The organism is Burkholderia sp. ABCPW 14 (assembly GCF_001523835.1).
Taxonomy (GTDB): domain Bacteria; phylum Pseudomonadota; class Gammaproteobacteria; order Burkholderiales; family Burkholderiaceae; genus Burkholderia; species Burkholderia mayonis.
Window position 1 is genome coordinate 57,466 of sequence record NZ_LOVS01000099.1, and the last position, 57,114, is coordinate 114,579.

50 protein-coding genes and 2 pseudogenes (1 of these 52 only partly in view) are annotated in these 57,114 nt (G+C 68.7%); 27 read left to right on the forward strand and 25 right to left on the reverse strand.

Translation table 11 applies throughout. From position 1 onward, the window contains the following. Window positions 1-60 precede the first annotated feature (60 nt). The 3 genes from WS62_RS36480 (at window position 61) to WS62_RS15210 (ending at window position 2,372) form a co-directional block, all read left to right on the forward strand. Window positions 61-225, forward strand: a complete 165-nt coding sequence (locus WS62_RS36480; protein ID WP_010102389.1) for a DUF6726 family protein — start codon at window positions 61-63, stop codon at window positions 223-225. 65 nt (window positions 226-290) lie between these two features. Further along, window positions 291-677 (forward strand): MliC family protein, encoded by a 387-nt coding sequence (locus WS62_RS15205; protein ID WP_066572086.1) that lies wholly within the window; start codon window positions 291-293, stop codon window positions 675-677. Between the two features lie 249 nt (window positions 678-926). After that, window positions 927-2,372: a DEAD/DEAH box helicase gene (locus tag WS62_RS15210; RefSeq protein WP_066572088.1), complete on the forward strand. Its 1,446-nt coding sequence runs from the start codon at window positions 927-929 to the stop codon at window positions 2,370-2,372. Between the two features lie 303 nt (window positions 2,373-2,675). Here the strand turns inward: WS62_RS15210 and gluQRS are convergent, their stop codons facing one another. Together gluQRS and WS62_RS15220 are read right to left on the reverse strand one after the other, a co-directional pair. Next, window positions 2,676-3,569: a tRNA glutamyl-Q(34) synthetase GluQRS gene (gene gluQRS / locus WS62_RS15215; protein WP_066572091.1), complete on the reverse strand. Its 894-nt coding sequence runs from the start codon at window positions 3,567-3,569 to the stop codon at window positions 2,676-2,678. A gap of 42 nt (window positions 3,570-3,611) precedes the next feature. Beyond that, window positions 3,612-4,493, reverse strand: coding sequence for a sulfurtransferase (locus WS62_RS15220; protein WP_066572093.1), 882 nt, complete (start codon window positions 4,491-4,493; stop codon window positions 3,612-3,614). A 500-nt stretch (window positions 4,494-4,993) separates the two neighbouring features. Here WS62_RS15220 and dnaE point away from each other — a divergent pair, with 500 nt between their 5' ends. The 7 genes from dnaE (at window position 4,994) to rfaQ (ending at window position 16,752) form a co-directional block, all read left to right on the forward strand. Continuing rightward, window positions 4,994-8,518: a DNA polymerase III subunit alpha gene (dnaE, locus tag WS62_RS15225; protein WP_066572095.1), complete on the forward strand. Its 3,525-nt coding sequence runs from the start codon at window positions 4,994-4,996 to the stop codon at window positions 8,516-8,518. A 36-nt stretch (window positions 8,519-8,554) separates the two neighbouring features. Then, entirely contained in the window at window positions 8,555-10,345 is a 1,791-nt protein-coding gene (gene msbA / locus WS62_RS15230; RefSeq protein ID WP_066572097.1) for a lipid A export permease/ATP-binding protein MsbA, read from the forward strand. 50 nt (window positions 10,346-10,395) lie between these two features. Further along, complete coding sequence (locus WS62_RS15235; RefSeq protein ID WP_066572196.1) at window positions 10,396-11,487, forward strand: glycosyltransferase family 4 protein; 1,092 nt, start codon at window positions 10,396-10,398, stop codon at window positions 11,485-11,487. 318 nt (window positions 11,488-11,805) lie between these two features. Beyond that, complete coding sequence (locus WS62_RS15240) at window positions 11,806-12,951, forward strand: glycosyltransferase family 9 protein (RefSeq protein ID WP_066572099.1); 1,146 nt, start codon at window positions 11,806-11,808, stop codon at window positions 12,949-12,951. Then, on the forward strand, window positions 12,948-14,246 hold the full coding sequence (locus WS62_RS15245) for an O-antigen ligase family protein (protein WP_066572105.1): 1,299 nt from the start codon (window positions 12,948-12,950) through the stop codon (window positions 14,244-14,246). The genes WS62_RS15240 and WS62_RS15245 overlap by 4 nt, the downstream gene beginning before the upstream one ends. Then, on the forward strand, window positions 14,243-15,493 hold the full coding sequence (locus tag WS62_RS15250) for a glycosyltransferase (protein ID WP_066572107.1): 1,251 nt from the start codon (window positions 14,243-14,245) through the stop codon (window positions 15,491-15,493). The genes WS62_RS15245 and WS62_RS15250 overlap by 4 nt, the downstream gene beginning before the upstream one ends. A gap of 86 nt (window positions 15,494-15,579) precedes the next feature. After that, the gene (gene rfaQ / locus WS62_RS15255; RefSeq protein ID WP_066572109.1) at window positions 15,580-16,752 is read left to right on the forward strand and encodes a putative lipopolysaccharide heptosyltransferase III; all 1,173 of its coding nucleotides are present in this window, start codon (window positions 15,580-15,582) and stop codon (window positions 16,750-16,752) included. 271 nt (window positions 16,753-17,023) lie between these two features. On the opposite strand, the gene WS62_RS15260 is transcribed toward rfaQ, so the two are convergent. Next, window positions 17,024-17,788 carry a glycosyltransferase family 2 protein gene (locus tag WS62_RS15260; RefSeq protein WP_066572110.1) on the reverse strand — a complete coding sequence of 255 codons (765 nt, stop codon included), beginning with the start codon at window positions 17,786-17,788 and terminating at the stop codon, window positions 17,024-17,026. 427 nt (window positions 17,789-18,215) lie between these two features. On the opposite strand from WS62_RS15260, the gene WS62_RS15265 reads away from it, so the two are divergent. Next, window positions 18,216-18,602: an RcnB family protein gene (locus WS62_RS15265; RefSeq protein WP_066572112.1), complete on the forward strand. Its 387-nt coding sequence runs from the start codon at window positions 18,216-18,218 to the stop codon at window positions 18,600-18,602. Window positions 18,603-18,834: 232 nt separating this feature from the next. Here the strand turns inward: WS62_RS15265 and WS62_RS15270 are convergent, their stop codons facing one another. From WS62_RS15270 to WS62_RS15295, 6 genes and pseudogenes are all read right to left on the reverse strand, one after another. Beyond that, a complete protein-coding gene (locus WS62_RS15270; protein ID WP_066572114.1) occupies window positions 18,835-19,392 on the reverse strand; it encodes an FUSC family protein in 558 nt (185 codons plus the stop codon). 197 nt (window positions 19,393-19,589) lie between these two features. Then, complete coding sequence (locus tag WS62_RS15275) at window positions 19,590-20,852, reverse strand: MFS transporter (protein ID WP_066572116.1); 1,263 nt, start codon at window positions 20,850-20,852, stop codon at window positions 19,590-19,592. Beyond that, complete coding sequence (locus WS62_RS15280; protein ID WP_066572197.1) at window positions 20,849-21,817, reverse strand: photosystem reaction center subunit H; 969 nt, start codon at window positions 21,815-21,817, stop codon at window positions 20,849-20,851. The genes WS62_RS15275 and WS62_RS15280 overlap by 4 nt, the downstream gene beginning before the upstream one ends. A gap of 266 nt (window positions 21,818-22,083) precedes the next feature. Further along, window positions 22,084-22,260: pseudogene (locus tag WS62_RS33810) on the reverse strand (IS6 family transposase); the annotation flags it as partial. Window positions 22,261-22,325: 65 nt separating this feature from the next. Beyond that, on the reverse strand, window positions 22,326-22,655 hold the full coding sequence (locus tag WS62_RS15285; RefSeq protein ID WP_066572119.1) for a TfoX/Sxy family protein: 330 nt from the start codon (window positions 22,653-22,655) through the stop codon (window positions 22,326-22,328). A gap of 453 nt (window positions 22,656-23,108) precedes the next feature. Further along, window positions 23,109-23,402, reverse strand: coding sequence for a hypothetical protein (locus WS62_RS15295; protein ID WP_066572200.1), 294 nt, complete (start codon window positions 23,400-23,402; stop codon window positions 23,109-23,111). A gap of 328 nt (window positions 23,403-23,730) precedes the next feature. Here WS62_RS15295 and WS62_RS36485 point away from each other — a divergent pair, with 328 nt between their 5' ends. Together WS62_RS36485 and WS62_RS37445 are read left to right on the forward strand one after the other, a co-directional pair. Continuing rightward, entirely contained in the window at window positions 23,731-23,871 is a 141-nt protein-coding gene (locus WS62_RS36485; protein ID WP_156440996.1) for a hypothetical protein, read from the forward strand. Beyond that, window positions 23,849-24,232, forward strand: a complete 384-nt coding sequence (locus tag WS62_RS37445; RefSeq protein WP_197422844.1) for a hypothetical protein — start codon at window positions 23,849-23,851, stop codon at window positions 24,230-24,232. The genes WS62_RS36485 and WS62_RS37445 overlap by 23 nt, the downstream gene beginning before the upstream one ends. 514 nt (window positions 24,233-24,746) lie before the next feature. Here the strand turns inward: WS62_RS37445 and WS62_RS15305 are convergent. From WS62_RS15305 to upp, 16 genes and pseudogenes are all read right to left on the reverse strand, one after another. After that, on the reverse strand, window positions 24,747-25,367 hold the full coding sequence (locus WS62_RS15305) for an SCO family protein (protein ID WP_066572203.1): 621 nt from the start codon (window positions 25,365-25,367) through the stop codon (window positions 24,747-24,749). A 108-nt stretch (window positions 25,368-25,475) separates the two neighbouring features. Further along, entirely contained in the window at window positions 25,476-27,185 is a 1,710-nt protein-coding gene (locus WS62_RS15310) for a cytochrome C (RefSeq protein ID WP_231748305.1), read from the reverse strand. Window positions 27,186-27,240: 55 nt separating this feature from the next. Beyond that, a pseudogene (locus WS62_RS15315) lies at window positions 27,241-27,618 on the reverse strand (peptidase S8/S53 subtilisin kexin sedolisin); the annotation flags it as partial. A 121-nt stretch (window positions 27,619-27,739) separates the two neighbouring features. Beyond that, window positions 27,740-29,890 (reverse strand): polysaccharide deacetylase family protein, encoded by a 2,151-nt coding sequence (locus tag WS62_RS15320; protein WP_066572125.1) that lies wholly within the window; start codon window positions 29,888-29,890, stop codon window positions 27,740-27,742. A gap of 615 nt (window positions 29,891-30,505) precedes the next feature. Then, on the reverse strand, window positions 30,506-30,886 hold the full coding sequence (locus WS62_RS15325; protein ID WP_066572132.1) for a copper resistance protein CopC: 381 nt from the start codon (window positions 30,884-30,886) through the stop codon (window positions 30,506-30,508). After that, window positions 30,883-31,815 carry a hypothetical protein gene (locus WS62_RS15330; RefSeq protein ID WP_197422845.1) on the reverse strand — a complete coding sequence of 311 codons (933 nt, stop codon included), beginning with the start codon at window positions 31,813-31,815 and terminating at the stop codon, window positions 30,883-30,885. The genes WS62_RS15325 and WS62_RS15330 overlap by 4 nt, the downstream gene beginning before the upstream one ends. Window positions 31,816-31,922: 107 nt before the next feature. After that, window positions 31,923-32,303, reverse strand: coding sequence for a DUF2946 domain-containing protein (locus WS62_RS15335; protein WP_066572137.1), 381 nt, complete (start codon window positions 32,301-32,303; stop codon window positions 31,923-31,925). A 319-nt stretch (window positions 32,304-32,622) separates the two neighbouring features. Continuing rightward, complete coding sequence (gene rng / locus WS62_RS15340) at window positions 32,623-34,086, reverse strand: ribonuclease G (RefSeq protein ID WP_066572138.1); 1,464 nt, start codon at window positions 34,084-34,086, stop codon at window positions 32,623-32,625. Window positions 34,087-34,094: 8 nt separating this feature from the next. Further along, a complete protein-coding gene (locus WS62_RS15345; RefSeq protein WP_066572139.1) occupies window positions 34,095-34,727 on the reverse strand; it encodes a Maf family protein in 633 nt (210 codons plus the stop codon). A gap of 46 nt (window positions 34,728-34,773) precedes the next feature. Beyond that, window positions 34,774-35,244, reverse strand: coding sequence for a 23S rRNA (pseudouridine(1915)-N(3))-methyltransferase RlmH (gene rlmH, locus WS62_RS15350; protein ID WP_066572141.1), 471 nt, complete (start codon window positions 35,242-35,244; stop codon window positions 34,774-34,776). Window positions 35,245-35,274: 30 nt separating this feature from the next. Further along, a complete protein-coding gene (gene rsfS, locus WS62_RS15355; protein WP_066572144.1) occupies window positions 35,275-35,742 on the reverse strand; it encodes a ribosome silencing factor in 468 nt (155 codons plus the stop codon). A 4-nt stretch (window positions 35,743-35,746) separates the two neighbouring features. Beyond that, entirely contained in the window at window positions 35,747-36,499 is a 753-nt protein-coding gene (locus tag WS62_RS15360; protein ID WP_066572147.1) for a nicotinate-nucleotide adenylyltransferase, read from the reverse strand. Continuing rightward, a complete protein-coding gene (gene hemF / locus WS62_RS15365) occupies window positions 36,496-37,419 on the reverse strand; it encodes an oxygen-dependent coproporphyrinogen oxidase (RefSeq protein WP_066572150.1) in 924 nt (307 codons plus the stop codon). The genes WS62_RS15360 and hemF overlap by 4 nt, the downstream gene beginning before the upstream one ends. Window positions 37,420-37,546: 127 nt before the next feature. After that, the gene (gene purD, locus WS62_RS15370) at window positions 37,547-38,824 is read right to left on the reverse strand and encodes a phosphoribosylamine--glycine ligase (protein WP_066572151.1); all 1,278 of its coding nucleotides are present in this window, start codon (window positions 38,822-38,824) and stop codon (window positions 37,547-37,549) included. Window positions 38,825-38,931: 107 nt separating this feature from the next. Then, window positions 38,932-39,660 (reverse strand): YebC/PmpR family DNA-binding transcriptional regulator, encoded by a 729-nt coding sequence (locus WS62_RS15375; RefSeq protein ID WP_059596647.1) that lies wholly within the window; start codon window positions 39,658-39,660, stop codon window positions 38,932-38,934. Window positions 39,661-39,933: 273 nt separating this feature from the next. After that, the gene (upp, locus tag WS62_RS15380; RefSeq protein WP_066572152.1) at window positions 39,934-40,584 is read right to left on the reverse strand and encodes a uracil phosphoribosyltransferase; all 651 of its coding nucleotides are present in this window, start codon (window positions 40,582-40,584) and stop codon (window positions 39,934-39,936) included. A gap of 234 nt (window positions 40,585-40,818) precedes the next feature. On the opposite strand from upp, the gene WS62_RS15385 reads away from it, so the two are divergent. From WS62_RS15385 to WS62_RS15465, 14 genes are all read left to right on the forward strand, one after another. Further along, complete coding sequence (locus WS62_RS15385; protein ID WP_066572155.1) at window positions 40,819-41,598, forward strand: SDR family oxidoreductase; 780 nt, start codon at window positions 40,819-40,821, stop codon at window positions 41,596-41,598. A 120-nt stretch (window positions 41,599-41,718) separates the two neighbouring features. Continuing rightward, on the forward strand, window positions 41,719-42,111 hold the full coding sequence (locus WS62_RS15390) for a methylglyoxal synthase (RefSeq protein ID WP_059469502.1): 393 nt from the start codon (window positions 41,719-41,721) through the stop codon (window positions 42,109-42,111). 445 nt (window positions 42,112-42,556) lie between these two features. Next, window positions 42,557-43,531, forward strand: coding sequence for a quinone oxidoreductase family protein (locus WS62_RS15405; protein WP_066572162.1), 975 nt, complete (start codon window positions 42,557-42,559; stop codon window positions 43,529-43,531). A gap of 33 nt (window positions 43,532-43,564) precedes the next feature. Then, window positions 43,565-43,957 carry a helix-turn-helix domain-containing protein gene (locus WS62_RS38810; protein WP_082720991.1) on the forward strand — a complete coding sequence of 131 codons (393 nt, stop codon included), beginning with the start codon at window positions 43,565-43,567 and terminating at the stop codon, window positions 43,955-43,957. A gap of 168 nt (window positions 43,958-44,125) precedes the next feature. Next, window positions 44,126-44,218 carry a K(+)-transporting ATPase subunit F gene (kdpF, locus tag WS62_RS15420; RefSeq protein WP_004550719.1) on the forward strand — a complete coding sequence of 31 codons (93 nt, stop codon included), beginning with the start codon at window positions 44,126-44,128 and terminating at the stop codon, window positions 44,216-44,218. Then, window positions 44,215-46,023, forward strand: coding sequence for a potassium-transporting ATPase subunit KdpA (kdpA, locus tag WS62_RS15425; protein WP_066572167.1), 1,809 nt, complete (start codon window positions 44,215-44,217; stop codon window positions 46,021-46,023). The genes kdpF and kdpA overlap by 4 nt, the downstream gene beginning before the upstream one ends. A 67-nt stretch (window positions 46,024-46,090) precedes the next feature. Continuing rightward, a complete protein-coding gene (kdpB, locus tag WS62_RS15430) occupies window positions 46,091-48,217 on the forward strand; it encodes a potassium-transporting ATPase subunit KdpB (protein WP_066572168.1) in 2,127 nt (708 codons plus the stop codon). Between the two features lie 12 nt (window positions 48,218-48,229). After that, window positions 48,230-48,811, forward strand: coding sequence for a potassium-transporting ATPase subunit KdpC (kdpC, locus tag WS62_RS15435; protein ID WP_066572169.1), 582 nt, complete (start codon window positions 48,230-48,232; stop codon window positions 48,809-48,811). A gap of 203 nt (window positions 48,812-49,014) precedes the next feature. Further along, window positions 49,015-52,062 carry a DUF4118 domain-containing protein gene (locus WS62_RS15440; protein ID WP_066572172.1) on the forward strand — a complete coding sequence of 1,016 codons (3,048 nt, stop codon included), beginning with the start codon at window positions 49,015-49,017 and terminating at the stop codon, window positions 52,060-52,062. Then, window positions 52,055-52,753: a two-component system response regulator KdpE gene (gene kdpE / locus WS62_RS15445; protein WP_066484700.1), complete on the forward strand. Its 699-nt coding sequence runs from the start codon at window positions 52,055-52,057 to the stop codon at window positions 52,751-52,753. Before WS62_RS15440 ends, kdpE begins: the two co-directional genes overlap by 8 nt. A 242-nt stretch (window positions 52,754-52,995) precedes the next feature. Continuing rightward, window positions 52,996-53,292: a putative hemolysin gene (locus tag WS62_RS15450; RefSeq protein WP_066572173.1), complete on the forward strand. Its 297-nt coding sequence runs from the start codon at window positions 52,996-52,998 to the stop codon at window positions 53,290-53,292. 194 nt (window positions 53,293-53,486) lie between these two features. Further along, complete coding sequence (gene sugE, locus WS62_RS15455) at window positions 53,487-53,807, forward strand: quaternary ammonium compound efflux SMR transporter SugE (protein WP_066484698.1); 321 nt, start codon at window positions 53,487-53,489, stop codon at window positions 53,805-53,807. A gap of 190 nt (window positions 53,808-53,997) precedes the next feature. Then, on the forward strand, window positions 53,998-54,615 hold the full coding sequence (locus WS62_RS15460; RefSeq protein WP_066484471.1) for a DUF4126 domain-containing protein: 618 nt from the start codon (window positions 53,998-54,000) through the stop codon (window positions 54,613-54,615). Further along, window positions 54,612-57,114, forward strand: the 5' portion of a protein-coding gene (locus WS62_RS15465; RefSeq protein ID WP_066572176.1) for an ABC transporter permease. It continues 89 nt past the right edge of the window; only the first 2,503 of its 2,592 coding nucleotides appear in the window; the start codon lies at window positions 54,612-54,614; the stop codon falls past the right edge of the window. The genes WS62_RS15460 and WS62_RS15465 overlap by 4 nt, the downstream gene beginning before the upstream one ends.

Consider the following 57,114-nt stretch of genomic DNA (forward strand, 5'->3'; position numbering starts at 1 on the left):
GGCCGCCGTGCGCGTACATCGACGCGAAGGGTGCGCAGCGGGCCGGAAGAGGAGGTGGCAATGAAGTGGATGTTGATCGTTGCATTGTGTCTGTCGACGGCGGGCTGCGGGCTTGCCGCCGCGCCGTGCCGGATCGCGTCGGCGGGGCTCAAGATCGTGCCTGTCGTCGGCCATGTCGCGGCGGCGCCGACCGACGCGTGCGCGGGCGTCATCGATCCGGATTGACGAAACAGCGGCCTGGATGCGCGGCGCCCGGTGCGGCGCGCGTCCATTGCTCGACGAGGAAAGCAATGAACAGGAAAACGCTGGCTGTGCTCGGCGTCGCCGGTCTGTGCGCGGCTGTCGGCGCGGCGCATGCGGCGCGGCTGACCATCGAGGAGATCGATGCCGATGCGCGCGAAACGGTCGTCTATCGATGCGCGACCGAGCCGAAGCCGGTGCGGGTCTCGTACTGGCGCGCGGACAACGGGCAGAGCTTCGCGCTCGTGCCCGTCAACGGATCGCGACTGCTGTTCGTCGATACCGTGTCGGCGTCGGGCGTCCGCTATCAGGCGGGCCGCTACGTCTGGTGGACGAAGGGGCGCGACGCGAACTTGTACGACGAAATCGCGGGCGAGAAAGCGCCGCCCGTGCTCGGCGATTGCAGCGAGATCCAGAAGAAGCGCAAGAAGGGCTGAGCGGGGCGTGTGCGCCGCGCGGGCCGCGGCGACGAAGCCGTTTCTCAAGGGATGCTACAATACTGCCCTTTCTGCCGGCACTCTGCCGGACGAAGCTTCGCGCACGGCCTGGACGGCCTCAGGCGCCGGCGGTGCCCTGCGGCGCGCCGCGGCTTCGTCTTCATTCCGAAGTGGTTTGCGCAGCCTGTCTCGCGAGCGAGCATGCCGCGCGCTAGATGTCCCGCCGCGCCTTTTGAGCGAAACGCCACCATGTCCGATTCTGTTGCCACGCCTGTCGACGCGACGTTCGATCAATTCGGCCTTGCCGCCGAGATCCTGAAAGCGATTGCCGACCAGGGCTATACGACGCCGACGCCAATCCAGGCGAAGGCGATTCCGGTCGTGCTGTCCGGCCGCGACGTGATGGGCGCCGCGCAGACCGGCACCGGCAAGACCGCGAGCTTCTCGCTACCGATCATCCAGCGCCTGCTGCCGCAGGCGAACACGAGCGCGTCGCCCGCCCGCCACCCGGTGCGCGCGCTGATTCTCACGCCGACCCGCGAGCTCGCCGACCAGGTCGCCGCGAACGTGCACGCGTACGCGAGGCACACGCCGCTGCGGAGCGCGGTCGTGTTCGGCGGTGTCGACATGAATCCGCAGATGGCCGAGCTGCGCCGCGGTGTCGAGGTCCTGATCGCGACGCCGGGCCGCCTGCTCGACCACGTCCAGCAAAAGACCGCGAATCTCGGCCAGGTGCAGATCCTCGTGCTCGACGAAGCGGACCGGATGCTCGACATGGGCTTCCTGCCCGATCTGCAGCGGATCCTGAACCTGCTGCCGAAAGAGCGTCAGACGCTGCTGTTCTCGGCGACGTTTTCGCCGGAAATCAAGAAGCTCGCGTCGACCTATCTGCGCAACCCGCAGACGATCGAGGTCGCGCGCAGCAACGCGACCGCGACGAACGTCACACAAATCGTCTACGACGTCGCCGAGGGCGACAAGCAGGCGGCCGTCGTCAAGCTGATCCGCGACCGCGCGCTCAAGCAGGTGATCGTGTTCTGCAACAGCAAGATCGGCGCGAGCCGCCTTGCGCGCCAGATCGAGCGCGACGGGATCGTCGCGTCGGCGATCCACGGCGACCGTTCGCAAAGCGAGCGGATGCAGGCGCTCGACGCGTTCAAGCGCGGCGAGATCGAAGCGCTCGTCGCGACCGACGTCGCCGCGCGCGGCCTCGACATCGTCGAGCTGCCGGCCGTCATCAACTTTGATCTGCCGTTCAGCGCGGAAGACTACGTGCACCGGATCGGCCGCACGGGGCGCGCGGGCGCGTCGGGCGACGCGCTGTCGCTATGCAGCCCGAACGAGCGCAAGCAGCTTGCCGACATCGAAAAGCTGATCAAGTGTGCGCTGCCGCTCGAGGCGCTCGAGCTCGACCTGCCGCGTCACCGCCACGACGAGCGCGGCGGCCGCCGCGAGCGCGACCGTGACGAGCGCCGCGGCCCATCCGTCGGCCGCCGTTCGGCGGGCGGCGAGCGTCCGCATCATGCGCGCCGCGAAGCGCCGATCGACGATTTCTTCCTGAAGCCGTACGAGCCGCCGACGCCGGCGCGCGGCTCGGAAGAGGCGAGGTCCGTGCAGCCGGAGAAGAAGGCGCCGAAGCAGCCGCTCGCCGCGCTGCTCGGCGGGTTCGGGATGCCGCGCAAGACGTCGTCGTGATGCGGGGGTGAGCGTCGTCGATGGGGGCCGGGAACGGCGCCTTAGTAAATGAGAAGCGGGCGGGTGCGTGAGCATCCGCCCGCTTTGTTTTGCGCGCGGCGCGTCGGTCGCGCTTGGGGCGAAAGGGCGGCGTTGTCGCGGCCGGACAGCGTATGAACCGGTCGGCAGGCGGGCGGCCGCGAAGAGGCGGTCGCGCCGGATGCGCGGTGATGCTGTCGATTGCGGCCGGAAGCGGTGCAGCCAGGCGATGGGGTCAAGCGGCGGGGCGAAGCAATGCGAATGCAATCACGCGCCGCGCAGACGTCACCGACGCGCGTTCGGTCCGAAACGCAAATCCCACGCAGCGATCGCGGCCGGATAGAACGCGTCCAGCGACGCGCACGCCGCGGCGTCGAGCGACAGCCCGAGATGCCGCGCGGCAGCGACGAGCGCGGGCAGCGGCGCGGCGGGGTCGAGCGCGGTCGCGCCCGTCTGCTTGCTGAGCTTTTCGCCGTTCGCATCGACGACGATGGGCACGTGGAGATAGCTTGGCGTCGGCAGTCCGAGGCAGCGCTGCAAGTAGATCTGACGCGCGGTCGAGTCGAGCAGGTCCGCGCCGCGTACGACGTGCGTGATGCGCGCGTCGCCGTCGTCGACGACGACCGCGAGCTGGTACGCCCATTGCCCGTCCGCGCGCTTCAGTACGAAATCGCCGACTTCCGTCGCGAGATTCTGCGTCTGCGTGTGCTGCCACCGATCGTCGAAACTGACGACGGCTGCCGCACCGTCCGGCACGCGCAGTCGCCACGCGCGTGCGGGCTTGCCGCGCAGGCCGCCGCGGCAGGTGCCGGGATACGCGAGCGTCGTGTGCCGCTCGTGCGCGGCGCGCAGCGAATCGGCGATCTCCTTGCGCGAACAGCCGCAAGGATAGACGAGCCCCGCGGCCGTGAGCCGCTCGAGCGCCGCCGTGTAGCGCGCGACGCGCGTGCTCTGCCAGACGGGCGGCTCGTCGGGGACGAAACCGAAGCGGGACAGCGTCGCGAGGATGTCCTCGGCCGCGCCGGGCACCGTGCGCGGACCGTCGATGTCCTCGATCCGCACGAGCCACGCGCCGCCCCATGCGCGCGCGTCGAGCCAGCTCGCGAGCGCGCCGACGAGCGAGCCGAAATGCAGCGGGCCGGTGGGCGACGGCGCGAAGCGCCCGCGATAGCCTGTCATTCGATGTGGCGCGTGACGAAGCGCAGAAGCGGACGCGCGGCGTCAGGCGGCGTGCGCCGGCTCGGCAGGACGGCTCGCACGCTCGCCGGAATGGCACGCGGGACAAGACTTGCCGGGCACGTAGAGCGGCGATTGCTGCGCTTCGGCGGGCACGACCGCGCGGCACGCGAAGCACGTGACGTCGGGCGTCGGCTCGAGGCTCGGATTGAGCGCGGTGCGGTAATCGAACACGAAGCAGTCGCCGTGATAATGCGCGCCGCCCACTTCCTCGAAGTACTTGAGGATGCCGCCTTCGAGCTGATAGACGTGGTCGATGCCGACGTCCTTCATGTGGATCGCCGCCTTCTCGCACCGAATGCCGCCCGTGCAGAACGACACGATGGTCTTGCCTTCGAGGTCCGCGCGGTTCGCCTCGATCACTTCGGGGAACTGGCTGAACTTGTCGATCCGGTAGTCGAGCGCATTGTCGAACGTGCCGACGTCGACCTCGAACGCATTGCGCGTGTCGAGCATCACGACGGGCCGGCCCGCGTCGTCGTGGCCCCGGTCGAGCCAGGCCTTCAACGTCTGCGCGTCGACGGACGGTGCGCGGCCGAGCTCCGGTTTGATCGCCGGCTTCTTCATCGTGATGATCTCGCGCTTCAGGCGCACGAGCATGCGGCGGAACGGCTGCGAATCGGACAGGCTCTCCTTGAACCGCAGGTCCGCGAACTTGTCTTCGAACAGCGGATCGTGGCGGAGATAGTCGACGAAGGCGTCGGTCGCTTCGCGGGAGCCCGCGATGAACAGATTGATGCCCTCGGGGGCGAGCAGGATCGTGCCGCGCAGCCCGAGCGCATCGCAGCGCGCGGTGATGAGCGGTCGCCATTGCTCGATCGAGTCGAGCGAGACGAAGCGGTAGGCGGCGAGGTTGACGGTAGTCATGTCGGTCGGTAAGGCGGCTGCGGCCCGACGGCGCTGCAGCGCGAAAAAGGGCGCGGCGGGGCGGGCGGCAGGAACGGACGAAAACGGAAAGCCGTATTATCCCGCAAACTGCGCGGCTTTCCGCCGTCGGCCGAACGGACGATGTGCGACGGCGGGACGCGGCACCGTCGCAGCAGGCAAATCGGCGCGGCCGCTTGGCGGGGCGCCGTCGATCGTCGGCGCTGCCGGATCGTCGAATTGCCGGGTTGATGGATTGATGGATTGATGGGTTGCCGGATTGACGGGCTGCCGGACCGCCGCATCGCTGGTCCGTCGAACCACCGGATATCGGGCCGCCCCACATCGAACAGGGCCCGAGCAGCCGCGAATCGCCACCCTGCGCAGTCCCGCACGACCGAGCCGCCCGCCGACCCGCGCCGGCACTCGGCCGAACGGCCAACGCCGCATTTTTTGGCCGGCCCGAACGGTGGCCGGCCCCGTGGGCGGCTACAATAGCGCCCATGTCAGATCCCCGTTTCGTTCATCTTCGCGTTCACTCCGAATTCTCGATTGCCGACGGCATCGTGCGTCTCGACGATATCGTCAAGGCGGCGGCCGCCGACGGTCAGGGCGCGCTCGCCCTGACCGACCTCGGCAACGCGTTCGGTCTCGTCCGTTTCTACAAGGAAGCCCGCGACGCGGGCATCAAGCCGATCGCCGGCTGCGACGTCTGGATCACCAATCACGACGATCGCGACAAGCCGTCGCGGCTGCTGCTGCTCGTCAAGGACAAGCGCGGCTACCTGAATCTCTGCGAGCTGCTGTCGAAGGCGTGGCTCACGAATCAATACCGCGGCCGCGCGGAACTCGACGCGAGCTGGCTCGAAGGCGAGCTGGCCGACGGGTTGCTCGCGCTGTCGGGCGCGCAGCAGGGCGACATCGGCCTCGCGCTCGCGGCCGGCAACGAAGCGGCCGCGCGCCGTCACGCGGAGCGCTGGGCGAAGACGTTCCCCGGCGGTTTCTACATCGAATTGCAGCGCTACGGCCAGCCGGGCGCGGAAGCATACGTCCAGCACGCGGTGACGATCGCCGCCGAGCTGAAGCTGCCCGTCGTCGCGACGCATCCGCTGCAGTTCATGACCTCCGACGACTTCACCGCGCACGAGGCGCGCGTGTGCATCTCGGAAGGCGACATCCTCGCGAATCCGCGCCGCCAGAAGCGCTTCACGACTGATCAGTTCTTCCGCACGCAGGGCGACATGGCCGCGCTGTTCGCCGACCTGCCGTCGGCGCTCGCGAACACGGTCGAGATCGCGAAACGCTGCAACCTGACGCTCGAGCTCGGCAAGCCGAAGCTGCCGCTCTTTCCGACGCCCGACGGCATGTCGCTCGACGACTACCTCGTGCAACTGTCGAAGGAGGGGCTCGAGAAGCGTCTCGTGCAGCTCTATCCGGACGAGGCCGAGCGCGAAGCGCAGCGCGACACGTACTACCAGCGTCTCGATTTCGAATGCGGCACGATCAAGAAGATGGGCTTTCCGGGCTACTTCCTGATCGTCGCGGACTTCATCAACTGGGCGAAGAACAACGGCGTGCCGGTCGGCCCGGGCCGGGGCTCGGGCGCGGGTTCGCTCGTTGCATACTCGCTCGGCATCACGGACCTCGATCCGCTGCGCTACAACCTGCTGTTCGAGCGCTTCCTGAATCCGGAGCGGGTGTCGATGCCCGACTTCGACATCGACTTCTGCCAGCACGGGCGCGATCGCGTGATCCAGTACGTGAAGGAGAAGTACGGCGCGGACGCGGTGTCGCAGATCGCGACGTTCGGCACGATGGCCGCAAAGGCGGCCGTGCGCGACATCGGCCGCGTGCTCGATCTCGGCTACATGTTCACCGACGGCATCGCGAAGCTGATCCCGTTCAAGCCGGGCAAGCACGTGACGATCGCCGACGCGATGAAGGAAGAGCCGCTCCTGCAGGAGCGCTACGACAACGAGGACGAAGTCCATCAGCTCCTCGATCTCGCGCAGCGCGTCGAGGGCCTCACGCGCAACGTCGGGATGCACGCGGGCGGCGTGCTGATCGCGCCCGGCAAGCTCACCGATTTCTGCCCGCTCTACACGCAGGGCGACGACGGCGGCGTCGTCAGCCAGTACGACAAGGACGACGTCGAAGCCGTCGGCCTCGTGAAGTTCGACTTTCTGGGTCTGACGACGCTCACGATCCTCGACTGGGCCGAGCGCTACATCCGCCGTCTCGATCCGAGCAAGGAGAACTGGTCGCTCGCGCAAGTGCCGCTCGACGATCCCGCATCGTTCCAGATGCTCAAGAAGGCGAACACCGTCGCCGTGTTCCAGCTGGAAAGCCGCGGGATGCAAGGGATGCTGAAGGATGCGCAGCCCGACCGCTTCGAGGACATCATCGCGCTCGTGTCGTTGTACCGTCCGGGCCCGATGGACCTGATCCCGAGCTTCTGCGCGCGCAAGCACGGGCGCGAAAAGGTCGAGTATCCGGATCCGCGCGTCGAACCCGTCCTGAAAGAGACCTACGGCATCATGGTCTATCAGGAGCAGGTGATGCAGATGGCGCAGATCATCGGCGGCTACTCGCTCGGCGGCGCGGACTTGCTGCGTCGCGCGATGGGCAAGAAGAAGCCCGAGGAGATGGCCAAGCACCGCGAGATCTTCGCCGAGGGTGCGGCAAAGAACGGCCTCACGCGCGAGAAGTCCGACGAGATCTTCGACTTGATGGAGAAGTTCGCGGGCTACGGCTTCAACAAGTCGCACGCGGCCGCGTACGCGCTGCTTGCGTACTACACCGCTTGGCTGAAGGCGCACCATCCGGCCGAATTCATGGCGGCCAACATGACGCTCGCGATGGACGACACCGACAAGGTGAAGATCCTGTTCGACGACTGCGTCGTCAATGGGCTCACCGTGCTGTCGCCCGACATCAATCAATCGCATTACCGCTTCGAGCCGGTCGCGCAAGCCGACGGCAAGCGCTCGCGCACGATCCGCTACGGCCTTGGCGCGATCAAGGGCAGCGGCCAGAACGCGATCGAAGAGATCCTGCGCGCGCGCGAAGAGAAGCCGTTCACAGATCTGTTCGACTTTTGCGAGCGGATCGACCGGCGCGTCGTGAACCGCCGGACGATCGAGGCGCTGATTCGCGCGGGCGCGCTCGATTCGCTGCACGCGAATCGCGCGCAACTGCTCGCGTCGGTGCCGCTCGCGATGGAGGCTGCCGAGCAGGCGGCCGCGAACGCGCTGCAGGCAGGACTCTTCGACATCGGCGGCGAGCCCGCGCACCAGCACGCGCTCGTCGACGAGCCCGCTTGGGACGACAAGCGCCGCTTGCAGGAAGAGAAGGGTGCGCTCGGCTTCTATCTGTCCGGCCACCTGTTCGACGCGTATCGCGACGAGGTGCGACGCTTCGTGCGCCAGAAGCTCGGCGAGCTGAAGGAAGGGCGCGACAAGGTGGTTGCGGGCGTGATCACGTCGCTGCGCACGCAGATGACCCAGCGCGGCAAGATGGTGATCGCGCTGCTCGACGACGGCAGCGGCCAGTGCGAAGTCACCGTGTTCAACGAGCAGTTCGACGTGAACCGTGCGCTTTTCAAGGAAGACGAACTGCTGATCGTCCAGGGGCAGGCGCGTAACGACGCGTTCACGGGCGGGATCCGCTTCACCGCCGATTCGGTGATGGATATCGAGCGCGCACGCAGCCGCTACGCGCAGGCGGTGCGGATGACGATGAACGGCAATGCGGACGCAGCGGCGCTGCGCCGCGTGCTCGAAGCGCACGTCGCGAAGCCCGACGAGACGTCGGCCGTCGAGGCCCCGGCGCCGCGCGGCGGCCGCGACGGCGGGCGTCGCGCGGCGCCCGTGATACCGAACGGCCTCGCCGTGCGGATTGCGTACAGCAACGCGCGCGCACAAGGCGAGATGCGCCTGGGCGACGCCTGGCGCGTAAAGCCGAGCGATACGCTGCTCGCCGATCTGCGTGCGGCGTTCGACGGCAGCGTCGTCGAGATCGTCTACTGACCCCAAGCACGTTTTTCGGATTTTTTTGAGGGCATTTTGAGCGTCAAGCCTACCCTAAGCAAACCGATCGGCGGTCAGGACGCGTCGTCGCCTGCCGTCGTGATGCGCCGCCTCTGGCCGCATGTGAAACCGCTCGTATGGGTGCTCGTCGCCGGCGTGCTCGCGATGGCCGGGGTCGCCGCGACGGAAGCCGGGATTCCGGCGCTGCTGAAGCCGCTTCTCGACCACGGCTTCGGCTCGAAGGGCGATATGACGACGAAGCTGTACGTGCCTGTCGCCGTCGTCGGCCTCGCGCTCGTGCGCGCGATCGCGCAATACACGTCCGGTTATCTGCTGCAGTACGTATCGAACCGCATCCTGCTCGATCTGCGCATCCAGATGTTCGACCGGATGATTCACACGGGCGTGTCGTTCTTCCAGCGCGAGACGGCGAGCACGGTGATCAACGCGATCGTGTTCGAAGTGAATCAGGTGCTCAGCGTGCTGATGAGCGTCACGATCACGCTCGTGCGCGATTCGCTCACGGTCCTATTCCTGCTTGGCTACCTGTTCTATCTGAACTGGCGCCTGACGCTCATCGTCGCGGTCCTGTTGCCCTGCATCGGCTGGCTCGTCGGCAAGATCAACCGGCGGCTGCGGCGCCTGAATCGCGAGCACCAGACGCTCACGAACCAGCTCGCGTACATCGTCGAGGAGACCGTCGGCGGCTACAAGGTCGTCAAGGTCCACAACGGCGAGCCGTACGAGATCGGACGCTTCAACGAACTGAGCCGCAAGCTGCGCGGCTATTCGATGCGAATGACGGTGTCGGGCGGGCTCGCGCAGCCGCTCACGCAGTTCCTTGCGTCGATCGCGCTCGCCGTCGTGCTGACGATCGCGGTCGTCCAGTCCTCGAACGATCAGACGACGGTCGGCGGCTTCGTCGCGTTCGTGACGGCGATGCTGCTCATCATCTCGCCGCTCAAGCACCTGATGGACGTGAACCAGCCGCTGCAGCGCGGGATGACGGCGGCCGAGCTGATCTTCGGGCTGATCGACGAGCCGCGCGAGCCCGAGGGCGGCGGCAAGCCGCTCGCGCGTGCGTCGGGCGCGATCGAGTTTAGCCACGTGTCATTCTCGTACGGCGCGTCGCGCGACGGGCGGCATACGCTCGACGACGTGTCGTTCACCGTCGCGCCGGGAGAGATGGTCGCGCTCGCGGGGCCGTCGGGCAGCGGCAAGACGACGCTCGTCAATCTGCTGCCGCGCTTCTTCGATCCGTCGTCGGGCTCGGTGCGCGTCGACGGCGTCGCGCTGCCCGAATACAGCCTGCATGACCTGCGCAACCAGATCGCGATGGTGAGCCAGGACGTCGTGCTGTTCAACGACACGATCGCGGCAAACGTCGCGTACGGCCAGACGGCGGAGCGCGATCGCGTCGAGGCGGCGCTGCGCGCGGCGAATCTGTGGGATACCGTCACTGCGATGCCTGACGGCATCGACACGCTCGTCGGCGACAACGGGATGCGCCTGTCGGGCGGCCAGCGCCAGCGGCTCGCGATCGCCCGCGCGATCTATAAGGATGCGCCGATCCTGATTCTCGACGAGGCGACGTCCGCGCTCGATTCCGAATCCGAACGGCACGTGCAGGCTGCGCTCGAGACGCTGATGAAGGGCCGCACGACGCTCGTGATCGCGCACCGCCTGTCGACGATCGAACGGGCGGACCGGATCCTCGTGCTCGAGGCGGGCAGGATCGTCGAGAGCGGCAGCCATCGCGAACTGCTGGAGCAAGGCGGGTTGTACGCGCACCTGCATCGCATTCAGTTCCAGCAGGACGCAGGGTGAGCGGCGGGCATCCGGGCGGACGGCGCCCCGGCAAGCACGATCGCCGTGTGATGAAAATCGGCCTGTCCTGCAATGCGTTCAAGTATGGCGGGGGGCTCGAGCGTTACGCGATCGACCTCGCGCGCGGTCTCGCCGACTTCGGCCTGCGGCCTGCGGTCTTTGCGCGATCGTTCGATCCGTCGATGCCGGAATACGGATGTATCGAGCCGCACCGGATCGACGTGTCGTTTCTGCCCGGCAAGTGCCGCGACGCCTGGTTCTCGTGGCGGCTGCGCGCCGCCCGCCGCGCGTCGCCCGTCGATTTGCTGATCGGCTGCAACCGGGTCGATTCGTCGGAGATCGCGATTTGCGGCGGCACCCATCTCGGTTTTCTCGACGCGATCGGCCGTGCGCCGACATTCTTCGATCGCCGGCAGATCGCGCTCGAGCGCCGTCAATACGAGCGCGCGCGCTTCGTCGTCGCGCACTCGATGCTGATGCGCGATGAGCTGTACCGCTTCTACGGGCTCGGTGACGACAAGATCCGCGTGCTGTTCCCGCCCGTCGACGCCGCGCGCTTCACGCCTGTCGATGCGGCGCGCCGCGCCGAACTGCGCAGGCACTTCGGCTTCGCCGACGACGAGGTCGTGCTGCTGTTTCCGTCGAGCAGCCACGAGCGCAAGGGGCTGCCGCTCATCGAAGCGGTGCTGCGCGACGGCGGGCCGCCCGTCGTCGTCGCGGTCGCGGGCCGGCCGCCCGAGCGGACGTCCGAGCGGCTGCGCTATGTCGGCTACGTGAAGGACATCGAGGACGGTTATCGCGCCGCCGATTTCACGATCCTCGCGTCGAGATACGAGCCGTTCGGGCTCGTCGGCATCGAGTCGGTGATGTGCGGAACGCCTGTCATCCTGTCGTCGAATATCGGCTGCTGCGACGCGATCGCGCCGTCGGCGAAGCGCGTGTTCGCGCCGGGGGATACGGCCGGGCTGCGCGCCACGCTCGACGATGCAGTGCGCCAGGTGCGCGCGGGCGCGGCCCGGGTCGAATCGACCGCGGCCGCGCACGCGGCGATCGAGTACGATCCGAGCGTCGCGCGCCATGTCGCGCAACTGCTCGATCTGGCCGCCGAGGCGGCCGGCAGCGGGCGCGTCGCCCGGGCATGACGCGCGTTCGCGCGTCGCTTACAGTCAGTCTTTCATCAGGATATTGGCTCAGGAAGCGCTTAGGCCGGATGGTATACTCCGCGCGTTCGGCTCGGCCCGCGACGCGCTTGCCGCGCGTTGCGGGCCGGCCTGCATGCCCAGACCCGGAAGAGAGGAAAGCGCGTCGATTTCGCGCAGATCCTGCGCGGGTTTCCGGGCGTTCTGGTCTGTCCTCCGCAATACGAATCGTGGAAATTCTGCATGACGAAACGGCTTTTGGCCGGCCTCCGGCGCATTGCATCCCAGGTGGCGGAATCGATCAGCCGTTGATCTAATCGAATGAGCAGACTTCACGGCCGCATCCACATCTTCGCGCGAGCGCTGCCGAAGCTCGCGCTCAAGCCGTTGCGGCGCAAGCCCGCGCAATTGCGGCGCATCCTGATCGCGCATCATCTGCTGCTCGGCGACACGCTGCTGCTGACGGCGCTCGTCGCGAAGCTGCGCGAGCAGCATCCGAATGCGCAGATCGTGCTGGCTTGCCCGAAGGCGATTGCGTCGCTGTATGCGAAGCGGCCGTTCGGCGTCGACGCGTTCGCGTTCGATCCGCGCGACGGCGCGTCGGTCAGGCGTCTCCTCGCGTCGGGGCCATACGACCTCGGCATTGTCGCGGGCGACAACCGGCATAGCTGGCTTGCGCTCGGCGCGGGCTGCCAGTGGATCGTCGCGCATGCGGGCGACACGCCCGCGTGGAAGAACTGGCCGGTCGACGAATTGATCCCGTATCCGGACGCGCCTGCCGCGTGGGCCGACTTCGCTGCCGAGCTGGTCGACGGGCCTGCGCCGCGGCCGTACCGTCCGGCTGACTGGCCTGCGCCCCAGGCGAGCGCGCCGCTGCCTGCCGAATTGCGCGAGCGGCCCTACGTGGTGCTGCATCCGGGCGCGAGCACCGCGGTCAAGCGCTGGCCGGCCACGCGCTGGCGCGAGCTCGCACAGCGCGTGGAGGCGGCAGGCTATCTGCCCGTCTGGAGCGGCGGGCCGAGCGAAGTCGAACTCGTCGCCGAGATCGGTCCCGATCCCGCGCAGCCGAATCTCGCGGGACGGCTCGGCCTCGCCGATCTGTGGCATGTGTTGAGCGGCGCGCGGGCGGTGGTGTGCCCCGATACCGGCATCGCGCATCTCGCGCGTCTCGTCGGCGTGCCGACCGTTGCGCTGTTCGGCCCCGGCAACGCCGGCATTCACGGCGCGGGCCGTTATTGGCAGGATGCGCCGTTCATCGCGGTGACGATCGCGGACATGCCGTGCCGCGATCAGCCGTCGATTTTCCGGCGCCATGTCGCCTGGGTGCGGCGCTGCGACCGCAATGCGGCGACATGCGTCGCCTGGCGCGGCGACCATGCGCACTGCATGGGCCGTCTTTCAGTGGATGCGGTGCATCGTGCGCTGCAAAACGTTTTGGCGCTTGCGCCGTCAAGTTCAAGTCGATGACGATAACAACATCGCGCGTCGAGCGCGTGCTCTGGATTGCTTGTCCTACGTTGATGTTTGCTGTGATGTTCGGTCACATGAACGGGGTCGTCAACACGACGCTCGCGTTGATCGGCGTCGGCACGCTCGCCGGCATCCTGTCCGCGAGCAGGCCGCCGTTGCGGCAATGGCCGCTCGTTTTTCCGATTGTCGCGTGGGCCGCTTGGAGCCTCGGGTCGGTCGGCTGGTCGCTGTATCCGCACATCAGCATGCGCGCCTGGCTCGACGAGGTGCTGTATCCGCTCGTCACGTTCTGGGGCTTCTGGCTTTTCGGCTCGCGCGTGAGGCGTCCGGAATGGCCGGTGCTCGTCGTGGCGGGGGCATGCGTACTGCTCGCGCTGCTGAGCGCGTTCTACTGGGGGCGCTTGCAGCCGCCGACACCGACGAACTTCCCGATCCGTTTCTACAACCGTGTTGGCCATACGAGCACGCTCGTCGTGTTCGCGATGCCGCTCTTCGTGGCGCTGCTGCTGCGCGTCCGCTGGCGCGTGATCGGCGCGATCGGGCTTCTCGCGTGCGGCTTCGTTGGGCTCGCGAGCCTGAACCGCTTCTTCTGGCCGGCCGTGGGCGCGACGCTCGTCGTCGCGTTCTTCCCGCTCTATCGGCGCCGGCTCGGCGTGAGCGTCGTCGCGATCGCGATCCTCGGCGCCGCCGCGCTCGGAATGCTCGAATACAGCGCGCGCGAGCGCGATCCGTCGGCGTCCACGGCGGCGGCATCGGCGTCGTCGGCCGCGCACGACATCACGGTCGCGGGCCAGCGGGTCTACGTGCCGGGCGAGCTGAACGCGCTCGGCGACACGCTGTCGTCCGACACGCGGCCGAAGCTCTGGGCGTTCTACGCCAAGCAGGGCAAGCACCACGCGTGGCTCGGCGTCGGCTTCGGCAAGCCGCTGCCGGGGCATGCGTACGCGGCCGATGCGCCGCCGCTGCTGCTGCAGATCGAGCCGCAGGCGCTGACTCACGCGCACAACCTGTTCCTCAATACGTGGCTGCAGACGGGCTACATCGGCGTCGCGCTGGAGGCGATGCTGTTCCTGAGCCTCGCGGGCGCGTTCTGGCGGCTGCGCCGCGCCGCGCCGGCGATGTCCGCGGCCGGGCTTGCGCTCGTCGTCGGAATGATCGCAAAGAACACCGTTGACGACTTCATGTGGCAGACGACGATGCTCGCATTCTGGTCGTTCGCGGGCTTCCTGCTCGGTCACGGCGAACGCGAGGCGGGCGTTTCGCGCGCGTCGCAGACCGGGGGCGCGCGATGACGACGCCTGCCGTTCCCGCGACCGCCGCCGCACCGGCGGCGGACGTCGTCCGCACGAGTGCGCGGCGCGTGCGCATCCTGTTCCACATCGACGACTTCGGCAAGGGCGGCACCGAGACCGCGCTGCTCGCGTGGCTCAATGCGCTCGATCGCCGTGCGTTCGAGATCGGGCTGTCGGTCACGTACCCGACGCAGGACCTGACGGCCTGGTGCGCGAAGGCGATTGCGTCCGATGTCGCGGTGCACGTGCTCGCGCCGGAGCGCTGGATGCATGCGCTGCATCAGCGCGAGCGCGTGAGCAAGCTGCGCGGCGGCGAGAAACTGCTGCACAAGGCGTCGACGCATGCGTTGATTCGGCCGCTCGTCGCACGTCGTTTTCTGCGGCTCGCGCGCGGCTACGACGTCGTCTGCGATTTCGATTTCTCGTTGCGTCGCATCGCGGGGCAGGGCGGCGTGCAATGGATCGGCGTGAGTCACTACAGCTTCGCCGCACGCTTCGGCGACAAGAGCGCGTCGTACATGGCGCGGCGCATCGGCCAGTACGAGCGCTACGCGGCGTTGGCGGTGCTTACGCCCGACATGCGGCGCGAAGCGCAGCGGCTCTTCGCGAATACCCGCGTCGCCGTCACCGAGCTGCCGAACGTGATCGATCCGGCGGCCTTGCGCGCACGGGCGGCCGAGCCGGCCGAGTTGCCGGCCGGGCGCTTCATCGTGTCGGTCGCGCGGCTCGACGAAGGGCAGAAGGATCACCGCACCTTGCTGCGCGCCTATGCGAAGGTGCGCGCACGCCGCGCCGATGCGCCTCGGCTCGTGCTGGTGGGCGACGGTCCTGACCGCCAGGTGCTCGAGCAGCTCGCGGATGCGCTCGGGCTGGGCGATGTGGTGCCGTTCATCGGCTTTTGTGCGAATCCGTTTCCATACGTGCGCGCGGCCGACGCGCTGATCCTGAGCAGCCGCTACGAAGGTTTCGGGATGGTGCTCGGCGAGGCGATGGCGCTTGGCACGCCGGTGATCTCGACGGATTGTCCGACGGGGCCGCGCGACCTGCTCGACGGCGGCCGCGGCGGGCTCCTCGTGCCGCCCGGCGATGCCGACGCGCTTGCTGACGCGATCGAGCGGGTGCTCGCCGACGGCGCACTGCGCGCGGCGCTCGTCTCGCATGCGTCGCACAGGATCGAATCGTTCGGGCCGCGTGCGGCGAACGCGCGCATGCAGGCGCTCGTCGCGAAGCTGCTCGAATCGGCGTGAGCTCGCCCGCGCCGCACGGGCGCGCGGGGCGAATTCGCTAAAATGTCCAGTCGCCCGTTCTTCCAGTCTTCATCGTGACCGCTCAGTTGACGCTTCTCCGGCCGCCGCGCACCATCCTCGTGTCCTGTACGCGCCGCCTCGGCGACGTGTTGCTGACGACGCCGCTCGTCCGGTCGCTGAAGGCGCGTTGGCCCGACGCGCAGATCGACATGATCGTGTTCCGCGGCACCGAAGGCGTGCTCGAGCACAATCCGGACATCCGCCGCGTGATCACGGTCGCGCAGCGCGCGCGGCCGAAGGCGCGCATCGCCGACGCGCTGCGCATCTGGCGCAAATACGACCTCGCATGCGCGGCCATCAGCTCCGATCGCGCGCGCTTCTATGCGTTCTTCGCGGGCCGCAAGCGAGTCGGGCTCGTCGATCCCGAGCGGGTGACGCGGCTCACGCGCTTCATCCTGAACGGCATCGCGCTCGACCAGCATCGCGACGTGCATACCGTCACGAGCAACCTCGCACTCGCCGACGTGCTCGGCGTGACGCTGCACGCCGACGTCGTCGCGCCCGGCATCGGCGACGATCCTGCCGCGCGCGCGCGTTTCGACGCGAAGCTGTACGCGACGCCCGCGCTGTCGCGCGGCGAGCCGTACGTCGTGCTGCATCCGTATCCGATGTTTCGCTACAAGCAGTGGCGCGAGGACGGATGGGTCGACCTCGTGCGCTGGGCGCGCAGCCAGGGTTTCGCGGTCGCGCTGAGCGGCGGTCCCGCGCAGGCCGAGCGCGACTATGCCGCGCGGATCGCGCAGGCGTCGGGCGAGCCGGTGCTGAACATGGCGGGCGAGTTGTCGTTCGGCGAGAGCGCCGAAATGTTCCGGCGCGCGCGGCTCTTCATCGGCCCGGACACCGGCGCGACGCACGTCGCAGCCGCATCCGGCGTTCCGACGATCGCGCTGTTCGGGCCGTCGAATCCGACGCGCTGGGGCCCGTGGCCCGCGCACTGGCCGGCCGGAAACGAGCCGTGGCCGTTGCACGGCTCGGGGCGGCGCGGCAACGTCTATCTGCTGCAGGGCGAGGGCGACTGCGTGCCGTGCAAGCTCGAAGGCTGCGATCGGCATGTGGACAGCTGGAGCCGATGCTTGACGGAAATGTCGTCGGCGCGCGTGATCGGCATCGCGACCGAGATGCTCGGTCGCGATGCATCGAAAACGCAGGCCGATATTGCGGTGCCGGTCGACATCAGCAAGCTCGGCGCACGGAAGTAGGGGGGCGTGGATCTTGGCGAGCCGGTGTGCTGGCGGCTCCTTCGCGGATGCGGTCGCTCGGGCGTGTGCGGGCGGGAGGTGCGAGAGGTGAGACGCGCTTGCGGGATGCGTGTTGCGCGACCAAGCCGGCGCGGTTCCGGTGAGCAGCGCGCCCGCGCTGCGCAGGCGGCCGCCTCGCGCGATGCGGCATCGCCTTCGGCCGGCGTATCGGCTGGCGCAGCAACTTCTTGAAGAATTTCGTTTGGAAACGTCGCCGCCGCCCCGCAGCGCATCAGTCGCGCGTTTGTCCCGGCCGCGAATGCCCGAGTTTCAGGAAGCGGTAGTAGACCGTCTCCGCATTGAACACGGCGATCATGAAGCCCGCCCGTCCGTCCAGGAACCCCCGCCGCAGCAGATAGGTTCGCACAAACGCCCACGCACCGCGGCCGAGCGCCTTCGCGAATCCGCCTTGCTTGCCCGCCGCGCGCCGCTGTGCAGCGCCCGCGCTCGAATACGCGTCGAGCTTGCGCAGCACGGTCTCGAAGTCTTCATACGAGTAGTGGAGCAGCTTGCCGTCGAGCTTCGCGGCCGGCCCGTCGAACACGAGCCGCTCGTGGACGAGGTCGTCGGAAAAGCGCGCCGCGCCACGCTTGAAAAGCCGAGGCACCCAGTCCGGATACCAGCCGCCGTGCCGCACCCAGCGGCCGCAGAAGCTCGACAGCCTGTCGAGCGCGTAGACCTGCGCGCGCGGCGCGCGCATCGCCGCCTGGATTGATGCGGCGAGCTCTGGCGTGACGACCTCGTCGGTATCGATCGACAGGATCCAGTCAGTGTCGAGCGCGGCGACCGCGCGATTCTTCTGCGGCCCGAATCCCGGCCAGTCGGCCGCGACGATCACGCGCGTGCCGTGCGCTTTCGCGATCTCGACGGTCGCGTCGGTGCTGCCGCCGTCGACGACGACGACGTCGTCGGCGAACGACAGCGCGCCGAGGCATTCGGCTAGCCGTGCCGCGGCATTGTGGGCGATGAGGGCGACGCCGAGCGTGGGTTCTGCCATGAAAGCGGTGTCTGAATGCGAGGTGGGCGTTGAGCGGTGAGCGCGAGTATACCCGCGCGTCGCGCGGCGGCTGGCGAGATCGTGCAACCGGGGCGGGACGGGGCGCGCTTGCGGCGAGCGCTGGGGAGGGCGGCTGTAGCCCGTCTGCGGTCTTCAGGCGGGGTGAGCCAGATTGGCGGGACTCGGCCGGGCGGGCAAGCCGATGAGTCGGAGGGGCCGACAAATCGGGGGCGGGAAAGAAGAACGGCAGGGAGGACGAAAGCGGGAAGCAGGAACGCGCAAGCGCGGCCGATGCGCCGTCGATTTGCGTCTCCTCACGCTTTGTTCATCTCGACCCATAATTTCGGGCGAATCCGGCGCGATGTGCTACCTTTTTCTATGCGCTCCGGCGCCGACAGCCGGTTGCGCCTTTTCACGGAGAGACTCGATGAAAGCACATCGTTTGCTGTGGGTTTCGATGGTCGCTGCCGGCGCGCTCGTGTCGTCGCTCGCAATCGCTCAACCGTCGCATGGCCCGGGCGGACCGGGCGACGAACGCCACGGGCCGCCTCCCGGCAAGCATGACGAACGCGATCACGGCGAAAACGGTGACCGCGGCGGCCCGCGTCCGGGCGAGCATCGCGGCGACGAAAATGCCGCGTGGCGTCGCGGCGATCGCCTGCCCGACGAATACCGCGACCGCCAGTACGTGATCGACGACTGGCGCGGGTACCACCTGTCGCCGCCGCCGCGCGGCTATCACTGGATCGGGATCGGCGGCGATTACCTGCTCGTGCGCATCTCGACGGGCGTCATTCTGCAGATCGGGCCGTAAGCCGGTCGACGTGCGGCGTGCCGCCCCGCTGTCTGTCGTCCGCGCCACGACGGCATGGGGCCGGATCGGGGCCGCGCCCATCCGCTTCCGGTGGATTCAGGACGGGCGCCGCGGCCTCGGCCCGTGGCGGCGCGGGGCGTTCGCCCATCGGTCCGGACGCGATGCGTCGCCGCCCATCGCCATCCTTCCATTTCCGCGCTCCGCCGCCTGCTGTCTTTCTCCTGCCGCAACGTCAGCCCTTGGCGAACCAGCGCCGCTCGATCTGCGACATCGTCCAGCCGACCGCTATCGCGCACGCGGTGCCGAGCGTCACCTCGCCGAGCCGCACGAGCGGGATGTCCCACAGCGGCCCTTCACCCGGAAACAGCAGCACGATCGTCGCGGTGATCGCGCCGAGCCGCGCGGCGCTGCCGACGTTCAGGCACCAGCAGCAGATGATCGCGATCACGATCGTGGCCGCGTACGTGACGACGTGGCCGGTGCCCGTCGCCGCGGCCGCAAAGCCGATCAGGCCGCCCACCATCGCACCGATGAACTGGTCGCGCGACAGATTGATCGTGTCCGCGTAGTTGTGCTGCGTGACCGCGATCGCGGTGATCGCCGCCCAGACGGCCTGCTCGGTGTGCAGCGCGCGGCCGATACTGTACGCGAGACACGCGCCGCCCGCGGCCTGCACGGCCATCAGCACGCCTTGCATCAGGCGCGCCTTGAGCGACAGGCCCTTGAACAGGTCGAGCACCGACTGCTGGATTTGCCGACGTGCGTCGTTGACTGCTTTGATCGTTTCCATCTCGTTTAGGCGAGGATAGGGGAATAGAAAGGGGATGCCGAGCAGATAAAAGGCGAAGGAGGCGGCGCGTAGCGCCCACCGCTTCCCGCCGAGTGCGCTTCAAGACGGTGCGCCGACGGCGGCGAACGGCGGCCGCGGCAGGCCGGCTGCGCGCATCGCTGCCGCATCAACCGTGCCGCGCGCCGTCACCGCGCCAGTCACTGCGCCGGCTCGGCGCTCGAACGCTGCGCGTCTTCGACGAGCGCCGCGTCGCGCGTCTCGGGCATCGCGAACCAGACGAGCAGCGTTGCGAGCGCGCCCGCGGTGGCAAGCCCGAAGAAGCTCGTGGCGTTGCCGAAGTGATCGGCGGCGAAGCCCGCGACCGCGGTGCTGAGCGTCGCGCCGATGCCCGCCGCGAGCCCGAAGAGCCCGATGCACAGGTTGTAGCGGCCCTTGCCGCCCGCGACGTCTGCGGCGATGAGCGGCAGCATCACGCCGAACACGGCGGCGCTGATGCCGTCGAGCATCTGAACCGGCACGAGCAGGTAAGGACTCGACACGCCGGCGAACAAGAGCGCGCGCAGCGGCAGCGCGGCGAAGCCGAGCAGCAGGATCGGCCGGCGTCCCCAGCGCTGCGCGGAGCGGCCGACCCACGGCGACAGCATCGCGACGATCGCTTGCGGGACGATGATGCACGCGGCGATCACGAGCTGGACGTTCTCGCCCATGCCCGCCGTCACTTCGCCCGCCGCGAGGTTGAGCATTGCCGCGTTCGACAGGTGGAACAGCACGACGCACGCGGCGAAGACCAGCATCCGCCGGTCGCGTAGCAGCTCGCGCAGCGTCTCGCGCTCCTCGTCTTCGTCGGCGTCGTCGCGCGCGGCGGGTGCGCGCGGCGTCGCGTGATGGTGGTGGTGGGTCGGCTCGATCATCGCGAGCGCGACGAGCGCGGGCAGCGCGAGCGCGGCCGTCAGCCAGAACACCGCGCGCGCGGAGAAGTACTCGCCCGTGAGCCCCATCAGGCCCGCCGCGACCGCGCTGCCGAGCGACGCCCAGCGCGCGTTGCGGCCGAGCCGGTCGCCGAGGCTCTCGCGGCCGACGAGCGCGAACGAGATCGCCGCCATCGCCGGCACGAGCATGCAGCTCGCGAAGCCGTGGAACACCTCGGCCGCGATCACCGGCACGATGGTCGGGCTCGCGGCGAGCAGCACCGCGGACAGAATGATCGCGGCGATCGCCCATGCGGCCGCGCCTTTCTTGTTCCTCAGCGCGTCGACGGCCGCGCCCCCCGGCACCTGGCTCACCATCGCGCTGATCGTGCCGATCGACAGCGCCATGCCGATCTCGCCCTGCGTCCATTTGTGCGATGCCAGATACGACGCGATGAACGGACCGAAGCCCGTTTGCACGTTTGCGACGAAGAAGTTGAGCCAGTCGAGGGCGCGCAGGCTGCGCGCGCTGACCGCATGCCGGACGGTCATCGTTTCGCACCTGCTTGAGCGGCGGCCGGCGCGGCTGCGGGCGCGCCGGGCGAGACGGCGAGGATCGGCTTGTCGCCCGCATAGGGCGGCGACGCCTTCAGCTGCGCTTCGTTCAGATCGAGGAGCGCGCGCGGCGACTTGTCCTTCGGCGCGAAGCGCAGCGCCGACCAGTTCGCGGCGATCGTGTGCCGGTCCGGATCGACGAGGCCGCCGACGTCGAGCACGACTGCCTGCGGCTGCGCGTCGCGGCCGATCAGCACGTCGACGACGCGGCCGACCTTCGCGCCGTTCGGGCGTTCGACGTCGGCATCGATGATTCGCATCTGGCCGGGATCGGCGCCCGCGTGCGTCGATCCCGTCAGCGGCACTGCCTTCGGACGGTCGGCGGGCGGCAACTGCGTGGCGGCCGGCATGTCGAGCACGATCGGCTCCTGCCTGCCGCCCGGCGTGAAGCGGAACAGCTTCCACGGGAAGCTGACCTTGCGGTCGCCGACGCCCATGAAGCCTTGCAGGTTCACGAGCATTTCTCGCGGCGCGCCGCTCGCGTCGGCCGTCATGTCGACTGCGCGGCCGATCACCTTGCCGCCGCGCCGCACTTCGCTGTCGAGGAGCGCATGCACTTGGCTGCGCTCGATCGCGCGCGTCGTGACGAGCGGCGCGGGCGAAGGCGCGGGAGGCGGCGGCGGCGCGGCGCGCGCGGGTTTGCGCGGCGGCGCGGCCTCGCGGCGCGGCTTCTTCGGCGCCGCGGCTTCGGCGGGCTCGGGCGCGCTCGCCGGCTCGGGCGCCGCGACGGGCTCGCTCGCCGGCTCGACGGGCACGGCGACCGCTTCGACGACGGGCGCGGGCGCTTGCGGCGCGCGGAACAGCGCACAGCCGGATAGCGCGAGCGTGGCGAGGACGACGGGAGCCGCAGTGGCGACGGGACGGGGGAGACGGAAGGCAGAATGCGGGAATCCGCCGCTCATCAAGAAATACTCCATGGACTGGGGCAGGCCGCATGGGCGGCATGGCTGTCGATGATGGCTGACGCCCAGAGGGCATCGCGGGAGGACAGAGTTTAACCTGTGAGGAATACGTGCCGGGAAAACGGCGACGGCGGCGCGCGGCGGATGCCGGCGCGGGACGTCTGAACGGAATGGTACGCCCGTGCGGGCGGCGGCGGGGCGGTAGCGGATGGGGCGGGAACGGTCGATGGCGAATGGCGGGTGATTCAGCCGTTCCCCGACGCGCGTCGTGCGATTTCCTTGCGTTCGCGCGTCGGCTGGCGGCTATTCTCAGCCCGGTTGTTTGGCCGGACTGCCGCTTTGACGAACACACGCTTCACGCTCGCCAGTTCAGGAATCTCCGCCCTTGCCGCCGGATAGCGGCGCAACTGATCGGTGACGATCTTGCGTGGCACGGGGCTTGTCGCCGCGGGATCGGTGGGGCGGCGAGCCCGCGCACGCGCGAGCACGGCGGTCGACGGGCGACGCGCTACTTCGGCGGCAGCGAACGGACGAATCCGAGCGCCGCGTCGACCAGCCGGCGACGCAGCGCATCGTCGCCGTACGCCTCCGGCGCGACGCGCACCCAGCCTTGCATCGGCCTGCCGCGCGAGATCATCCGGACGATGCCCGAACGCTTCAACGCCCAGCCGTCGTTGTCCTTGCCGAGCCTGACGAGCATTCCGTCGTCGCGGGCGCAGCACAGCAGGTTGCCGTCGAGCAGCCATGCCCAGCCGCCGAACATCGCCTTCGCGGTGAGGTTGCGCTCGAACTTTAGCTCGTCGTCGACGAGCGTTTCGAGGCCGGGATCGCGAGCCATGCGACGTTTTCCGTTGATGGGCGGCGCAGCGTGCGCTGTGCGCCGGTGAGCGTGCCGACCGCGCCGGCATGTTTCATCGTAGTGCGTGTGCGGCGCCGCGCAAATGCGCATGCCGGCGCTCGGGGGCACCGTTTTTCGAAGGACGTCTTGGAAGCGTGTGAGCGAGGCGCGCCGTGCGCCAGGCGATGTCGATGCCAATGTCGACGTTCGACGTTCGACGTTCGACGTTCGGTACACGGTACACGGTAGACGGCGAATTGCGAATGGCCAATGATCGATGGCGAACGGCGAACGGCGAACGGCGAACGGCGAACGGCGAACGGCGAACGGCGAACGGCGAACGGCGAACGGCGAACGGCGAACGGCGAACGGCGAACGGCGCGCATGCTGCTGGCATTTCGTCGTTCGTCGCGGATGTCGCGGGTAGCGCAGCCGACGCCGCCTGCCGCGCGGTCAATAGCCGCGCGTGACGAGCGACAACACCGACAGATCCGGGTGCGTGCCGTCGACGATGCTGCAGCCGATCGATACCGCTTCGTGGAACGCCTCGTCGGCGGTGCGGAAGCTCTCGTCGCCGTCCGCGTGAAACGGCACGGTGTGGCCGGGCAGCTTCGGATCGGCGCCCGGATGGCACACGTAGCCCGTGTACGTGTAACGGTTCGCGTCGGCTTGCGTCGGGGCCGGCGACACGTGAATCTCGAAGCCTTCGTAATCGACTTGTCGAGCCGGAATCGGCGATTCGGACATGGCTGTCTCCTGGGTCGCGCCCGGCGTCCGGCGCCGATCGCGCGGTCGTTTTTTTCGTTGTCGTCCTTTGAAGAAAATTCTAGGCGATCGGATCCCGAATAGCTCGTCGTCTCCCGCCGGGAACGGCTTGCCATCGATCGACCTTTCGACCGATCGACCGATCGACCGATCGGCCCCGCTCGACTGGCGGCGTTGGGCGGAACCGCGGCACGCCGCTTGCTGCGCGACGGACTTGTTCACTGCAGGAGGTGCCATGCGACCCGAATTTTCTCGAAGCATATGGCGGGCGGTCGCCGTCGGCGTGACGGCGGCCGGATTGGCGGTAGCGATGTCCTCATGCTCGAAGCAGGGCGGTTCGAACGCCGATTCGAGCTCGACTGGTGCGACGGGCGGCGTGCAGCCCGCGCCGATGGCGCCGTCCGGCAGTTCCGGCGCGGCGGGCGGCAGTGCCGCATCCGCCGGCGGGTGAGGACGGATCGCACCGACCGGGCGCGCGGCGCGCATCGGACGTGCGGTGCGCCGGCGCTCGATCGGGAGAGGGCGTCGACTGGAGCCGCACGCTGATTCCCGCCGACGAGCGAGCCATACGAACCAAACGAGCCGCCCGGAGGCAATTCGGCGGAAAGGCCGCGGCAACCGCTCGCTCGATCCGGGCGAATTCGCCGGGCAGCGGCGATGTCGCGGGCGCGAACCGGCGTCGGTTCGACATCGATACCGACCGCGACGATCGTGCGTTCGAAACGAACGCCGCCGAACTCGACAGCGATGCGGATCGTGCGGAGAAGGTCGAGCGCGCGTTGGCTGGCGGACGGCGGCTCGACGTTCGATGAACACGCGGATATCGAGCCGGTTCGCGCCGAGCGAGTGCCCCAGTCGAGGCGCAACGGCTGAGCGGGGCGCGGCGCTTTTTTACAATGCGCGTGCAAATTGCGGCGGCGGCCAAGCCGAGTCGCGCCGGCAGCGAATCGAACGGCTGCGCGGCGCGACTCGTGCGCCGCATGCGTGCCCAGCAACGGCCCGATCGATTCGAGCAGCGTCGACCGAGCGACTGTTTTCGCGACGTAGCGAATTTTTCCGTCTCGTGTCGCGTGACGGGTTCTCGGCCGAATCAGTCATCGGCGCTGCATCGTCCGCAACCGTCGGGCGACGACCGTCGTCGTGCGTCGCCATTGTCGACCGTCGCCGCCTCGCTGCCGTTCGTCATGCACCGTGGCGCGGCAACCGGGATCGCGAGGATCGACTCATTCCGTCCGGCGGAGTTTGCCGTAGGCAAGCAGCCGCGCCCGTGCCGCCGCGCCGCGTTTTCAGGCGGGCCGGCGCGTCTGAAGACGCAGGTTCGCGCGATCAGTCGAAAGCCAGGGCGGAATGGTACAGATGCAGCAGATCGTCGATGGTCGCGAATCCGTCGATCCGAAGCCATGACTTGTCCGGCGCCGCGCGCAGCAGCAAGACCGGGTTGTGATCCATCTTGTCCTGCCGGTACACGTTGAAGGCTTTCTGCGCGGCGACGCTTGCCGCTACGGTTCCCGTGTAGTGTTGCCACTCCGGTCCCGCACCGAACTTCGCTGCATACTCGCGCAGGCGCGCAGGCGTGTCGTTTTCCGGATCGATCGAAATCGACACGATATGGACTTTGTCGCGGTCCGCGCCGAGCTCGTGCTGGAGCTGCGACAGCGTCTGGCTGATCACCGGGCAGATCGACGTGCAGGTGGTGTAGATGAACGTCAGCACGACCGGACGTCCGTCGTCGAGTTCGTCTTTCAGCGCGACCGTCTTGCCGTCGTCGCGCACGAGCGTCACGGCCGGCACTGTGTATGCCATCGTCGATGTCTTCATGCTCGACATCATCATCGGGTGATGCGCATGCATGTCATCTTGAGCCGATGCCGGATGTCCGATGAGCGTGAGCGCGCCGGCCGCGATGAGCGTGTTGGCGAATGTGGATAGCTTCCCGGCCATGTTCATTTCGGTCTCCCTGAGTGGGTGGGCCGCGTTGCTCGTCGTCGTCTTGGGCGACGCGCTTGCGGCGCGGCGAATCATCGTCCTGCGAATCGGGCAGGGCGATGTCGGCGTCTACGGGACGGTCCACGCCCCGTCGGCCACGATGCGCGTGCCGCTCGTGTCCGCGAAGTGGACCAGGTAGCCGCCTTTCGATGCGAGGCGCTGTCCCGGCGCAAGCGTCAGGCGCGGATAGTAGCCGGTGATGACGCGCTGTTCGAGCGTGTCTTCGATGCGCTCGACGAGATAGTCGCGAACGTAGGCTCCGGTCACGCGGCCGAGCGCTTCTTCGAGCAACACGCACGCGAGGAAGGTGTCCGCTTGAACCTGTCGGTCGACGATCGGCACGTGTCTGGTGGCCGCCCAGTCGAGCATGTAGTCGACGCGTCGGCGCACGCGATCGGGCATGTCGAACGGATACGCGATGTGCGTGACCGCACGCCAGCCGCCAGGCAGCGGCGCATGATCGAGGCCGCCCATCATGCCGGACATATAGACCATCCGCGTCGGCGCGGCTTGGCCCAACGTCGCGATATCGGCGGGGCGCAGCCACAGCACGAGCGCATCGTTTTTCGAGATGCCGTTCAACGTTTCCACGACGCGATCGGCCGGCATCAGCGCGTGGCGAGACACGTCGAATCCCCGTGCACGCAAGGCGGTGGCGAGCACTTGCGCACCCGCTTCGCCGCTGTCGCCGACCCGATACACTTCGTGGACCGTTTGTGGCGCGACGTCGTGGTCGCCTCGAGCGATTGCCGACGCGATCAGTCCGGCCTCCAGCAGCACGCCGTTCGAGAAGTAGATCGAATAGAAGTCGTCGTTGCGGGCGTCCGGCACCTCGACGTTCGGAAACAGGCATGGAAGACGGGCGCGCTCGCAGAACGCGCGAACGGGCGCCCAGTTTCGCCCGCCCAGTCCCGAGATCACCGCGAACACCGGCTCGGCGGCCAGATGCCGGGCGAGCTGCGCTTCCCACGTCGATGCCGAGCCGCTCAGTTCCCAGACGTGCAGTTGCCAGCGGCGCGAAGTCGAGGCCGGCGCGTCGCTCGACAGATGCGGCGGGGCCGCGCTCGCCGGAAATGCGTCCTTGTCGGCGAAGTAGTGCCGCAGCACGTCGAGCGTTGCGCGGCGCTTCACGGGCTCGGCGTCCGGCGTCGTGATCGTCGCGAAATGCAGGACAGTGCCGGCGACGCCCGGCGCGGGCCGCGGATCGAGGCGTTTCAGATAGCGGAGCAACGCCGCCATGTCGTCGTCGTTCAACGCGAAACGCGGCATCAGGTAGCCTAGGCGTTGGCCTTGCGCATCGATTCCGCTGCGGATCGCACGGGCGAGCGTCACGTCGGTATAGGCGGAGCGATCGCTGCGCATGCTCTGCACGTACGGCATGCCGGGACGCTCGCCGGTCAGCGTGCTCGGATGGAACAGGTACGTTCCGGCGATCGGCGGGATCGTCGTGAAGCCCGATCTGGCTCCAAGGCCGCTGCGCCGATGGCAGCCGACGCAGGCGACCGCGGGTCCTTCCATGCGCAAGCCGCCTTCGCGCAGCGCCTGAAGGGGCGCGCCGGAGCTCAGCGTGCCGTTGCGATAGATCGCCTCGCCGGGACCGTCCGGCGGCGGTCCGTCCGCCCGCGCCGTCACGGTGGCGGACAGCGCGAGCATCAGGGCGAACAGCGGCGCGAGCCGCGTCGGCGCAAGCGCCGGCACGGCGGACGGATGCGCTGCGTCCGATGCGGCGGCCCCGGCCGTCCGACGCAATCCGCCATGCGAGCGGGCGTGGTCCGGCATCGGCGGTTTCGAATCTCCGTCGTGTTCCGGCAGCGCCCGTTCGGGCAGATCCTCGTCACGGCGCATCGATCAGCGCTTGCACCAGATTGCCGGCGATCGGACGTCCGAGTCCGGTGACGTAGTCGTAGCCGGGCATCGCGTCGCACACCGCGCCGCATGCGCCGTTCGCGCCGCTCGTGACGTCGTGGAAAGTCGTTCGGTACGAAGCAGACGCGATGCCATACAGGACCGCTTCGACGGCGCTGACCGCATTCAGCGTGGATTTGCCGCGCTCGATCCGCACGCCGTTCGCGATCGCGAGCAGGCCCGACCATTGAGGCGCGCCCGCGCTCGTTCCGCCGGCCACGAACCAGCCGCGCCGCCCGCCGTATCCGTACGAGTCGTATATCGCGAAACCCGACGCCGGGTTTCCTGCGTAGGCGACGTCGGGCACGCGGAGCGCATGCCGTAGCGAGTGTCGTTTCATGTCGTTCCTCTGCCGTGAGCGATCCGGGCGGCGCCGACGATCCTTCGATCGAGGGATCGTCGATCGTCGGCGCGCGCACTGCGCAGCGCTATTGGACTTTGGCGCTCGTAAACGTCAACGCCGTTCCCGCGCCGGCGATCACGAGCCAGTTGGTCGGATCGGATGTCACGACCGTGGCCGATCCCCCGGTCACGACCGGCAGTTGATAAGCGTTCTTCGGCAGCAGCCACGTCATGTCCTGCAGGCTCGTCGGCTGCGACGCGCTGAACGACCAACCGCTGCCCGTATCGGTCGCCGTCCATGTGACGAGCAGGCGCCGCCTGTCGAACTGCGTCAACTGGTCCATCGTGTACCACTTGTACTGCCCGGTCGCGATCAGCGTGTTCGCATAGTTGAAGAGGGTCGCGAGTATGTTCGGGTACCACGACGCGCCGAGCGGGTGCATGTAGATGAGCCGGGTCGTGCGATTGGCGACGACGAAGTTCATCAGCGACTCGTACCAGTTCGTGACGTCCGTCGTCGATACGCCGAACTCCTGGAACTCCTCGAACGTCGCGTACTTGCCGAACGGCATGACCGGGAACGCCCAGATGCCGGGATTCAGCAGCGCGGCGTTGCGGTACGCGCGGGTCTGCGCCATGCCGGTGTGGCCGGTGAAGTAGTAGCCCGAATAGCCGTTGCTCTCGAGCCAGGTCACGGCCCACGTCGGCGTGTTGCCTTCCGGCGCCGCCCATTCGACGTCGGGCTTGCCGGTGACGGACTGCACCGCCTGGCGGTTCAGCGCGAGGTACTGCTGGAACGTGCTCTGATCGGTCTCGCTCGCGTTGGCGCCCCAGTAGTCGTGGTCCCACCCGCCGTGACTGCCGATGTTGTGTCCGAGGCCGAGCAGATACTGCATCAGCTGTTGTGCCTGCGTGTTGTTGGTCAGATTGATGCCGAGGCCGTCGCCTATCGTCGCGTCGTCCGGGCCGGCCGTCACGACGATCGAGAACGGACCGTTGTTCCAGACGCCGAGCGACTTCAGGTACAGCGCCGGCTGGATCATCTCTTCCGCGCAGAAGTGCCAGTTGAGCACCATCCCCGCTTGCGCCTTCGGCTCGAGCGACAGGTGCGGCATCGACAGCACGTTCGTCGTGAAGTAGTGCAGGAAGCCATGAAGCGGCATGCCGTCGGTTTGCCCTTCGAGGTAGCTGAGCGGCATGTTCACGAACAGCACGCCGCCGCTGCCGTAAGCGTTGTAGCCGGCGACGAGGCCGAAGTTCGGCGAAGTCAGCAAGGTCGTGCCGCTGTATGTGCCCTGCGTGACGAAGCTCGGATACGTGAGGAAGCCGTACACATAGCCCGAGATGCCTTCGAGCGCGTCCGTCGTCGTGGCGGCCGTCGTCGTGACGAGCGCGGACGTTCCGGTGGATGTCGTCGACGTCGACGCAGTCTTGCTCTTGCTCTTGGTCGACGTCGCGGTATAGGTGCCGGACTTGACCTTCGGGCCTTTGAACACGCGGCCGAGATTCAGGCTGATGTTGGTCGCGAGGCCGTTCTCGGTCTTGTAATTGAAGTACGCGTTGTGGTTGTAGCCGGACAGGCCGCCCGGATTGGTCCGGCTAGGCTGCAGATAGAGCACCTGGCCGGGCGACGCGGAAACGGATACGGACGCCGACGTCGTGACGGCAGTCGTGGTCGAACCACTGGTCGAACTGGTCGTTGGCCAGGTCATCGACTTCCCGGGCGGGATCTGGAGCGTGCGCAAGGTGCTCCCCATGCCGGTCACGGGCCCCAGTCCGATCATGTTGCCGCGCAGCGAATCGTAGAGCACATAGCTGACGCCCGCCATCGCGCTGAATCTCGACTGCGGAATCGGATAGAAGCCGGTCGACGTGAGGACGCCGAAATCGTAGACCAGCATCACGTGCCCGCCGTTGAGCGTGTAGTTCTGGATGGCCGTCACGAGCGTGTCGTCGGCTGCCGTATGGACCTGATCGGGCAGGATCAGGCCTTGATACTGCTGGAGCGTGGCTCCCGCCTGTTCGAACTGGCTGTCGTAGATGATCGAGATCTGCAGGCCTTCTTCCGATGCCGCGTCGAGCCAGGCGGACACGCGCGGATCGGGGAGCGTGAAGTTGTCCGGCAGCAGCAGCAGCAACTGGTTCGACACCGCGTTTGCTCGTCCGGGGACGATGGTCAGACATAGAGAAAACAGGATCAGGCATGTCCTGAGGAACCGAATCGACTTGACCAGCATGGTGCTCTCCTGTCGGGATGGACGACATGTGATATCCAACACTCCTGGTGCGCGGCTCGTCCGGATACGCTCGGCGGCGACGCGCGGGGAACGACGTCGGCCGAGCGAATTGAAGATGGGTGGGCGACAGGCACGTTGCGAACCCGTGGCGTATTTTCGAGCGGGAAACAATCTGGCGCGGCACGGCTTCCATCAGGAAGTGCCGGATCACCAGTCATCCTCGGACGCGCGTCGAATCCGCCATTGGCAGCGCGTCGAAAGAAGCTAGCAACGTGCCAAGCCGGTCGCTTGCCGGATGCATGGGACGCCGGGCGTACGTGGATACCGTCGCCCTTCGGAATCGGCGAAAAATGTCGCAGTGTTGATACGTGACGCGCGGGAAGCGGCGCGTTTCCGTCGCCGCGAAGACATGACGAGCTCGGGCGCGGCGAGGCGCCGACGTCGCTTCGCGAAATGAGTGACGTCGGCGTGCCGTCGGTACGGCGGATGGCGACGCCGCCGGCATCGAATGATGAATGCGCTCGCGCTAGGCGGGATATTGGACGGCTATGCGCGAGCGACGCGAAGCGCGGCGAACGAGGGAGAAATGATGCTGGTATGCAACGTCGGCCTTCGTCATTTCACCTTGAACGCGTAGTCGCCCTGGGTCCGATGCCCGTCGGAGGCCACGGCCACCCAGTGCACGGTGTACTTGCCGGGCGCCAAGGGTGGCAACGGGACGCTGATCGTTTTCGCGTCGTTCGGTGCGACGGCTGCCTTGGCGGTATTCACGGGCTTGCCCGCCGCATCGCTGACCGTGAGGGCGCTGAAGGCAGGCTCGAGCGGACCGTTGAAGACGATCGTCACGTTCGCGGGCGGCGATACCTCGGCGCCCGCCGACGGCGATTGCGTTTGCGGGAAGACATGTGCGAAAGCCGCCGAAGGGATCGCGAAGCAGGCGATCGTCGCCGCTGCGGCGCAAGCGCCGCGAAGCCGGCCGAATAGGATCATGTTCATTCTCCCTTGCCGAAGAGGGGTTTGCCGAGCGAGTTGGGCAATACGTCGTCCAGATAGAGATGCGCCTGCAGCAGGATGCCGACGCCTTTGCCGCTCGCATGATTGACGGGAATCTGCGCCTCGACGCCGAATTGCCCCCAGCGATTGAGCCACAGCAGGCCGGGGTTGACGGTCCCCGTGGTATGTCCCGAGCATGGGCCGCCGGTGCACGTGTTCATCGGGAACTCGACAACCGGAATCAGATTGCTGAAAGGCGCCTTGAGCCCGACGTCCTGCACGTAGTTCTGCAGATAGGGCAGGCTGTATTGCAAGGTGACGCCCCAGTTCAGCGAATCCGGATCGGCGCTGCTGGTCGTCAGGCGTGGTCCGACGGTGCCCGTGATCGCCAATGGGCGCAGATATTTCAGGCCGTCGGGTAGATCGCCGAAACCCTTGCCGACGTACAGCGTCGGCGTGAGCGCGGAGTGCGGGTCGGCGATCGCCTTCGAACCGGTTCCGCCGAGCTCGGCCACCACGCCGGCCGACGCCATGAATTCGTGCGCGGCGTTCACGTAGAAGCGATACTTGGCGCCGACCGCGAAGTTGTCGAATCCTCGTGCCGAGCCGCCGTTCGGGGCGTTCACGTTCACGTAGGTTCCCGTCACCGACAACGCGAAACTCGGCGTGATCAGCTTGTCCCATTCGAGCGTCGTCGTATGGGTGTTCTGGGTGTCGCCGTCGTCCGTTTGCGACTTGAGGTGCCCGAATTCCAGATTGAGCTCATCGCCGACGCCGGGGTCGTCGACCGCCATCGTCGCCGGGAATACGCGATTGCCCGCAATGGCGTGGGCGGTGGCAAGAGAAGGCGCGAAAAGCGTGGCGGCTACGGCAGCCGGAACAACGAGCGTCGCGAGTGCCGGCATGCCGCTGCGAAGTGCGATGGTGCGCATGATTTATCCTTTTTGAATGGTCGCATGTGTGCGGTCGCGCAGCCGTCGACGGATGCACGACTCCGCGGCGACGCAATGGCACGCGCGTCGCCGCATGACTGCTTCAATCAGGATAGAACGGGCGGGGCGCGTGGCTGCGCAGCGGTGAGCGGGAAGACGCGACGAGGCGGCGAAATCGGCGCGGCGGCAGTCGCCTGGACTGTCCAAATCGTCGGCGTGAATTCGGCGGTCGTGCTCGGCACCACCGGCGTGTGCGCGAGCAGCCCGCAATACGCGCACGCCTGCCAATGAACCGCTTTTTCGGACGACGGCGACGAGTCGGATGACGTCGCGTCGTTGCCGTCCTGCGCGGAGCAGAAAGCGCTCGACAGTTCGCCGAAGTGATGGCTGTTTGAAAGCGTGTGCGAAACCGTCGGCGCGAGCGTCGTCATCAGGATTGCAAGCAATCCGAGAATGCTGCCGATCTTGCGATGGAGAAGGCTGCGCATGGCCTTGACGGAACGACGAACGGGCCCGAGAGCTGCTGCGGATTATGTCACGAGTCGCCGGTATTTCCGATCAGGGTGTCCCCGACGAAAGCTTGATCGGAATCATCGTGCGCGGTGTTGCGCCGAAGTTTCCGCGGTCGTGTCGCGGTTCGCCGCCGGGCGGCGTCGGCGTCGGCCGATTCCGGGGGGCGACGATTCAGGAGCGGGAACGATTTCCGCTTTCGTGGCGTTTGAGCGCGTACCGGATTGTTCGCGCTCGCCTGCCGCCTTGCGTCTCGGTGCTCGGCGCGGCTTGCGGCGGCGGTGACGCCGGCGATTGCTACATCAGCACGATGTCGTATTGCTCCTGACTCAGATTCGACTCGACCTGCAACGACACCGGCTTGCCGATGAAGTCGATCAGCATCGCGAGATGCTGCGACTCCTCGTCGAGAAAGAGGTCGATCACCTGCTGCGACGCGATCACGCGGAATTCGCGCGGATTGAACTGCCGCGACTCGCGCAGGATCTCGCGCAGCACGTCGTAGCAGACGGTGCGCGACGTCTTCACCTGGCCCTTGCCCTGACAGGTCGGGCACGGCTCGCACAGCACGTGCGCGAGCGATTCGCGTGTGCGCTTGCGCGTCATCTCGACGAGCCCCAACTGCGAGAAGCCGTTCACCGTCACGCGCGTGCGGTCGCGCGACAGCGCCTTCTTCAGCTCGGCGAGCACCGCGTCGCGATGCTCGGCGTTCTCCATGTCGATGAAGTCGATGATGATGATCCCGCCGAGGTTGCGCAGCCGCAATTGCCGCGCGATCGTGTGCGCGGCCTCGAGATTCGTCTTGAAGATCGTGTCGTCGAAGTTGCGCGCGCCGACGTAGCCGCCCGTGTTCACGTCGATCGTCGTCATCGCTTCCGTCTGGTCGATCATCAGGTAGCCGCCCGACTTCAGATCGACGCGCCGCGACAGCGCCCGCTGGATCTCGGTCTCGATGTTGTACAGGTCGAAGAGCGGCCGCTCGCCGGTGTAGTGGTGCAGCTTCGGGCTCACGGCCGGCGTGAACTCGCCCGCGAAGTCGACGAGCCGCTGGTACGTCTCGCGCGAATCGACCTGGATGCGCGTCGTGTCGTCGTTCGCGAAATCGCGCAGCACGCGCTGCGCGAGATCGAGATCCTGATACAGCAGGCTCGTCGCGGGCAGGCGCTGGCCTTGCGCCACGATCGTCGCCCAGGTCTTGCGCAGGTACGCGACGTCGGCGGCGAGTTCGTCGCCCGTCGCGTCCTCGGCGATCGTGCGCACGATGTAGCCGCCTTTCTCGTCGGCGGGGATCACGGCGGTCAGCCGCGCGCGCACGGCCTCGCGCTCGGTCTCGCTCTCGATCTTCTGCGAGATGCCGATGTGCGGCTCCTGCGGCAGGTAGACGAGCGTGCGGCCCGCGATGCTGATCTGCGTCGACAGCCGCGCGCCCTTCGTGCCGATCGGGTCCTTGATCACCTGGACCATCAGCGTCTGCCCCTCGAACACGGTCTTCTCGATCGGCTGGTGCACGACGGCGGGCGCGTCGCCCGCGCGCGGCTGCCAGATGTCGGCGACGTGCAGGAACGCCGCGCGCTCGAGTCCGATGTCGATGAACGCCGACTGCATGCCGGGCAGCACGCGCACGACCTTGCCGAGATAGACGTTGCCGACGCGCCCGCGCGACAGCGTGCGCTCGACGTGAAGCTCCTGCACCGCGCCTTGTTGGACGAGCGCGACCCGCGTTTCCTGCGGCGTGATGTTGACCAGGATTTCTTCGTTCATGGTGTGATTCAGAAGGAGACGTGCGCCGCGCGAAGCAGTGCCGCAGTCTCAAAAAGGGGCAGACCCATGATACCTGAATGGGAACCGTCGATTCGTTCGACGAATTCCGCCGCGCGCCCCTGGATCGCGTAGGCGCCCGCCTTGCCGAACGGCTCGCCGCTCTCGACATAGCGCGCGAGCGCGGCGGGCGCCGCCGCCGCGAAGCGGACCTCGGAGCGCGACAGCGCGGGCGGCATCAGCTCGCCCGTCGCGTCGATCACGGCGAGCGCCGTCAGCACTTCGTGCGTGCGGCCGGCGAGGCGCGCGAGCATCGCGAGCGCGTCGGCGGCGTCGGCGGGCTTGCCGAGGATCGCGCCGTCGATCGTCACGGTCGTATCGGCGACGAGCACGGGCGCGGCCGGCTTGCCGTTCGCGACGAGCCGCGCGCGCGCCGCTTCGGCCTTCGCGACGCACACGCGCAGCACGTAATGGTCAGGCGCTTCGTCCGGCAGCTCCGCTTCGAGCGCTTCGGCGTCCTCATGGGGCGCGGGCGTCAGCAGTTCGTAACGCACGCCGAGCTGATCGAGCAGTTCCCGGCGGCGGGGGCTTTGCGAGGCGAGGTAAATGAACGGGTAGGACGGGGCAGCGGCGCTGTCGGGCATCGTCTTGTCTCGATGGGCGCGTGCGCGGCGCGTCGGGCGACGGCCGCTACGCGCGATGATAGGGATGATTCTGCGTGATGCTCCACGCGCGGTAAAGCTGCTCGGCGAGCAGCACGCGAACCATGCCGTGCGGCAGCGTGAGGCTCGACACGCGCAGCAGCAGTTCGGCGCGCGACTTGAGCGCCGGATCGAGCCCGTCGGCGCCGCCGATCACGAACGCGACGTCGCGGCCGTCCTGCTGCCACGCGGGCAGCGCCTGCGCGAGCTGCATCGTGGTCCAGTCGCGGCCGCGCTCGTCGAGCGCGACGACGCGCGCGTGCTTCGGCAACGCGGCCTCGATCCGCTGCTTCTCGGCGGCCATCACGCTCTCGGCCGTGCGCGAGCCCGAGCGCAGCTCGGGCTTCACCTCGCGCAGCTCGATTCGCAGCTCGGGCGGCATCCGCTTCGCATATTCGTCGAAGCCGGTCGCGATCCAGCCGGGCATCTTGTGGCCGACCGCGACGATGTGCAGTTTCATGGCGGCGAAAGCAATGAAAGCGGCGGCGCGTCAGCGGCGGCGCGCGGCCGTCGTCTTGCGGGCCGGGCGCGCGACGGGGGCTTCGTCGTCCGCGTCCTCGTCTTCATCGGCGCCGTCGGCGGCGCGCGCGCCGCGCGCACTCGGCGACGCCGGGCCGCCCAGCTTCATCCGCACGGGCTTGTCGCCCCAGATTTCCTCGAGGTTGTAGTACTGGCGCAGCGCAGGCTGCAGGATATGGACGACCGCGTCGCCGCAGTCGACGAGCACCCACTCGCCCGTGTCCTCGCCTTCGGAGCTGACGATGTCGCCGCCCGCTTCCTTGACCTTGTCGCGCACGTTGGACGCGAGCGCCTTGGTCTGCCGGTTCGACGTGCCGGACGCGACGATCACGCGGTCGAACAGCTCGGTCAGATGGCTCGTGTTGAACACTTTGATGTCTTGCGCCTTGATGTCTTCGAGAGCGTCGACGATCACGCGTTGGAGTTTGCGGATATCCATGGAATCAGGGATGGTAGAGACGGTGTTGGAGAATATAGGCCCAGACGGCGCCGGGCACGTGCTCGGCGGATGCGTCGGGCACCTGCGCGCGTCGCGCGATGCATGCGCGCAGATGCGCGCGGATGTCGGTCGCGGCGACGTCGAGCGAGAGCGTCGTGTCGATCAGCAGGCGCCCGGCGGGCGTCGCTTGCAGCACGTCCGCGCTCGCCTGCCGGCTCGCGATCTCGGCCGCGACGGCGGGCGACGCCGCCGCGAAGTCGAAGCCCGGCCGCGTTGCCGCGCACACGTGCGCGAAGTCGAAGAGCCTGCGCCAGTCGCGCCACGTGTCGAGGCGCACGAGCTGGTCGGCGCCGATCAGCAGCGACAGCGATGCATCGGGGCCGATCCGCTTGCGCCAGCGTTCGAGCGTCTCGACGGTGTAAGTCGGGCCGGCGTGCTCGATCTCGTCGGTCGCGACGCTGACGGCGACGCCCGGCAGCACGAGCGAGCCCGCCGCCGCGCGGGTCATCGCGAGCCGGTGCTCGGCCGACGAGACGTCCTGCTTCTGATACGGCTGGCCGGCCGGCATCAGCACGAGCTCGGTCAGGCGCAGCACGCCAGCGAAGCGGCGCGCGAGCGCGAGATGGCCGTCGTGGATCGGATCGAACGTGCCGCCGAGCATGCCGATGCGGCGCGGCAGCGGGGGCGGGCTGGCGTTGTCGGGATGCAGAACGGGTCCTTTCGCGGGATCGGCTCGGCGGGCGGCGGAGCGGCTCATGCCCAGTCGCGCGGCGCGAGGAAGTCGCTGTAAAGGCGCGCCTCCGGCGTGCCCGGTTCCGGACGCCAGTCGTAGCGCCAGCTCGCCGTCGGCGGCATCGACAGCAGGATCGACTCGGTGCGCCCGCCGCTTTGCAGGCCGAACAGCGTGCCGCGGTCGAACACGAGATTGAACTCGACGTAGCGGCCGCGCCGGTACGCCTGGAACGCGCGCTCGCGCTCGCCGTACGGCGTGTCGCGGCGCCGCTCGACGATCGGCAGGTACGATGGCAGGAACGCATCGCCGACGCTTCGCAGCATTTCAAACGAGCGTTCGAAGCCGAGCTCCGAGAAGTCGTCGAAGAAGATCCCGCCGACGCCGCGCGCCTCGTTGCGGTGCTTCAGGAAGAAATAGTCGTCGCACCACTTCTTGAAGCGCGGGTAAAGATCGGCGCCGAACGGGTCGAGCGACGCGCGGCACGTGCGATGGAAATGCTGCGCATCTTCGTCGAAGCCGTAAATCGGCGTCAGATCCATGCCGCCGCCGAACCAGAACACGGGCGCTTCGCCCGGCTTCGTCGCGATCAGCATCCGCACGTTCATGTGCACGGTCGGGCAGTACGGATTGCGCGGGTGCAGCACGAGCGACACGCCGAGCGCCTCGAAGCCGCGCCCGGCAAGCTGCGGACGCGCGGCGCTCGCGGACGGCGGCAGCGCGTCGCCCGCGACGTCGGAAAAGCCGATGCCCGCGCGCTCGAAGAAGCCGCCTTCTTCGAGGATGCGCGTGCAGCCGCCGCCGCGCAGCCGCTCGCCGGGGCCGCGCCGCCACGCGTCGGAGGCGAGCGGGGTGCCGTCGAAGGCGCCGAGCGCATCGGCGATGCGCGTCTGCAGCCCTTGCAGATACGCGCGTACTCGGTTGACGTCGTAGGTCGAATCGGTCATCGATGTGGGGTGGCGTCCGTCTGACGGACGCCGTCAAAAAATGCTTCTGCCGGGCATTCTAGCGAACCCCGGCAGAGCAGAGGGCGCGCCGGCCGCGAAGCCGGCGGGCGCGTGGCGGCGCGGCGCGTCAGACCGTCTTGCGGCTGAGCGCGCGGTAGCCGATGTCGCGGCGGTATTGCATGCCCTCGAAGTTGATCTGGTTGATCGTCTCGTACGCGGCCTGCTGCGCGCCGCGCACCGAATCCGCGAGGCCGACGACGCACAGCACGCGCCCGCCCGACGTGACGAGCTTGTCGCCGTCGAACGTCGTGCCCGCGTGGAACGTCACCGAATGCGCGGTTTCCGCCGGAACCCCGTTGATCCGGTCGCCCTTCCTCGGCGAATCGGGGTAGCCGTGCGCGGCGAGCACGACGCCGAGCGCGGTGCGGCGGTCCCAGTCGAGCTCGACCGTGTCGAGCGTGCCCGCGATCGCCTGCTCGACGACCTTCGAGAAATCGCTCTTCAGGCGCGCCATGATCGGCTGCGTCTCCGGGTCGCCCATCCGGCAGTTGAATTCGAGCGTGCGCGGGTTGCCGTCCTTGTCGATCATCAGGCCCGCGTACAGGAAGCCCGTGAAGCGGATGCCGTCCTTCTCCATCCCGCGCACGGTCGGCATGATGATCTCGCGCATCACGCGCGCGTGCATCTGCGGCGTGACGATCGGCGCGGGCGAGTACGCGCCCATGCCGCCCGTGTTCGGGCCGCGGTCGCCGTCGAGGAGGCGCTTGTGATCCTGGCTCGACGCGAGCGCGAGCGCGTTCTTGCCGTCGACCATCACGATGAAGCTCGCTTCCTCGCCGTCGAGGAACGCCTCGATCACGACGCGCGCGCCGGCGTCGCCGAGCTTGTTGCCGGACAGCATCATGTCGACGGCCTCATGCGCCTCTTCCAGCGTCGCCGCGACGACGACGCCCTTGCCGGCCGCGAGGCCGTCGGCCTTCACGACGATCGGCGCGCCCTTCGTGTCGAGGTACGCGTGCGCGGCAGCCGCGTCGGTGAAGGTTTCGTAGTCGGCGGTCGGAATGCCGTGGCGCTTCATGAACGCCTTCGCAAAATCCTTCGAGCTCTCGAGTTGCGCCGCTTCCTTCGTCGGGCCGAAGACCTTCAGGCCGCGCGAGCGGAAATGGTTGACGATGCCCGCCGCGAGCGGCGCTTCCGGGCCGACGAGCGTGAACGCGACGCCTTCGGACTCGGCGAAATCGGCGAGATCGTCGAGCGAGCTCAGATCGACGTTCTTCAGGCGCTCGTCCTGCGCGGTGCCGCCGTTGCCGGGCGCCACATAGACGAGCTGGACGCGCGGCGACTGGGCGAGCTTCCAGGCGAGCGCATGTTCGCGGCCGCCGGAGCCGACGACGAGTAGTTTCATGGGATTCCCCGCAGACTAGAAAATAGGACGGCCGGCGCGCACGAAGCGGGCCGGCCGCGAAATTCGGCTGCGGCCGCCTTTCGCCGGAAAGTGCGGCCGCTCAACGTTCATTCCTCGACGACGACGGCGTTCGTGTAGACCTCCTGCACATCGTCGAGATTTTCGAGCGCGTCCAGGAGCTTTTGCATCTTCGCCGCGTCTTCGCCGGTGAACTCGACCTCGTTCTGCGGCTTCATCGTGACTTCGGCGAGTTCGGCCTTGAAGCCTGCAGCTTCGAGCGCGTCCTTCACCTTCGAGAATTCCTGCCAGTCGCACAGCACTTCGATCGAGCCGTCGTCGTTCGTGTTCACGTCGTTCGCGCCCGCTTCGAGCGCCGCGTCCATCAGCGCGTCTTCCGACGTGCCCGGCGCGAACAGGAACTGGCCGACGTGATCGAACATGAACGCGACCGAGCCGTCGGTGCCCATGTTGCCGCCGAACTTCGAGAACGCGTGGCGCACTTCGGCGACGGTGCGGGTGCGGTTGTCGGTCAGCGTGTCGACGATGATCGCCGCGCCGCCGATGCCGTAGCCTTCGTAGCGGATCTCTTCGTAGTTCGCGCCGTCCGCGCCGCCGGCGCCGCGGTCGATCGCGCGCTTCACGTTGTCCTTCGGCATGTTCGCGTCGGCCGCCTTGTCGACCGCGAGACGCAGGCGCGGGTTCGAGTTCGGATCACCGCCGCCGAGGCGCGCCGCTACCTGGATTTCCTTGATGAGGCGCGTCCAGATCTTGCCGCGCTTCGCATCGGCTGCCGCTTTCTTATGCTTGATGTTGGCCCATTTCGAGTGACCAGCCATACTTTTCTCCGTCCGCCCGCGCGCATGCCGCGCCGGCGTTTAGCAATGTGTCTGTCGTTGAGTCCGGCGGCCGCGTGAGCGGGCGAGCGCCGCTTGGGCCGCGCGTTGTCGAGTGGAACGAGATTTTATCACGCGACGGTGCGCCGTTTGGCGGCCGGGCGATGGCCGAACCGCCGCGGAACCGCGCGCGAACCGCGGCGCGCCGAGGGGTGGCCGCGCGCGAGCGGGCGGCGGGGCATGGCCCGCGCCCGCACGAATCGCCGTTTTTTCCCGTCAGTTTTTCGTGCCGAACAGGCGGTCGCCCGCGTCGCCCAGGCCCGGGACGATGTATGCGTGGTCGTCGAGGTGCGAGTCGAGCGACGCGACGTAGAGCTTCACGTCCGGATGCGCGTCCTGGAACACCTGCACGCCTTCCGGCGCCGCGACGAGCGCGAGGAACATGATCCGGTTGCCCGGCACGCCGCGGTGCTTGAGCACGTCGATCGCGTAGGCGGCCGAATAGCCCGTCGCGACCATCGGATCGCACAGGATGAAGATCCGGTCTTCGAGGTCGGGCAGGCGCACCAGGTATTCGACCGGGCGGTGGTCGTCGGCGCGGTACACGCCGATGTGGCCGACGCGCGCCGACGGAATCAGCTCGAGCAGGCCGTCCGACATCCCGACGCCCGCGCGCAGCACGGGCACGATCGCGAGCTTCTTGCCGGCGATCACGGGCGCGTCGATCTCGACGAGCGGGGTTTCGACCCGCTTCGTCGTGATCGGCAGGTTGCGGGTGATCTCGTAGCCCATCAGCAGCGTGATTTCGCGCAAGAGCTCGCGGAACGTGCGCGTCGACGTGTCCTTGTCGCGCATGTGCGTGAGTTTGTGCTGGATCAGCGGATGGTCGAGGATGAAGAGATTCGGAAAACGGCTGTCCTGTTTCATGGGGCGGCGGCTCAAGGGATTCGGGGACGGCGGGCGGGCTGGGTCGGCAGTGCGCGCGCGGAACAGCCGCAAGTTTACCGAAGATGAACGCTCGCGATCCGGATATTATCGGCGTTTCGACGCGCGCTTCGACGCGCGTTCGGTCGCAGGCGGCGGGGAACGCGCGGGCGGAGCGTCCGGCGGCCCCGTCGGCGAGGGATTTCGTCACACAGACATCGGCAAGGAACACGTTCAATGGATCTGGGAATCGCAGGACGGACCGCGCTCGTGTGCGCGGCCAGCAAGGGGCTCGGGCGCGGCTGTGCGCAAGCGCTCGCGGCCGAGGGCGCGAAGCTCGTGATCGTCGCGCGCACGCGGCAGACGCTCGATGCCGCCGCGGCCGACATCCGTGCGAAGACGGGCGCCGACGTGACGGCCGTCGCGTGCGACATCACGACGCCCGAAGGCCGCGCGGCCGCGCTCGCCGCGTGCCCGCAGCCCGACATCCTCGTGACGAACGCGGGCGGCCCGCCGCCCGGTGACTTTCGCGATTTCTCGCACGACGACTGGATTCGCGCGCTCGAGGCGAACATGCTGACGCCGATCGAGCTGATCCGCGCGAGCGTCGACGGGATGATCGCGCGCCGCTTCGGCCGCATCGTCAACATCACGAGCTCGGCCGTGAAGGCGCCGATCGACGTGCTCGCGCTGTCGAACGGCGCGCGCTCGGGCCTCACGGGCTTCGTCGCGGGGCTCGCGCGCAAGGTCGCCGAGCACAACGTGACGATCAACAACCTGCTGCCGGGCCTCTTCGACACCGACCGGATTGCGACGACGCTCGCCGCCGCGGCGAAGGCGCAAGGCGCGACAGTCGACGCGCTGCGCGCGCGGCGCACGAACGAGATTCCGGCGAAGCGCCTCGGCACGCCCGACGAGTTCGGCGCGGCGTGCGCGTTCCTGTGCAGCGTCCACGCGGGCTACATCACCGGGCAGAACTGGCTGCTCGACGGCGGCGCGTATCCCGGCACGTTTTGAGTGTCTCGTCCCGGGCCCGCAGCCCGTAAAGTGGCGATGCGGCGCGTGGGCGCCGGCCGCGGTCGCACGCGGCGCGCGGGCTCGACCCGCATCGATAGGTCAGCAGAAAAGGATTCGCAGATGAGCACACCCCGCATTGCGCTGATCGCGCACGATGCGAAGAAGGATGAAATCGTCGCGCTCGCGAGCGCCTACCGGCCGACGCTCGCGCAATGCCGGCTCGTCGCGACGGGCACGACGGGCGGACGGATCGCGCAGGCGCTCGGGCTCGAAGTCGAGCGCAAGCTGTCGGGGCCGCTCGGCGGCGACTTGCAGATCGGCGCGGAGCTTGCGGACGGACGCGTCGACGTCGTGATCTTCCTGCGCGATCCGATGACCGCGCAGCCGCACGATCCGGACATCACCGCGCTCGTGCGCGCGTGCGACGTGCACGACGTGCCGGTCGCGACCAACGTCGCGACGGCGCGCATGCTGCTCGACGACCTGACGCGCCGGCTCGCGGCGAAGGCGTGAGCGGCGCGGCGCGCCGCGAGCGGATGATGCGGCGTGGCCGGGATCGGGGTTGGGCGGGCGCGCCGGCGCTTCCCCGTTGCGATTCGACCGTGCCGCCGTTCGCTGAACGCGTGGCGGCGCGCTTGTCGTGGCTGCCGCGCGGCGCGGCGCAGCGCTTGCGCCGTCCGCCGGCGCAGGCCGGCCGGTTTCCTTTTCGATGACGCATCGACTCCGCGTCGAAGCCAAGTCCTGCAAGCGTTCTCACAACGCGCGACAATCTTGCGGCGCGGCGCGGCGCGGCGCGGCGCGAGCGTGCGCCGGCGGCGGCAGCGTCGTCGGGCGCGCGTCTCGTTTCGCCCGCTCGTCGCGGACGGCGCGCCCGTCCACGCATTCCGCGCGCCCGCGCATCGCCCGGGCGCGCCAGCCGATTCCGAATTCAACGCTCAACGCAACCAGGAGAGCCAGCATGCCGAAGGCAATTCGTTACGACCAGCCGGGCGGCCCGGAAGTCATGAAGTGGGTCGACGTCGATGTCGGCGCGCCGCAGCCGGGCGAAGTCCGCATCAGGCAGCACGCGGTCGGCCTCAACTACATCGACGTCTATTTCCGCACCGGCCTTTACCCGCAGCCGCTGCCGGGCGGCCTCGGCATGGAGGCGGCGGGCGAGGTCACGGAAATCGGCGGCGGCGTGACGACGCTCAAGCCGGGCGACCGCGTCGCCTATGTCGCGCAGCCGCCGGGCGCCTACGCGCAGGAGCGCGTGCTGTCCGCCGCGAAGCTCGTCAAGCTGCCGGACGGCATCGGTTACGACGACGCGGCGTCGGCAATGCTGCAGGGCCTGACCGCGCAGTATCTGCTGCGCCGCACGCATCCGGTCAAGCCGGGCGACACGATCCTGATCCACGCGGCGGCGGGCGGCGTCGGCCTCCTCGTCTGCCAGTGGGCGAAGGCGCTCGGCGCGACGGTGATCGGCACGGTCGGCTCCGACGAGAAGGCCGCGCTCGCGAAGTCGCACGGCTGCGACCATCCGATCGTCTATACGCGCGAGAACTTCACCGAACGCGTGAAGGAAATCACGAACGGCGCGGGCGTGCCGGTCGTCTACGACTCGATCGGCAAGGACACGTACGTCGGCTCGCTCGACTGCCTCGCGCCGCTCGGGCTTTTCGTCAGCTTCGGCAACGCGTCCGGGCCGCTGCCGCCGATCGACTCGAAGGAATTCTCGTCGCGCGGCTCGCTGTTTTTCACGCGGCCGACGCTGTTCTCGTACATCGCGAAGCGCGAGGATCTCGATCGCAACGCGGCCGAGCTGTTCGACGTGCTCACGTCGGGGCGCGTGAAGACGAGCATCCAGCAGCGCTATCCGCTCGAGAACGTCGCGCAGGCGCACCGCGATCTCGAGGCGCGGCGCACGACGGGATCGACGATCCTGGTGCCTTGACCACGCGGGCGCGCGTCTCGTCTCCCGAGGCGGATGCGCCGAGGTCGGCGCGCGCCGACCGCGCGCGCGCATGCGAGCCAGCGCGCGCTGACGCGCCTTTTCGCCGCGGAAACGGGGATGACGTTCGCGCGCCGGCGAGAACACTTGCGCGTCGCGCGTGCGGTCGACGAGTTCGCGCGCGGCCTGTCGATCACGCCGATCACGCAAACGACGCTCGAACTCGGCTACGGGAGCGAGCAGCGTCACGACGCTGCTCACGCGGCTCCTGCATCCGGCCGCCGCGCCACTCCATGCAGCGGCGCCATGCACGGGACGGTTGCTGGCCGCAAGGCGCGCCGCGCCGCCCGACGCCGGATGGCATGCCGCGCGCCGGCTGCGTGCCCTTCGGCGTTTACGCGTTTTTTACATCCCCCTTCGAACCTTTGACCTGCCCTTTACACGCGATCCTCTAACGTTTCACCGGTTCGATTTGGAACACGGAGAAACAAAAATGGATGCGGTTTACATAGGCGGTCTGGCGCTTTTCACGGGGTTGATACTCGCGCTGATCGCCGGTTGCGAGAAGCTCGCGCAATACGGTCGCGGGGGGCGTGCATGAGCTGGATGTTGTGGTTGGCGGGGGCGTCGACGTTCCTGCTGTTCGCGTATCTCGTCTATGCGCTGCTGCGCGCGGAGGACATCGAATGAACGCGAACAATCTGTTGCAGGCGGCGCTTTTCATCGTCGTTCTGATCGCGGCCGCGGTGCCGGTCGCGCGTTATCTGACGCGCGTGACGGACGGCTCGTCGGCTGTCGTGCGCATATTCGGCCCGCTCGAGCGCGTGCTCTACCGGATCGCCGGCGTCGATCCGCAGGCCGAGATGAGCTGGAAGCAATACGCGGTCGCGACGATCGCGTTCAACGCGCTCGGCGTGCTGTTCCTCTACGCGCTGCTGCGCGTGCAGGGCCTGCTGCCGGCCAATCCGCAAGGCTTCGGCCCGATGACGGTCGACGGCGCGTTCAACACCGCCGTCTCGTTCGTCACGAACACGAACTGGCAGGACTACACGCCCGAGCAGACCGTCAGCTATCTGACGCAGATGCTCGGCCTGACCGTGCAGAACTTCCTGTCGGCGGCGACGGGCATCGTCGTCGTGATCGCATTGATCCGCGGCTTCGCCCGCCATACCGCGCAGACGATCGGCAACTTCTGGGTTGACGTGACGCGCGTGACGCTCTACGTGCTCGTGCCGATGGCCGCGATCATCGCCGCGCTCCTGATGAGCCAGGGTGTGATCCAGAACCTGAAGGCGTACCAGGACGTGCCGACGCTGCAGACGACCACCTACGCGGCGCCGAAGCTCGACGCGCAGGGCAATCCCGTCAAGGACGCGAAAGGCAGCCCGGTGACGGTGCAAACGCCCGTGAAGTCGCAGACGCTCGCGATGGGGCCCGTCGCGTCGCAGGAAGCGATCAAGATGCTCGGCACGAACGGCGGCGGCTTCTTCAACGGCAACTCCGCGCATCCGTTCGAGAACCCGACGCCGTTCTCGAACTTCCTGGAGATCTTCTCGATCCTGATCATTCCGGCCGCGCTTTGCCTCGTGTTCGGCAGCGTGATCGGCGATCGCCGGCAGGGCGTCGCGGTGCTCGCCGCGATGACGGTCGCGCTCGCGGTCGCGATCGGCGTCGAGACGAGCGCGGAGCAGGGCGGCACGCCCGTGCTCGCGGCGCTGAACGTCGACCAGGCGCCGAGCGCGCTGCAGGCGGGCGGCAACATGGAGGGCAAGGAAACGCGCTTCGGCATCGCGCAGACGGGCATTTTCGTCGTCGCGACGACGGCCGCGTCGTGCGGCGCGGTCGACGCGATGCACGATTCGCTGACGCCCGTCGGCGGCCTCGTGCCGATGCTCCTGATGCAGCTCGGCGAGGTGATCTTCGGCGGGGTCGGCTCCGGCCTCTATGGGATGCTCGTGTTCGCGCTCCTCGCGGTGTTCGTCGCGGGCCTGATGATCGGCCGCACGCCCGAGTACGTCGGCAAGAAGATCGAGTCGTACGAGATGAAGATGGTGTCGATCGTCGTGCTGCTGACGCCGCTTCTCGTGCTCGTCGGCACGTCGATCGCCGTGCTCGCCGACGCGGGCCGCGCGGGCATCGCGAACCCCGGCCCGCACGGCTTCTCGGAGATCCTGTACGCGTTCAGCTCGGCGGCGAACAACAACGGCAGCGCGTTCGCCGGCCTGTCCGTCAACACGCCGTTTTACAACTGGATGACGGCGATCGCGATGTGGTTCGGCCGCTTCGGCACGATCGTGCCGGTACTCGCGATCGCGGGCTCGCTCGCCGCGAAGAAGCGCATCGCCGCGACGAGCGGCACGCTGCCGACGCACGGCCCGCTCTTCGTCGTGCTGCTGCTCGGCACGGTGCTGCTCGTCGGCGCGCTCACCTACGTGCCGGCGCTCGCGCTCGGCCCGGGCGTCGAGCACCTGATGCTGTTCGTCGGCGCGCATTGAACGCGCATACGCCACGAGAGGACTCGCGCAAAGCCGGTCGACCGGCGATGCGCATCTGAGGATTGCAATGACTCAACATTCCACTACGCGATCGATGTTCGACCCGGCGCTCGTGCGCCCGGCGATCGTCGATTCGTTCAAGAAACTCACGCCGCGCACGCAGTTCCGCAACCCGGTGATGTTCTGCGTGTACGTCGGCAGCGTCCTGACGACGATCCTGTGGGTCGCCGCGCTGATGGGGCAGGCCGAGGCGCCCGCGGGCTTCATTCTCGCGGTCACGCTGTGGCTGTGGTTTACCGTGCTGTTCGCGAACTTCGCCGAGGCGCTCGCCGAAGGCCGCTCGAAGGCGCAGGCCGCGTCGCTTCGCAGCGCGAAGAAGGACGTGATGGCGAAGAAGCTCAACGAGCCGCATCCGAAGTCGCCCGTGCGCATCACGACGGCATCGGATCTGCGCCGCGGCGACGTCGTGCTCGTCGAGGCGGGCGACACGATTCCCGCCGACGGCGAGGTGATCGATGGCGTCGCGTCGGTCGACGAATCGGCGATCACCGGCGAATCGGCGCCCGTGATCCGCGAGTCGGGCGGCGACTTCTCGTCGGTGACGGGCGGCACGCGCGTCTTGTCCGACTGGATCGTCGTCCAGGTGACGGCGAACCCGGGCGAGGCGTTCCTCGACCGGATGATCGCGATGGTCGAAGGCGCGAAGCGCAAGAAGACGCCGAACGAGATCGCGCTGACGATCCTGCTCGTCGCGCTGACGATCGTGATGCTGCTCGCGACCGCGACGCTCCTGCCGTTCTCGATGTTCTCCGTCGAAGCGATGAAGGCGGGCCATGTCGTGACGATCACCGCGCTCGTCGCGCTGCTTGTGTGCCTGATCCCGACGACGATCGGCGGCCTCTTGTCCGCGATCGGCGTCGCCGGGATGAGCCGGATGATGCAGGCGAACGTGATCGCGACGTCGGGCCGCGCGGTCGAGGCGGCGGGCGACGTCGACGTGCTGCTGCTCGACAAGACGGGCACGATCACGCTCGGCAACCGCCAGGCGTCGACGTTCCTGCCGGCGCCGGACGTGACCGAAGTGATGCTCGCCGACGCGGCCCAGTTGTCGTCGCTCGCCGACGAGACGCCGGAAGGCCGCAGCATCGTCGTGCTCGCGAAGGAGCGCTTCAACATCCGCCAGCGCGACATGGCCTCGCTGCACGCGACGTTCCTGTCGTTCTCCGCGCAGACGCGGATGAGCGGCGTCGATCTGTCACCCCATGGGACTTCCTCCGGGGCGCCGGGCCGCGAGATTCGCAAGGGTGCGGCCGACGCGGTGAAGAAATACGTCGAGGCGAACGGCGGCCGCTTCCCGGCCGAAGTGGCGAACGTGGTGACGGACGTCGCGCGGCGCGGCAGCACGCCGCTCGTCGTCGCGCAGAAGCATGCCGATGCGGGCGGCCAGGACGTCGCGCGCGTGCTCGGCGTGATCGAGCTGAAGGACATCGTGAAGGGCGGCATCAAGGAGCGCTTCGCCGAGCTGCGCAAGATGGGCATCAAGACCGTGATGGTGACGGGCGACAACCGGCTGACGGCCGCGGCGATCGCGGCGGAAGCGGGCGTCGACGACTTCCTCGCGGAAGCGACGCCCGAGGCGAAGCTGTCGACGATCCGCGAGCATCAGGCGGCGGGCCGGCTCGTCGCGATGACGGGCGACGGCACGAACGACGCGCCGGCGCTCGCGCAGGCGGACGTGGCGGTCGCGATGAACTCGGGCACGCAGGCGGCGAAGGAAGCGGGCAACATGGTCGACCTCGATTCGAATCCGACCAAGCTGATCGAGATCGTCGAGATCGGCAAGCAGATGCTGATGACGCGCGGCTCGCTCACGACGTTCTCGATCGCCAACGACATCGCGAAGTACTTCGCGATCATCCCGGCCGCGTTCGCGACGACCTATCCGCAACTGAACGCGCTGAACGTGATGCATCTCGCGACGCCCGCGTCGGCGATCATGTCGGCCGTGATCTTCAACGCGCTCATCATCGTGCTCTTGATTCCGCTCGCGCTAAAGGGCGTGCGCTACCGCGCGCTCGGCGCCGCGTCGCTGCTGCGCCGCAATCTGTTCGTCTACGGGCTCGGCGGGATTCTCGTGCCGTTCGTCGGCATCAAGCTGATCGACGTCGTGCTCGCCGCGCTCGGCTGGGTTTAAAGGAACATCGCCATGAAATCACTGTTTCGTCCGCTCATCGTCGTGTTCGTCGTGCTGGCCGCCGTGACGGGGCTCGCGTATCCGGCCGTGATGACGGCTTTCGGCCAGGCCGTGTTTCCGTCGCAGGCGAACGGCAGCCTCATCGAGAAGGGCGGCTTGGTCGTCGGCTCCGCGCTGATCGGCCAGCAGTTCGATGCGCCGCAGTACTTCTGGGGCCGCCTGTCCGCGACGAGCCCGATGCCGTACAACGCGACGGGCTCGGGCGGCTCGAACCTCGGGCCGCTCAATCCGTCGCTCAAGGACCAGGTGAAAGGACGGCTCGACGCGCTGAAGGCGGCGGGCACCGATCTGTCGAGGCCCGTGCCCGTCGATCTCGTGACGGCGTCGGCGAGCGGCCTCGATCCGGAAATCAGCCCGGCCGCGGCCGACTACCAGGTCGCGCGCGTCGCGCAAGCACGCAAGATGGCGGAAGACGCGGTGCGGCAGCTCGTTGCGGACAATACGGCAGGCCGGCAGTTCGGCGTGCTCGGCGAGCCGCGCGTGAACGTGCTGAAGCTGAACCTCGCGCTCGATGCCGCGCGGGCCGCGCATTGACGCGAGACGCCGGGGAGCGCCGCGCCGTCCGCGAGGCCGCGCGGGCGCGATCGCGGCGATCGCGGCGAAAGCGGCGGCGTGAGCGCGCCGCCGCCTTTGCCGCCACGACATCCGGACGACGCCGCCTCGGCGTCGTCCTTTCCTTTTGGGGCGTTTTGGAACGACAATGAACTTCAGCCGCCAACCGGAGACCTCGGCCTCGCATGAACCGTCCCGATCCTGACCAGCTTCTCGACAAGATTCAACGGGAAGAGGAAAAGCAGCAGCGCGGCAAGCTGAAGGTTTTCTTCGGCGCGTCGGCGGGCGTCGGCAAGACCTACGCGATGCTGCTGGCCGCGCGCGCGCGCAAGCAGGAAGGCGTCGACGTCGTCGTCGGCATCGTCGAGACGCACGGCCGCAGCGAAACGGCGTCGCTCCTCGACGGGCTCGACGTGCTGCCGCTCGCGCGGATCGAATACCGCGGCCGCACGCTCGGCGAGTTCGATCTCGACGCGGCGCTCGCGCGCCGCCCGCAGCTCGTCCTCGTCGACGAGCTCGCGCACTCGAACGTGCCCGGCGCGCGGCACCTGAAGCGCTGGCAGGACGTGTACGAGCTGCTCGACGCGGGCATCGACGTCTACACGACCGTCAACGTCCAGCATCTCGAGAGCCTGAACGACGTGGTCGGCGCGATCACGGGCATCCGCGTGTGGGAAACCGTGCCCGATCGCGTGTTCGACGTCGCCGACGAAGTCACGCTCGTCGACCTGCCGGCCGAGGAGCTGCTGAGCCGGCTGCGCGAAGGCAAGGTCTATTTGGCGCAGCAGGCCGAGCGGGCGGTGCGCAACTTTTTCCGCAAGGGCAACCTGATCGCGCTGCGCGAGCTCGCGCTGCGCCGCACGGCCGACCGCGTCGACGCGCAGATGCGCGAGTACCGCGCGGACCGCTCGATCCAGCGGATCTGGCAGGCGCGCGAACGCCTGCTCGTGTGCGTCGGCCCCGGCCCCGAGGCGCCGACGCTCGTGCGGGCGGCCGCGCGCCTCGCCGCAAGCCTGAAGGCCGACTGGCTCGCCGTGTACGTCGAAACACCGCGGCTCGCGCGGCTGCCGGGCGCGGTCAGGCAGCGCACGCTCAACGCATTGAAGCTCGCGGCCGAGCTCGGCGCCGAGACGGCGACGCTGACGGGCGCGGACGCGGTCGCCGCGCTGATCGGCTATGCGCAGGTGCGCAACGTGTCGAAGATCGTCGCGGGCGGCTCGTCGAAGAGCGGCTTCCTGCGCCGCTTCTCGCGGCCCTTCGGCGAGCAGCTCGCGGAGCGCTCGGGCGACGTCGACCTGATGCTGATCCGCGCGTCGGCGAGCGAAGATGCGCGCACGCCGCTCGATCCGGGCGCGCGCGCATGGCGCGACGCGTTCTCGAGCGTCGTCGACGGCCGCTCGCCGCCGCGCAACTACGGCTATGCGGCGACGATCTGCGCGCTGATCACGGTCGTCGCGAACCTGCTGCACAGCCAGCTCGACCTGACCAACCTCGTGATGCTGTACCTGCTCGGCGTCGTGTTCTCGGCGGTGCGCCTCGGGCGCGGGCCGGGCGTCGTGCAGTCGTTCCTGTCGGTCGCCGCGTTCGATTTCTTCTTCGTGCCGCCGCGGATGTCGTTCTCCGTGTCGGATACGCAGTATCTGCTGACTTTTTTCGGGATGCTGCTCACGTCGCTCGTGATCAGCCATCTGACGTCGAGCCTCACGCGCGGCGCGTATATCGCGCGCCGCCGCGAGCGGCGCACGAGCGCGATGTACGCGATGGCGCGCGAGCTCGCGGCGGCGCTGACGGCCGAGCAGATCGTCGAGATCGGCAGCCGGCACGTCTCCGAGGTGTTCCGCGCGCGCGTCGCGATCCTCTTGCCCGACAGCGGCGACAAGGTCCAGCAGAAGATCGAGAATCCCGACGAGACGGTGACGATCACGGGCGCGGCGCTCGACATCGACGTCGGCCAATGGGTGTACGACCAGCAGAAGCCGGCGGGCCACGGCACCGACACGCTGCCCGCCGCCGCCGCGCTCTATCTGCCGCTGAAGGCGCCGATGCGCACGCGCGGCGTGCTCGCCGTCGTCGCGAAGGATTCGCGCGAGCTCGAGGTGCCGGAGCAGCAGCGGATGATCGACGCGTTCGCCGCGCAGATCGCGCTCGCGCTCGAGCGTGTCCACTACGTCGACATCGCGCGCGACGCGCTCGTCAACATGGAGTCCGAGCGGCTGCGCAACTCGCTGCTGTCGGCGATCTCGCACGATCTGCGCACGCCGCTCACGGCGATCGTCGGGCTGTCGTCGATGCTCGCGAACGCGCGCGGCGCGGTGCGCAACGGCGGCGGCCCGCCCGCGCGCGAGGACGAGCTCGTCGAGGCGATTCACGACGAGGCGCTGCGGATGACGGGAATCGTCACGAACCTGCTCGACATGGCGCGGCTGCAGGCGGGCAGCCTGCAGCTCAAGCGCCAGTGGTCGCTGCTCGAGGAGACGGTCGGCGCGGCGCTCGCCGCGTGCAAGCGCGTGCTCGCGCGCCATCCGGCGCGGGTGCGGCTGCCCGCCGACCTGCCGCTGCTGCAGATGGACGCGGTGCTGATGGAGCGGCTCTTCGCGAACCTGTTCGAGAACGCGGCGAAGTACACGCCGCTCGATACGCCGATCGAGATCGGCGCGGAGCGCATCGTCGACGACGGCCGGCCGTTCGTGCGCGTGTTCGTCGACGATCGCGGCCCGGGGCTGCCGGCCGGCATGGAGACGCGGATCTTCGAGAAATTCACGCGCGGCGAGAAGGAATCGGCGACGCCCGGCATCGGCCTCGGGCTGGCGATCTGTCGCGCGATCGTCGACGCGCACGGCGGTAAAATCGGTGCGCTCAACCGGGTCGGGCCCGGCGGCGAGGTCGAGGGCGCGCGCTTCTGGTTCACGCTGCCGGTCGAGACGCCGCCGCCCGAGCCCGGCGTCGTCGACGAGGAGGCGGACGCCGAGGCGAATGAAGGCGCTGGCGCAGGCAACGCCGCGCTCGGCGGCGCGATTGGCGAATCCGCCGCCGGGCCGCGCGCGCCGGGCGGTTTCGCGGCCGACGAGCGCGTCGCCGATGAACGCGGACGCGGCGGCGAACGCGCTGCCGGAACGCCTGCCTCCGCTCCCGCCGGCGAGCGCGCCCGATCCGCTTCGGCGGCGCCCGCGCCACAACGTGACGACGGCGCGCCGGCGCCCGTATCCAACGAACATCCGCCTGCCCATGAGTGAACCGACCGTCACCGTCGTCCTGATCGAAGACGAAAAACAAATCCGCCGTTTCGTGCGCAGCGCGCTCGAGGAAGAGGGGATTGCCGTGTTCGACGCCGAAACGGGCCGCCAGGGCCTGATCGAAGCCGCGACGCGCAAGCCCGATCTCGCGATCGTCGATCTCGGCCTGCCTGACGGCGACGGCCTCGACGTGATTCGCGAGCTGCGCGGCTGGTCCGAGATGCCGGTGATCGTGCTGTCGGCGCGCACGCACGAGGAAGAGAAGGTGGCCGCGCTCGACGCGGGCGCCGACGACTATCTGACGAAGCCGTTCGGCGTGTCCGAGCTGCTCGCGCGGATTCGCGCGCATCTGCGGCGGCGCAATCAGGGCGGCGCGGCTGAGTCGCCGCTCGTGAAGTTCGGCGACGTGTCCGTCGACCTCGCGCTGCGGCGCGTGTGGCGCGGCGGCGAGGTCGTCCATCTGACGCCGCTCGAGTATCGGCTGCTCGCGACGCTCGTGCGGCATGCGGGCCGCGTGCTCACGCACCGGCAGTTGCTGCGCGATGTCTGGGGACCGACGCACGTCGAGAGCCATCATTACCTGCGGATCTATATGGCACACCTGCGGCAGAAGCTCGAGGCCGATCCCGCGCAGCCGCAGCACATCGTTACCGAGACGGGCGTCGGGTACCGGCTCGTCGGCGCGGGTTGACGCAGCGGGCGTTGCGGGCGCGCGCCGGCGGGCCGTATTGCTCGTCGCGGCGCGGCGTCGTGCCTCACCGCGCTTCGCCGCGCCTTGCTTTGCCAGCCGCGCAGGCCACGCAGACCGCGCAAATCGTACCCGCCAGCCGGTCGCGGCGCCCGAACCGAGTGCGGCGTCGGCCGCGCCTGACGCCGCCGCGCGCGTTTTTCTCTTATGCTGAGCGCTCGACAATCACAACGAGGAACTCAACCATGCTCGTCCGTCTACTGTGCGGTTGTGCATTGGGCATCGGCGCCGCGGCGGCGCTCGCGCAGCCGCTGCCGTCGAATCGGTCGGCCGCGCTCGCCAATCCGGCGTCGGTGAATTGCGAAAAGCTCGGCGGCAAGGTGGCGATCCACGACGGCCCGCGCGGTCAGTTCGGGATCTGCGTGTTCAAGGACGGACGCGAATGCGACGAATGGGCGCTCTACCGCGACGACCGCTGCGTGCAGCTCGATGCGCACGGCTGGCCGATCGCGCAGCATGGCCGGAAACCCGAGTCGAAATGATGCGGCCGGTACGCCGGCACGCCGGCGCGGCGCGATTCGCGCCGGGCGCACGGCGCGCGGGCGGCGGCTACTCGGCCCGAAGGCCCGGCCAGCGCGCCTGTAAGCCTCTTGTTATACTTTCACCGCCCGGGGACGACCCCGGGCCGGCGATGTACAACGGGGACGACCCCATTTGGCTCATGGAGAGTCTCCGCATGCCTTGGCTGTGGCTTCTCGTCGCCGGTCTGCTCGAAGTTGCGTGGGCGGCCGGTCTCAAATCGTCCGAGGGCTTCACGCGTCTCGGTCCCTCCATTTTCACGATCGTCACCGCGCTCGGCAGCTTCGGGCTCCTCGCCGTCGCGATGCGCGAGCTGCCGCTCGGCACCGCGTACGCGGTCTGGACGGGCATCGGCGCGGTCGGCGCGTTCATTTTCGGAATCGTGATGCTCGGCGAGGCGCTGACGCTTGCACGCATCGCGAGCGCGTCGCTGATCGTCGTCGGGCTCGTGGGCCTGAAACTGTCGTCGGCCGGCTGAGCGCGCAGGGCTTGCCGGGGGCGGCGCGTCGCGGCTGCGCGCGACGCGCGTCTATAATGAAGCGGAATCCATCTGACAACGTCCCGCCGCCGCGCACGAATCGGCGGGGCCGGCGGGTCGATGGGCCGCTTCGCCCGGGCTCGGGCGCGGTACGCCCGCGAACCGCGCGCATTGCGCAAGGAGGCGGCACATGGTCGAAGCCATTTCGCTCGGCGCGGGGCTCGCGTGGGCGAGCGGCCTGCGCCTCTATCTCACCGTGCTGATCGCGGGCGTGTTCGCGCGCCTCGGTCTCATTCATCTGCCCGACACGCTCGCGGTGCTGACGTCGCCATGGGTGATTGGCGCGGCCGCCGCGCTCGCGATCGCCGAATTCCTCGCCGACAAGATCCCCGCGTTCGACTCGCTGTGGGACGCGGTCCACACGTTCATCCGGATTCCCGCGGGCGCGGTGCTCGCGGCGGGCGCGCTCGGCCACGCCGATCCGACGCTCCTCGCGATCGCGGGCCTCGCGGGCGGCACGCTCGCCGGCTCCGCGCACATCGCGAAGGCGGGCACGCGCGCGCTCATCAACCTGTCGCCGGAACCGATCTCGAACTGGATCGCGTCGACGACCGAAGACGGGCTCGCGGTCGGCGGGCTCGCGCTCGCATTCTTCGTGCCGCTCGTGTTCATCGCGCTGATGATCGGCTTTCTCGCGTTTTCCGCGTGGGCGCTGCCGCGGCTGTGGCGCGGCGTGTCGGGCGGCTTTCGCGGGATGGCGAACCACATGGTGTCGAGGTTGAATTCGATCGGGAGCAAGCGCGATTGACGGCGGCGGGTAAAACGATGCCGGCTGGCCGCCGCTTCGGCCTCGTCGACCTGCTGCGCCAGGCGGGGCGGATGACGCTGCGCGACTGGCGCGCGGGCGAGTTGACGCTCGTCGCGCTCGCGCTCGTGCTCGCCGTCGCGGCGCTCACGAGTGTCGGCTTTCTTGCCGACAGGCTGCGCCAGGGGCTCGAGCGCGACGCACGCCGGATGCTCGGCGCGGACTTCGTAGTGCGGGCCGATCATCCGGTCGATCCGGCGTTCGCCCTCGAAGCGCGCGCGCTCGGCCTGTCGACCGCGACGACCGCGATCTTCCCGAGCATGGTCGGCGCGCCCAATCCGCCCGCCGCCGAATCCGGCGCGAACGGAATGCCGCCCGTGCGGCTCGCGGCCGTGAAGGCCGTGTCGGCCGGCTATCCGCTGCGCGGCGCGGTCGAGATCGCGCCCGATGCGAACGCGCGCGGCCGTCCTGCCGGTTCGATTCCGGCCCCCGGCACCGTGTGGGTCGACCCGTCGCTCCTCGACGCGCTGCATCTGAAAGTCGGCGACGCGCTGCGCATCGGCGGCCGCACGTTCACGGTCGGCGCGGCGATCACCCGCGAGCTCGATCGCGGCTTCTCATTCGTCAATTTCTCGCCGCGCGTGATGCTGCGCGCGGACGAGCTCGAGTCGACGGGGCTCACCGGCTACGGCAGCCGCGTCACGTACCGCCTCCTCGTCGCGGGCGACGACGCGGCCGTCGAGCGCTTCGCGAGCTACGCGCACGCGCGCGTCGACGGCGGCAAGCTGCGCGGCGTCGTGCTCGAATCGCTGCAGGAAGGGCAGCCGCAAGTGCGGCAGACGCTCGACCGCGCCCGCCATTTCCTCACGCTCGTCGCGCTCCTGACGGCGCTGCTCGCGGCCGTCGCGATCGCGATGTCCGCGCAGCGCTACATGCGCCGCCATCTCGACGGCTGCGCGGCGATGCGCTGCCTCGGCGCGAGCCGCCGCACGCTGACGGCGCTGTTCGCGATCGAATTCGTGCTGCTCGGCGTCGTCGGCGGACTCGCGGGCGCGGCGCTTGGCTACGTCGGCCATCTCGTGCTGCTGCGCGCGCTCGGCAGCCTGATCGACGTCGTGCTGCCGCCGCCTTCCGTGTGGCCGGCGGCGATCGGCGTCGCGACGGGGCTCGTGCTGCTGCTCGGCTTCGCGCTGCCGCCGCTCGCGCCGTTGACGCGCGTGCCGCCCGTGCGCGTGCTGCGCCGCGAGTGGGGCGACGCGGGCCGCGTCGCATGGGCGGGCTACGCGGCTGGCGTCGCGCTCTTCGCGGCACTGCTCATTGCCGCGGCGGGCAACCCGACGCTCGGCCTCATCGTCGCGGGCGGCTTCGCGGGCAGCCTCGTGCTGTTCGCGCTCGTCGCGCGGCTCGCGCTCTTCGCGGCCGCGCGGCTCGTGCGCGACGGCCGCGTCGCGGCGGGGCTCGGCTGGCGCTACGCGCTCGCATCGCTCGACCGGCGCGGCGCCGCGAGCGCGCTGCAGATCACCGCGCTCGCGCTCGGCCTGATGTGCCTGCTCCTCATCGCAATTACGCGCAACGATCTCGTCGCCGGCTGGCGGCAGTCGACGCCGCCCGACGCGCCGAATCAGTTCCTGATCGACATCCAGCCCGACCAGCGCGACGACGTCGTCCGCTATCTCGCGGCGAACGGCATTGCGAATCCCGCGCTGTCGCCGATGGTGCGCGGGCGGCTGCTGTCGGTGAACGGCAAGCCGGTGAATCCGGACGACTACAAGAGCGACGATGCGCGCCGCCTTGTCGATCGCGAATTCAACCTGTCGTACACGACGCAGTTGCCGGGCGACAACCGGATCGTCGCGGGCGACTGGTTCGGCGCGGCTAACGCGCCGCAGATCTCGATCGAGACGGGGCTCGCGAAGACGCTCGGCGTGAAGCTCGGCGACACGCTGCGCTTCGACGTGACGGGCCTGACCGTCGACGCGCCCGTGACGAGCGTGCGCAAGCTCGATTGGGGCACGTTCCGCGTGAACTTCTTCGTGCTGATGCCGCCCCCTGCGCTGCGCGATTTTCCGGCGACCTACATCACGAGTTTCCATCTGCCGTCCGCCCGGCAGCGCGTGCTCGACGGCCTGATCGCGCAGTATCCGAACCTGACGGCGATCGACGTCGCGCCGATCCTCGCACAGCTCGAACGCGTGCTGCTGCAGGTGATCGGCGCGGTGCAGTTCCTGTTCGGGTTCACGCTCGCGGCGGGCGTCCTCGTGCTGTACACGGCGCTCGCGGGCTCGCGCGACGAGCGCGTGCGCGAGGCCGCGCTGATGCGCGCGCTCGGCGCGTCGCGCGCGCAGGTGATCGCCGTGCAGCGCGCGGAGTTCATCGTCGTCGGCGTGCTCGCGGGCGCAATGGCGGCGGCGGGCGCGCTCGCGGTCGGCGCGGTGCTCGCGTCGCGCGTGTTCGATTTCCAGCTCGCGCCCGACCCGTGGCTCGTGCCGGCCGGCATCGCGG

Bases quoted from the DNA above. Each gene is read 5' to 3' on its own strand.
- WS62_RS15250 (WP_066572107.1), top strand. From the start codon at position 14,243: ATGACGACGCCTGCCGTTCCCGCGACCGCCGCCGCACCGGCGGCGGAC.
- rng (WP_066572138.1), bottom strand. From the start codon at position 34,086: ATGAACGAAGAAATCCTGGTCAACATCACGCCGCAGGAAACGCGGGTC.
- WS62_RS15360 (WP_066572147.1), bottom strand. From the start codon at position 36,499: ATGAGCCGCTCCGCCGCCCGCCGAGCCGATCCCGCGAAAGGACCCGTT.
- purD (WP_066572151.1), bottom strand. From the start codon at position 38,824: ATGAAACTACTCGTCGTCGGCTCCGGCGGCCGCGAACATGCGCTCGCC.
- WS62_RS15280 (WP_066572197.1), bottom strand. From the start codon at position 21,817: ATGAGCGGCGGATTCCCGCATTCTGCCTTCCGTCTCCCCCGTCCCGTC.
- WS62_RS15405 (WP_066572162.1), top strand. From the start codon at position 42,557: ATGCCGAAGGCAATTCGTTACGACCAGCCGGGCGGCCCGGAAGTCATG.
- WS62_RS15275 (WP_066572116.1), bottom strand. From the start codon at position 20,852: ATGACCGTCCGGCATGCGGTCAGCGCGCGCAGCCTGCGCGCCCTCGAC.
- WS62_RS15295 (WP_066572200.1), bottom strand. From the start codon at position 23,402: ATGTCCGAATCGCCGATTCCGGCTCGACAAGTCGATTACGAAGGCTTC.
- WS62_RS15205 (WP_066572086.1), top strand. From the start codon at position 291: ATGAACAGGAAAACGCTGGCTGTGCTCGGCGTCGCCGGTCTGTGCGCG.
- WS62_RS15235 (WP_066572196.1), top strand. From the start codon at position 10,396: ATGAAAATCGGCCTGTCCTGCAATGCGTTCAAGTATGGCGGGGGGCTC.
- WS62_RS15345 (WP_066572139.1), bottom strand. From the start codon at position 34,727: ATGCCCGACAGCGCCGCTGCCCCGTCCTACCCGTTCATTTACCTCGCC.
- WS62_RS15325 (WP_066572132.1), bottom strand. From the start codon at position 30,886: ATGAACATGATCCTATTCGGCCGGCTTCGCGGCGCTTGCGCCGCAGCG.
- sugE (WP_066484698.1), top strand. From the start codon at position 53,487: ATGCCTTGGCTGTGGCTTCTCGTCGCCGGTCTGCTCGAAGTTGCGTGG.
- dnaE (WP_066572095.1), top strand. From the start codon at position 4,994: ATGTCAGATCCCCGTTTCGTTCATCTTCGCGTTCACTCCGAATTCTCG.
- WS62_RS15245 (WP_066572105.1), top strand. From the start codon at position 12,948: ATGACGATAACAACATCGCGCGTCGAGCGCGTGCTCTGGATTGCTTGT.
- rsfS (WP_066572144.1), bottom strand. From the start codon at position 35,742: ATGGATATCCGCAAACTCCAACGCGTGATCGTCGACGCTCTCGAAGAC.
- WS62_RS15270 (WP_066572114.1), bottom strand. From the start codon at position 19,392: ATGGAAACGATCAAAGCAGTCAACGACGCACGTCGGCAAATCCAGCAG.
- WS62_RS15260 (WP_066572110.1), bottom strand. From the start codon at position 17,788: ATGGCAGAACCCACGCTCGGCGTCGCCCTCATCGCCCACAATGCCGCG.
- upp (WP_066572152.1), bottom strand. From the start codon at position 40,584: ATGAAACAGGACAGCCGTTTTCCGAATCTCTTCATCCTCGACCATCCG.
- WS62_RS15440 (WP_066572172.1), top strand. From the start codon at position 49,015: ATGAACCGTCCCGATCCTGACCAGCTTCTCGACAAGATTCAACGGGAA.
- WS62_RS15305 (WP_066572203.1), bottom strand. From the start codon at position 25,367: ATGAACATGGCCGGGAAGCTATCCACATTCGCCAACACGCTCATCGCG.
- gluQRS (WP_066572091.1), bottom strand. From the start codon at position 3,569: ATGACAGGCTATCGCGGGCGCTTCGCGCCGTCGCCCACCGGCCCGCTG.
- kdpC (WP_066572169.1), top strand. From the start codon at position 48,230: ATGAAATCACTGTTTCGTCCGCTCATCGTCGTGTTCGTCGTGCTGGCC.
- WS62_RS15330 (WP_197422845.1), bottom strand. From the start codon at position 31,815: ATGCGCACCATCGCACTTCGCAGCGGCATGCCGGCACTCGCGACGCTC.
- WS62_RS15265 (WP_066572112.1), top strand. From the start codon at position 18,216: ATGAAAGCACATCGTTTGCTGTGGGTTTCGATGGTCGCTGCCGGCGCG.
- WS62_RS15390 (WP_059469502.1), top strand. From the start codon at position 41,719: ATGAGCACACCCCGCATTGCGCTGATCGCGCACGATGCGAAGAAGGAT.
- WS62_RS36485 (WP_156440996.1), top strand. From the start codon at position 23,731: ATGTCCTCATGCTCGAAGCAGGGCGGTTCGAACGCCGATTCGAGCTCG.
- WS62_RS15220 (WP_066572093.1), bottom strand. From the start codon at position 4,493: ATGACTACCGTCAACCTCGCCGCCTACCGCTTCGTCTCGCTCGACTCG.
- kdpE (WP_066484700.1), top strand. From the start codon at position 52,055: ATGAGTGAACCGACCGTCACCGTCGTCCTGATCGAAGACGAAAAACAA.
- kdpB (WP_066572168.1), top strand. From the start codon at position 46,091: ATGACTCAACATTCCACTACGCGATCGATGTTCGACCCGGCGCTCGTG.
- WS62_RS15210 (WP_066572088.1), top strand. From the start codon at position 927: ATGTCCGATTCTGTTGCCACGCCTGTCGACGCGACGTTCGATCAATTC.
- WS62_RS15385 (WP_066572155.1), top strand. From the start codon at position 40,819: ATGGATCTGGGAATCGCAGGACGGACCGCGCTCGTGTGCGCGGCCAGC.
- WS62_RS38810 (WP_082720991.1), top strand. From the start codon at position 43,565: ATGCGCCGAGGTCGGCGCGCGCCGACCGCGCGCGCGCATGCGAGCCAG.
- hemF (WP_066572150.1), bottom strand. From the start codon at position 37,419: ATGACCGATTCGACCTACGACGTCAACCGAGTACGCGCGTATCTGCAA.
- WS62_RS15240 (WP_066572099.1), top strand. From the start codon at position 11,806: ATGAGCAGACTTCACGGCCGCATCCACATCTTCGCGCGAGCGCTGCCG.
- WS62_RS15335 (WP_066572137.1), bottom strand. From the start codon at position 32,303: ATGCGCAGCCTTCTCCATCGCAAGATCGGCAGCATTCTCGGATTGCTT.
- WS62_RS15450 (WP_066572173.1), top strand. From the start codon at position 52,996: ATGCTCGTCCGTCTACTGTGCGGTTGTGCATTGGGCATCGGCGCCGCG.
- kdpA (WP_066572167.1), top strand. From the start codon at position 44,215: ATGAACGCGAACAATCTGTTGCAGGCGGCGCTTTTCATCGTCGTTCTG.
- WS62_RS15375 (WP_059596647.1), bottom strand. From the start codon at position 39,660: ATGGCTGGTCACTCGAAATGGGCCAACATCAAGCATAAGAAAGCGGCA.
- rlmH (WP_066572141.1), bottom strand. From the start codon at position 35,244: ATGAAACTGCACATCGTCGCGGTCGGCCACAAGATGCCCGGCTGGATC.
- WS62_RS36480 (WP_010102389.1), top strand. From the start codon at position 61: ATGAAGTGGATGTTGATCGTTGCATTGTGTCTGTCGACGGCGGGCTGC.
- WS62_RS15460 (WP_066484471.1), top strand. From the start codon at position 53,998: ATGGTCGAAGCCATTTCGCTCGGCGCGGGGCTCGCGTGGGCGAGCGGC.
- WS62_RS15320 (WP_066572125.1), bottom strand. From the start codon at position 29,890: ATGCTGGTCAAGTCGATTCGGTTCCTCAGGACATGCCTGATCCTGTTT.
- WS62_RS15285 (WP_066572119.1), bottom strand. From the start codon at position 22,655: ATGGCTCGCGATCCCGGCCTCGAAACGCTCGTCGACGACGAGCTAAAG.
- WS62_RS15310 (WP_231748305.1), bottom strand. From the start codon at position 27,185: ATGCCGGACCACGCCCGCTCGCATGGCGGATTGCGTCGGACGGCCGGG.
- kdpF (WP_004550719.1), top strand. From the start codon at position 44,126: ATGAGCTGGATGTTGTGGTTGGCGGGGGCGTCGACGTTCCTGCTGTTC.